Source organism: Parasphingorhabdus marina DSM 22363, assembly GCF_900128895.1.
GTDB classification, from domain to species: Bacteria; Pseudomonadota; Alphaproteobacteria; order Sphingomonadales; family Sphingomonadaceae; genus Parasphingorhabdus; species Parasphingorhabdus marina.
The window spans coordinates 229557-286075 of record NZ_FSQW01000002.1 but is presented as its reverse complement, the minus strand read 5'-3'; the positions used below and the strand labels follow the sequence as shown (position 1 = coordinate 286075).

Sequence of the window (56519 nt, the reverse complement as noted above, 5' to 3'; positions counted from 1 at the left end):
TCTCGGCCATCTATCCGCGATCCGTCAAACAGATTACGGGTATAACCGTCACGTTTCTGATAGAAACCGGCTGCGCGAACTGCGAGTGTGTCGCCAACTGGGACGTTGACCATCCCCTTGATCTGATATGCGTTGAAATTGCCGTACTGACCTTCAAGCGACGCAGCAAATTCTCCAAGTTGCGGTTTAGCCGTCACCACGTTGACAACACCTGATGTAGCATTTCGGCCAAACAGGGTGCCCTGCGGGCCACGCAATACTTCGATGCGCTCAAGGTCAAAATATTCTGTCTCAAACAGACGTGTGTTGAACAAAGGTGCATCATTGAGATGAATTGCCGTTGCTGAGTCGCACGTCACACCGACACACAAATCACCGATCCCGCGGATGGTGAAACTTGATGCTGTAAAGTTGCTTTTGGTGAAAGATACGTTCGGCAATGTCAGCTGCAAGTCACTGGCATTTTCGATCTGCTGCGCTTCCAGCGCGTCAGAGTCAAAAGCCGACACCGCGATCGGCACTTCCTGCAGACTTTGTGCCTGCCGCTGTGCGGTCACGATAATGATGTTGTCGTCTGAGTTATTGTCCTGGTCCTGTGCCAGGGCTGGCGCACTTATTGCAGATATAGCTGTAGCGGCCAACAAAAGCGATTTACGCATGTCTCTCTCCCAATCCCATTACGTTTCCGGAGAGTGAAACTTTGCGCTCATCCCCCCAGATGTCTGCACACTCAACTAATCAATCGATTAAGTCCAGTCAGAATCGACAGTTTCCCGGAAATCCGTGAAATTTTGTATCCTGATTGTCACAGTTTGTGCAATTTTCGGACGAATGCCTTTCAGTTGTACCGGGAGTAGCCATAGAAAAAGCCCCGCCGGTTTCCCGACGGGGCTGTTCTTTTTCGTTTCCGGTTCGCTTAGAACTTGAAGCGGACAACGCCGCCATAGGTGCGTGGTGCGCTGGGATAACCGGAGACCGTACCCGACTGGGCAACGCCATCAAACACCGTCAGGAGGCGCTGGTCATCGGTCAGGTTGCGACCCCAGATGCCAACCTCCAGGCCGTTGTCGAGGGCCAGCGTCATCGAGGCGTTGAGCAGGTTGACTTCACGACGGAAGATCTGCGTGTTGCCAAGGTTCGCATTGAATTCGGGCAGACCATTGTTGATGTCGGTATTGCTCTCATGGTTATAGTCCACGCGAGTGATCAGGCGATTGCCCGATGCACCGAACTCATGGGTATATGTTGCCGAAGTCGCAATGCTCCAGGCCGGAATGCCACCAGGACGTTCACCGGTGAGATCACCCAGAACACTGCCCGGGAAATCGTCAAACAGCGGATCGAGATGGGTCGCAGCAAAAGTGAACACCAGACCATCGGTCGGCTGAACATTGACATCCAGCTCGAAACCGCGGACGGATTGCTCACCGGCATTCCGAAGGGCAAAACCTGTTCCGGTGAACGCAAAGCTCTGGAAGCCTTCGATCGTCTGGTCGAACAACGCCAGGTTGACGCTCAGTCCAGGCCAGTTGGCTTTCAGGCCAACTTCATAGACTTCTGCTTCTTCCGGACCGGCAAAACGCGAACCGGTGACAAGGTTGGGCACGGCCAGGCCAGCATCAAGAATTGGCGATGACGGCGCGGCAAAGGTCGAGTTGCCCGGCCCTGCGATGAAGTCCGTGTTCGACGGACGGCTGTCACGGGAAAGATTGACCGAGCTCGCCTTGAAACCCGTTGCATAGCTTGCATAGACATTGATCTCCGGAGAAATCTCGTATGATGCGCGCAGCAAGTAGGTGAACTTGTCATCATTTGTCCGGCCATCCTCAACCGCATTGGGAATGGTGACGAACGGTGGCTGGAATTGGAAGGCTGCAAGACCAAGCAGCTGGTTCACAGCCGGATCGGTCGCCGCAGCCAGGAGAGCAGCCTGGTTTGCCGCCGGAAGCGCCTGGAACTGGTCACGGGTGGTAACCGTGCCGCCTGATGCCCCAACGATAAAGGCGTCGACCAGATTGATCTGACCCAGCGGATCAAAAGACTGCTGCGCCAGCGCAAAGTCCTTGGAATCATCGGTGTAGTTGAAACCACCGGTGAACACGAGGCCATCCAGCGGTTCGAAATCAACCGTACCGAAAATCGACCAGGACGTATTGTCCATGCTGAACTGTTCGGACGTGAGCAGCGGCGTGTTGAAGATGCTTTCCTGCGGCAGACCGAGCGCAGCTTCCACGCCGTTGAACACCGAAGGCAGTCCGGCCAGCACATCGGCTGGATCCCCGCCGGCCAGCAATTCAAACACGTCGCGAATATCGCTGCCGTTCTGAATGGCGCTGTCCTGGGAAATGGACTCGTCAAAATAATAGCCACCGAGCAGGAAGTTGATCGGTCCGTCAAAATCAGATGCAATCCGGATTTCCTGTGTGAACGTTTCGACATCCTGATCGCGCGTTTCGGTCGCAAGCGAGGCGCTTGTATAGTCGATGTCCGACAGGAAGAAGTTCTTCAGTTCGCGATAAGACGTGATTGACGTTACCGAGATCGGGCCGGTGTCCCAGTCAATCTGGACCGAACCGCCATAATTGTCGACTTCATTGGTCGGAACAAAGTTGAGGAAAGCATTATAGCTGAAAAGATCTGTGTCGAGCTGTCCGCCTACGGCATTAATCGCAGCTGTAGCCGGTCCGGAAACCACTGTTCCAACCTGACAGCAAACTTCATCAATGCGCGAATAATCGGCAATGGCCCGGATACGCAGATCGGGAGTCGCCTCGATCAGCAGCTGCCCGCGTGCCGACCAGCGATTGCGGTCATTCTGCTCTTCGTCAAGATTGACGATCGTGGCATAGCCATCGCGGCGGTTGTAACTACCGTCGACCGAGAATGCGATATTCTCTGTGATCGGGCCGGTAACATCGGCCTTGAGGACGACGGCATTGAAGTTGCCATAGCTGGCTTCAAGCGAGCCACCAAATTCAAACTGGGGCTCTCGTGTTACGACGGAAATCACGCCGGCGGATGCGTTTTTGCCGAACAGCGTTGATTGCGGGCCATTCAGGACCTCAATGCGCTGGACATTCGGAAGATCTGACAGGGCAGCGGCAGAACGCGAACGGAACACGCCGTCAATAAAGACGCCGACCGATGGCTCGATGCCGAAATTGTTGTCGCCGTTACCGAAACCGCGAATGATGAACGTCGACGCCGATGATGTCTGCAGCTGGCTGACACGCAGCGAAGGTGTAACGGTTTGCAAATCAAGTACGTCGCGAATTTGCGCAGCTTCAAGTGTTTCGCCAGTTGTTACGGAAACCGAAATCGGAATCTCCTGCAACGTCTGTTCACGCTTGGTCGCGGTCACGATAATCACATTATCGTCAAAAGTTTCCTGTTCCTGTGCCTCCTGGGCATAGGCTGGTGTAGCCGAAATGACGCCACCAAGAGCGGTAGCGGCTAAAAACCGTGCAATTTTCATTAATTTCTCCTGCGTCCCCAGTCTTTGGGTGACTTTACTTACTAAGTTGGCCCTCCAACTAAGCGCAGTTCTTATATAAATGCGGTCAACAGTCTAGAGAAACCGGGGAAAACGGGAGATAAAGGTCCACAATTGTAACAACGACAACCAATTCGTTGCATCAAAGTCACAACAGGCTAACCGAAAGGGAAAATGGTGCCCCTGGCCCGACTCGAACGGGCACTCCTTGCGGAACTCGATTTTGAGTCGAGCGCGTCTACCAATTCCACCACAGGGGCTGATTTTGACGCCGCAGACGGGCTTCTTCAAAATCGCGCTTCTGTTAGCGAAGACCTTTCCGCCTTGCAACGGCTTTTACAGGGTGAATATTTCAGCCAGAGCGCTGACTGGAATTTCCGTGGTTATCAGCCAAAGCGGAAATGCCGCTACAGCAAGGTAGCTGCCAAACGGCAACGCCGTATCAGCGGCTACCGCCTGCCCCCTCAACCGCGACAGGAAAACGCCCGCCAGCCCGATGATACAGGCCAGCAGAACAACCATTGGCAAAGCCATCCAGCCCAGCCAGGCACCAATACCGGCCAGCAACTTGGCATCCCCCTGCCCCAGGCCTTCCTGCTCGCGGGCACGAAAATACAGCAAGCGTACTACCCAAAAGACGGCAAAACCGGTCACAGCTCCAATGGCGCGATCAGCCATCAGCGGGCTGCCTGCCAACAGACCGCCAAGCAATCCGCTGATAATCAGCAAATATGTCAGACGATCCGGCAACCACTGGTGCTTCACGTCCAGTGCAGCAAGCAACAATAGCTGCCAGCCAAGCAAGGCCCCGAGCAGTCCTTCAACACCGGGAGCCTGCGCGAAGGCCAGTGCCCCGATCATTGCAGCTGTCAGTTCCATGGCCGGGTGTTCCGGCGCAATCTTGTGCCGGCATGCGCGACATTTACCGGACTGCAGAATGTAGCTCACGACCGGAATCAACTCGCGGGCGCTCAGACTGGACTGGCACTGGTCACAGCGCGATCGTCCTCCAAGCGCCGATTCTCCTGCTGGCCAGCGCACCAGAACAGTGGCCAGAAAGCTTCCGATGATCAGGCCAAATATTGCACCGGCAACGGGATAAAACAAAAGGGACATCAAATCTCCGGCATGCCACAATACTTCCCGATTGGCACGGCGGGTCAAGATGATCAATGCAATGATTGAAAAGGGCGAAATGTCTGCCTATGTGGACTGCAGAAACACGCGGTCTGCCAGATATTGCTGCAGACACCCGAACAACTGAAAGGCCCTCTCATGCTGAACCCGGATCCCGTCGTCATTCTGTCCTATGCCCGGACACCAATGGGTGGAATGCTTGGTGCCCTTGGCGATGTCAGCGCGCCGGATCTCGGTGCTGTGGCGGTCAAGGCAGCTGTGGAACGGGCCGGGATCGATGGTTCGGATGTCGAGCGCATTTACATGGGCAACGTCCTGTCAGCCGGACAGGGCCAGGCCCCGGCACGGCAGGCGGCAATCCTTGGCGGCCTGCCGGAATCGGTCGAAGCAACTACTGTCAACAAAATGTGCGGGTCCGGCATGCAGACCGCCATCATGGGCGCCGAGGCGCTGGCGGCGGGTTCTGTCGACATCATCGTCACAGGCGGCATGGAAAGCATGACCAACGCCCCCTATCTGCTCCCAAAAATGCGCGCCGGAGCCCGGCTTGGTCATGCTGAAGTCAAGGACCACATGTTTCTGGATGGCCTGGAGGACGCCTATGAACCGGGCCGGGCGATGGGCAGTTTTGCCGAAGAAACCGCTGGCGAATATCAGCTGACCCGCGAAGCCCAGGATGAATATGCGATTGAATCCCTGGCCCGGGCGAAATCGGCCGTCGAGGGCGATGCCTTTGACGAAGAAGTCGTTGCGGTTGAGGTCAAAACCCGCAAGGGCAGCGTGGTTGTCGACAAGGACGAACAGCCGCTCAAGGGCAAACCCGACAAGATCCCGCATCTGCGCCCCGCCTTTGCCAAGGACGGCACGATTACGGCTGCCAATGCATCGTCCATTTCGGACGGTGCGGCAGCGATGGTCCTCTCCCGTGCCAGCGTGGCCGAAGAAAAAGGCCTGAAACCCGTCGCAAGGGTTGTCGCCCATGCTGCCCATGCCCATGCTCCGGCCAGGTTCACCACAGCTCCGGTGAGCGCGATCAAAAAGGTACTCGAAAAGGCCAGCTGGGGCGTGGAAGATGTCGACCTTTGGGAGGTCAACGAAGCCTTCGCCTGCGTGGCCATGTTTGCGATGCAGGATATCGGGATTACCCGCGACAAGCTGAATGTGAACGGCGGGGCAACGGCACTTGGCCATCCGATTGGAGCCAGCGGTGCGCGGATCATGGTGACGCTGATGGCGGCGCTGAAAAAACGTGGTCTGAAAAAGGGTGTAGCGGCCCTGTGTATCGGCGGTGGTGAAGCAACCGCTGTTGCTATTGAAATGGCAGACTAGCGCGACGCTATTTGAGCGGCTCGTCGCCCCACATGTCGTCATAAGAGACATAGCCGCGGCGGCCTCTCACATCGAACAGGCACCAGCCGTTTTCGCATTGCGATATCCGGCCGACCACGCCGGGTTCCACGCGCCAGATGATCCGGGCACCTGCTTCCGGCTTTGCTCTGAGTGCACGGGGTTCCTCTCCGATAATCAGGCCGGTTCGGGATGCAGTCAGGAGCCGGGCATGCATCCAGCCCTGCGCGCCATCATGATCCTCGACTTTGCGCCACGCCTTATACCGCGCGAGTATTTTGAGCGGCAGGCGTTCCCGACGATAAATCCACATGGTCGGATATTCCGTGCTTGGGCCGGTGCGCATCCGCGCCTCGGGTTCATCGATCGAGGCCCAATATGGTGGTTGCTGCTGTGCCGCAGCCGGGCTCGCCAGCGCGGCGGTCGCGATGGAAGCCAAAAAGACAATCTTACGCATAACTGATCGTTGCACCTTTTCCCCAGCCGCTCGTTCCTAAACCGAAAACCGCGTTGCCTTCAAGCGCCGCCTGCTTGACCTGATGTAAAATTCAGGCATAGCAAAACGCCTATGCCCGACTCTGCCCGCCCAGCGAAACCCCGTGTCATCATCACCCGTGAACTGGCCGATGCCGTTCATGACCGGATGGCAGAGCTGTTCGACGTTGTGCCCAATCTGACTGATCGCGAATTTTCGCGTGATGACCTGGTTGCCGCGATGGCGGATTGCGATGTGCTGGTGCCGACTGTTACCGATCGGATCGACGCTGAGATGATTGCGGGAGCCCCGGATCGATTGAAGCTGATCGCCAGCTTCGGTGCCGGCGTCGATCACATTGATCTCGCAGCAGCACGGGAACGGAAGATCATGGTGACCAATACGCCAGGTGTGTTCACCGAAGACACGGCGGACATGACGATGGCGCTCATTCTCTCGGTCCCTCGCCGTCTTGCAGAAGGCGAGAAACTGATGCGTTCCGGTCAGTGGGAAGGCTGGAAACCTTCGGGCATGCTGGGCCATTGCATTGGCGGCAAGAAACTTGGGATCATCGGGATGGGGCGCATCGGTCAGGCCGTTGCCCGCCGCGCATCGGGCTTTGGCATGTCGATCTTCTACCACAACCGTAGACAGCTTCCTCCGGCAGTGGAGGAGTCGCTCAACGCCAATTATGTCGAAAGTCTTGATGACCTGCTGTCTGATTGTGACATCATCTCGCTACATTGTCCCCGGACGGACGAGACCTTCCGGATGATCAACGCCGAGCGCATCGCGAAGATGAAAAGCTCCACCTATCTGATCAACACCGCGCGTGGCGATCTGATCGACGAGGATGCTCTTATTGACGCGCTGGAGAACGAGACCATCAGCGGTGCCGGGCTGGATGTCTATACCCGTGAACCCGCAGTCGACAAGCGCCTGCTTGATCTGAAAAATGTCGTGCTGCTCCCGCATATGGGAAGCGCGACCTTCGAGGGACGCGAAGCTTCCGGCAACCGCGTGATTGCCAATATCCGGGTCTGGGCAGATGGTCACCGGCCGCCTGACCAGGTGCTGGAAGGCTGGATATAGCTGACGCAGCCGCTTGGCTGTTGAGTCCATCCCCGCTCTCGACTAGACCTGCGTTCGATAATGATTCGACGGCATGGTCGGACGCAATACAATTATGGTCTCAGGGGTTCTCATGAAATTTACGAGCAAGATCTTCACGGCGCTGTTTGCCACGTTCGCGGCGGCTGCGCCTTTAATGGCACAGGATGTTGTCGATCCTGCGGCGGCTGCCGGAGACACAGGCGATACCGCATGGATCCTGACAGCCACTGCCCTCGTACTCCTTATGACATTGCCCGGCTTGTCGCTGTTTTATGGCGGTCTGGTCCGTTCCAAAAACTTCCTGTCGGTACTGATCCAGTGCATGGCGATTGCCGGTATATGTTCTGTCCTATGGGTTATTGTCGGTTACACATTGGCTTTCGGCCCGGTGTCCAACGGCATTCTGGGCGGTGGCCTTAACTGGATGTTGCTCGAACTGGGCAATGTTCGCGAAGGTCTGAACATTCCGGAATCTGCTTTTGCCATGTTCCAGATGACATTTGCCGTGATCACCCCTGCCCTGATGGTTGGCGCCTGGGTCGAACGTGCCCGCTTTGGCTGGGTTGTGGCGTTTTCTGCTTTGTGGCTGCTCGTGGTCTATGCACCCGTGACCCATTGGGTCTGGGGCGGTGGCTGGCTCAGCGGGCTGGGTGTGCTGGATTTTGCCGGCGGAATTGTGGTGCATACCACCGCTGGCGTCTCGGCGCTTGTCGTCGCCATCATGCTTGGCAAACGGATCGGCTGGCCGAAAACGCTTATGCTCCCCCATAGTCCCGCTCTCACAGTTGCTGGCGCTGGTCTGCTCTGGGTAGGCTGGTTCGGCTTCAATGGCGGTTCCGCGCTGGCCGCAACCGACGATGCTTCGGCCGCGATCATCAATACCCATGTCGCCGCTTCGGTCGCTGCCCTGATGTGGATCGTCATCGAACGCATCAAGGTCGGCAAATCCACCGCAGTAGGCATCGCCACCGGCGCCATTGCCGGACTGGCAACCATCACGCCCGCTGCCGGGTTCGTCGGTCCCGGAGCTTCCATCATTATCGGCGCTGCAGCAGGTCTGGTCTGTTTCTTTGCCGTCAGCCTGGTCAAGAACGGCTTCCAGATCGACGACAGCCTGGATGTTTTCGCCGTCCACGGCGTCGGCGGGATCCTGGGCAGTTTGTTGCTTGCGCTGTTTATAGCCGATGGCTTCGGTGGTGTTGGCTATTCCGAAGGCATGGATTTTGGCGGCCAGTTTGTCGCACAGCTGATCGGGGTGGGAACGGTCGCCCTTTGGTCTGCCATCGCAACATTCATTATCGGTTTCGGCATATCCTTCATCATTCCCATGCGCGTCAGCGAGGATGACGAGCGGGATGGCCTGGATATTGCGAGCCACGGGGAACGCGCCTGGGATCTCGACTAGATTCTGCGGGCACAGGGTTGTCAGGACGTAAAGGCTTTCCAGCCAACATAGGCCAGAAATGGCAATCCGGCGGCATCGACAAGGGCGATGGTTTGCAGTGATAACGGCTGCCCGTAGGCAAGATAGATGATCAGGAAGCTTGCCATCGACAAGGCGGTGAGCAGAACAGCAAGTTTCCGGACACCGGGATCAAAGGTCGCCCAGACACAAGCCAGGACAACCAGTCCGAACAGCGCGGCGCGGTGATGGAGCAGCGCAAAGCCAGGATCATCTCGCCCCACGTCGTAAAGACTGGTCAGCAGCGAAGGACGAAGAAACGCGAGGAAGGGCGGCAAATGGATCAGCACACCGAGAACCAGCCAGGATATCCGCTCGGCCATTTGATGATCCCCTGTCGTTACAAGTCCATATGCAGAAACTGATTAAAGTCCGTCGCCCGATAGTCTGCGAATGCCGGTCCGTTCCGGAAACCCCGCTTGCGATACATTTGCAGGGCGGGTTCAAATTCTTCTCCGGAACCGGTTTCCAGACTTAACCGGCGATACCCCCTGCTCCGGGCCTCGGCAATTATCTGCTCGAGAATTGACAGGCCTACGCCTTTGCGCAGGTGGCGCGAGTCGGTTCGCATCGATTTGATTTCGCCATGGTCTTCGGAAAGCTGCTTGAGCGCACCCACACCCAGCACTTCACCCTGATCCCGGCAAGTCCAGACCGTCATATCTGCGGTTTGTAATGCCGAAAGGTCGAGCGCATGGACGCTGTCCGGCGGAGAACTGGCCCGCATTCCATCCAGATGCGCCGCCAGCAATGCCCGCACGGCATCGCCGGAAAGATCATCTACCTCAACTTGCACGGATCTGCCTCATCGTGATGTTCAACAACATCAAAAAAGCTTAGGTGATTTTCTGGTTTCTGCAACCCGGATGCCGGGCCGCCGCAATCATCCTGCCAGAGTCAGGCGGCGCAATATCTCGGGATCCAGTGCTTCCTTGAATCGACAGCCTGCCTGTTTGACCTTGTGCCAAACCACCACTGCGGTGACAGGATCGGCGGAGGCAACGTCCAGAGAGATTTCCTCGCCTTCCTGGAATACCGCATCGGCCTCGAGGCGACATCCGTAAACGGAGATATCGACCAGATCGGCCTTGATATCGCGGTTGCTGGAGCGGCGAAAGGATGCGCGGCTGACCTTGACGCGTTGACGCGCGACAGATCTGCGATTTAACGCAGCCGGTTCAACCTTTCTGTATCGCGTGGATTTCAACGCCATTGCGTGCCCCAACATCCCGTTTCGCGCCCCTCAAAAGAGATAAAGCAAAATGGGTACCGAGAAGTTAACGGCCGCAAAAAAATCCATTGCTGGTCAGCAAGCACTTTCCCATCATTTCCGAAGACGCTTTGCTCAATGGGCCGAAAAGATATGTAAGCTTCTGATATATGGTCTGATGTATCGCTTGCCGTTCAACGCAATCGAGGTACTTTGCGAGTGATTTCCAACTGGTGCGACCGGAAGTCCATGCGCTCTTTCCCTTGTCAATCCGGGGTGCTAGACGGTGCGTCGACTAAGTGACTAAAGGCAGGGAGTACCAACGGGGATGACAGATTTTCCAACCAGCTTTGATCGTGATGAGCTGTTGAAATGCGCTCGGGGAGAGTTGTTCGGTCCCGGCAATGCGCAATTACCAGAACCGCCGATGCTGATGATGGACCGAATTACTGATATCTCCGGTGACGGCGGCTCCCATGGAAAGGGTCATGTTGTTGCAGAGTTCGACATAACGCCCGAACTCTGGTTCTTCGACTGCCACTTCCCGGGCAATCCCATCATGCCCGGCTGCCTCGGCCTTGACGGATTGTGGCAGCTTACAGGGTTCAATCTCGGCTGGCGCGGCTGGCAGGGACGCGGCTATGCGCTGGGTGTTGGTGAGGTCAAACTTACCGGCATGGTGCGGCCCGACCGCAAGATGCTTTCCTATTATGTGGATTTCACCAAAGCCGTGCAAACTCGGCGATTGACAATGGGGGTCGCCGATGGCCGTGTTGAGGCCGATGGTGAGGTCATCTATCAGGTCAAAGATATGAAAGTTGCCTTGTCAGAGGCTTGAGGAGGAATCATGCGTCGCGTCGTCGTTACAGGGGTGGGGATCGTTTCCTCAATTGGCAATAATGCATCGGAAGTACTCACCGCATTGAAAGCGGGTAAATCTGGCATTTCATTCAATGAAGCCATGGCCGAACATGGCTTTCGCTCTCAAATCGCGGGGGCGGTTGATCTTGATGTCAAAGAGCATGTCGACAAACGAACCCTGCGCTTCATGGGTCCGGGCGCTGCCTATGCCCATATTGCCATGGGTCAAGCCATTGCTGATGCCGGGTTGGAGGAAAAGGACGTGGTCAATCCAATGACCGGTGTCATCGCCGGATCCGGTGGCCCCTCGACCTCGGCCATGCTGGCGGCGCATCAGACGGTTCTCAAGACTGGTGGCACCAAGCGCATCGGGCCCTTTGCCGTACCCAAGACGATGTCTTCCACCGTGAGCGCCAACCTGGCCACGGCCTATCAGATCAAGGGCATGAACTTTTCCATCACTTCGGCTTGCTCGACCTCGCTGCACTGCATCGGTATGGCGGCGCAGCAGATCGCACTTGGTCAGCAGGATATAATGTTTGGCGGCGGCGGCGAAGAACTGGACTGGACATTATCCTGCCTGTTTGACGCTATGGGGGCGATGTCGAGTAAATATAACGACACACCGGAGCGGGCTTCGCGGGCGTTTGATGCCGACCGTGACGGATTTGTGATTGGCGGTGGCGGTGCCATTGTCGTACTGGAAAGCCTCGAACATGCACAGGCGCGAGGCGCCAGGATCTACGCCGAAGTCACCGGTTTCGGGGCTACTTCTGATGGCGCTGACATGGTTGCGCCTTCTGGCGAGGGTGGCGAGCGCGCCATGCGCGGGGCGCTGAGGACACTCGGCGAAGAACGCCAAGTCAGCTATATCAATGCCCACGGCACGTCGACGCCGGTGGGCGATGTTGGCGAGATCGAAGCCGTACGCCGGGTATTTGGTGAAGGCACAACTCCTCCGGTCAGTTCAACCAAGTCCATGACCGGTCACAGCCAGGGCGCTACTGGCGCGCAGGAAGCGATCTATTGCTTGCTGGCTTTGGAACATGATTTCATCATTCCTTCAATCAATGTGGAGAATCTCGATCCAGCACTGAAGCCGGAAGAGATCGCCACGGAGATTGTCGAGGATGCGGGGCTTGATACGATTATGACCAACAGCTTTGGATTTGGCGGCACCAATGGTTCAATGTTGTTGTCCAAATTTCGCGAATGACATAACCGCGCGCCTCTGCGTGCGGGCAGATGAAGTGGACTGAACATGGGCGTGCTTGAAGGAAAACGCGGTCTCGTCATGGGCGTTGCCAATGAACGGTCAATCGCCTGGGGGATTGCCAAAGCCTGCGCCGAACAAGGCGCCGAACTGGCATTTACCTACCAGGGAGAGGCTTTTGGCAAGAGGCTGGAACCCTTGGCCCGGAGTATCGGTTCGGATTTCATGGTCGAAGTGGATGTTACCGACGACACATCGCTGGATGCTGCCTTTACGGCGCTCCAGGCACGGTGGGACAGACTGGATTTTCTGATTCACGCCATCGCCTATTCCGACAAATCCGAATTGACAGGCCGGATTCTCGACACTTCACGCGAGAATTTCAAAAACTGTATGGACATATCCGCCTACAGCCTCATCGAAGTGGCGCGCCGCGCGCATCCCATGATGCTGGAGCATGGGGGTACGATATTGACACTGAGCTACATGGGCTCCACCCGCGTGACACCGAATTACAATGTCATGGGTGTCGCCAAGGCAGCTCTGGAATCGGCGGTGCGCTATCTGGCCGATGATCTCGGTCCCGAAGGGATCCGCGTCAACGCCATCAGCCCCGGTCCAATGAAAACGCTGGCCGCAAGCGCCATTGGAGGGGTGCGCAAGACCTACAAGCATACGGATACCAATGCGCCGCTGCGCAGCAATGCCACACTGGAGGCGGTCGGCGGGACAGCTGTGTATCTTTGCGGTGATGCCGGGGCCTGCACCACCGGCGAGATCATCCACGTGGATGGCGGGTTCCATGTCCTGGGCATGCCTCAATATGATAATCTTTGAGCATTCGGAAATCGCGCGTCGTTGCGGGCCGCGCTGATTCGGCAAAGTGGTTGGGGCCTGCAAACTGAACGGTTCACCCCGAACAAGAGGACCAGGTCAGATTTTCGGCCCAAACTGCTTGAGGCCCAATGCGTGCCCGTAAAGCAATGCATACCGCGCCAACATCTTGGTTTCATTATATTCCGCCTGTGCTTTCATGCGGTTCTGCTCCCCCGTATCCACCCGAAGCTGTTCGTGCTGGACCAGCGTGGTCAGCGCTTCCACAAATTCAGATTCCTCGTTGACCGGCTTGATGAATCCCTGATTGGCCTGGGATACCATCGTCCGGATGTCCCCGACATCGGTTGCGACCACCGGGCAGCCGGCCGCCATGGCTTCGATCAGGGAAATCGGAAATTGTTCGCTGTCGGAAGACAGCGCAAAAACATCAAACAGCCCCACATATCGCGCTGGATCTGCCAGAAATCCGGGCATCAACAGACGATCTTCCAAATTGCATCGCCTTGCCTCTTCCAGAATGCGATCTTTCTCCGGTCCCTCCCCGACTATGACGAGCCGAATATTGTCGCCTGCCGCTGCACAGGCACGGACCAGTTTGGGCAGATTCTTGATCGCGCGCAGGCCAGCCAGCGTTCCGACGACAATCTCGTTCTTTCCCTTGCGGAAACCCGGAAGCGCCCCGCGTTGCGGCTTTTTCTGAAACCGCGCCACGTCGATGCCATTCGGGATCCGCTGGATCTTCTGTTCGGGCTGCTTCCAGATATCTCGCGCAATATGCTGAAGGCTCCCGGACGGCACGACAACAGCTTGACTGCCGCCAAGGGCGAATTTGCGGAACCAGTTGCGTTTCCAGTTGAGCTTTTTCTGCTCGCTTTCGTTAAACCCGTCCTCATGATGGATCAGTGGTGGCAGACCTTCGACCCGCGCGAACAGCGTACGCGCCATCACTCCGTCCATCGCTCCCCAGTTATAGGAGAGGATCAGGTCGAAGTTCCGGAAATAGCTGACCAGATCCCGATACCGTCCAAGCGCTGGCTTTCCGGTGAGCGGCGGGGCATCTTTGGGAAAGGTAACCTTGACCGACTTGTCAATCTGATCCCGGGCGCTCAGATTTTCCGGCTCTGCGGACAAGATGACATGTTCGGCCTGCTTGCCGAAATGGTTCATCAGGCGGACGGCACGCGCTTCTTTACCGCCAAGGTCAAATGTGCTGTGCAAATGCAGGATTTTTGCGGGTTTCATAAGTAGTTCAGCAGATAGAAGACGATCAAAATTCAATCGATGCGTTGGAGCATGGCGGCGATGGCGTCAAGAGCCGCTGGTTCCTCGAGAGTGGGGGCGTGGCCGGTTCTTGGAACAGTCGCCATTTCGCCCTGATTGAGAATGCCCAACATCCTGCTGGCGGTTCCTTCGGAGAACAGGTCAGACAATTCCCCCCGAACAATCAGCGTGGGGATGCTTTTCATTGTTTCTACCGCATCCCACAGCGCCTTGCTTCCGTCTCCCTGGGAATTGAAAGGTTCGGAAATCTTCATGTCATAGTCGAGCTTGATCCGGCCCGAGCTGTTCATCCGGTAAACTTTTTTGGCGAAATCAATCCAGTCCTGCAGATCAAAATCCGGGAAGATGTCCCCGCTGGTCGCGGCGAGATCGCGGCCGGCATGGGCCCAGGTCTCAAAGCTGCGCCCCTGCCCGACATAGTCACCAATCCTCTGTAATCCGGCGGAGTCCAGTTCGGGGCCAATATCGTTCAGCAATGCTCCGCCAACCCGGTCCCCGTGCTTGCGGGCAAGCAGCATGGTGACAATGCCGCCAAGTGATGTCCCGAAGAACACGGCGCTGTTGATATCCTGTTCGTCCAGAAGCCGGATTATGTCCGCCATATAGGTCTTCGCATTGTAGGTGGAGCTGTCCTTGGCATATTCGCTCTCACCGCGGCCGCGCAGATCCACCATGATTGTCCGGCGCGGCCGATGTCCGGGTTTCTGTTGCAGCAGGGCCGGCAAGTTGGCGAAATCGCGAGCATTGCGGGTCAGGCCCGGTATACAGACTATGGGCAATTTGCCGTGATCGCCGGGATAATCGCGGTAATGCAGTTTCAACCCGTCTTCGGACTCCCAATATCTGTCCTCAAAGTTTTTCTCTCCGACCATATCTATCGAAACCCCTCCCCCAATTGGCTTGCTGTCCAGGCCTTTAACCTGCACAGATAACCAATGCCACACAAACCACAAGCCGAACCGGTCAATGCTCCGTATCAGGCCGACGTCCGGATCACTTCCCTTGGCAGCAAGATCGGTGATCCGGTTCAGGCGGCCAGTTTTCCAGACCCTAAACTGCGTTTCCGCAATGATCGGTGGGACAAGTCCGTGGGTCTTGAAACGCTGACCCGGGACCAGTGGATTGACCATTTCGGAAAATTCCGGTCACTGCCCGAAAATCTCGATCCACCGCTGGCATTGCGCTACCATGGACACCAGTTCCGCAACTATAATCCTGAAATTGGCGATGGACGCGGCTTCCTGTTTGCGCAGCTCAGAGATGCCGAGGGTCGGTTGATGGACCTCGGCACCAAGGGATCGGGTACCACTCCCTGGAGCCGGACAGGTGACGGCCGGCTGACGCTGAAGGGCGGCGTGCGGGAAATCCTGGCGACCGAGATGCTGGAAGCGCTGGGTGTCGATACATCAAAAACCTTTTCATTGGTCGAAACCGGGGAGGAATTGTGGCGCAGCGACGAACCCTCACCCACCCGGTCTGCCGTGATGACCCGGCTCAGTCACAGCCATATTCGCTATGGCACGTTCCAGCGCATCGCATTCGAGCGAAATGAAGAACTGATGCACGATCTCGTTGCCTATTGCCTCACGCAATTTTACGGCGGCGTCAAAACGGACAAACCGGCAGAAGAATTGTTTGGCCATGCGGCAGCGAGCGCCGCCCGGCTGGTTGCGGGCTACATGACGTCCGGATTTGTCCACGGGGTTCTGAACACGGACAATATCAACATCACTGGTGAGAGCTTTGATTATGGCCCCTGGCGGTTCATGCCGCGCTGGGAACCCGGATTTACGGCGGCCTATTTTGATCATGAAGGCCTCTATTGTTTCGCGAGGCAACCTGAAGCGCTGCACTGGAATCTCGCGCAACTCGCCAGTGCTTTGCGCCTCATTTGCGACAGCGATCCGCTGGTGGCTATCCTTGAACGTTTTCCCAGGGCCTATGGAGAAGCCTTCACACAGCATGTCTTCTGGAGATTGGGGCTGGAGAGCCGGGGCTTTGACAATGACAAACCACTTGTGGTGGCGATGGAAAATGCCCTGTCCGCCAAATCGGTGACCATAGACCAGTTTTTCCGGGACTGGGGACAGGATGATATACCCGCCCACGAGGCCTATTCCGATGAACCATTCGCCGAATTCCGGGAGCTCATCGCAAGTCAGGAGCGCATCAGGCCGACAACGGGCAGTTACTGGACCGATGCCGAACCCTGCTCGATGCATATCGAAGAAGTGGAGGCAATCTGGGACGCCATTGCGCAAGATGATGACTGGGGACCATTGAACCGCAAAGTCGCGGCAATACGCAACATGGGCGCGGCCTTGCGGGCCCGATAACCATCTGGCCAGGAATTCCGGAAGACAATCTCCAGGTCGCTGCCAGATCAATGTGCGACACACAAATGTTGAACAAATGCCGAGATAGTATAGGGATATCTGCAACTCAGAACAGCACAGGTTCCCCCGAGATTGACTGATCTAATTTCCTATGAACCGGCCACAGGCGCCAAATTATGGAGTGGGCCGGAAGGCAATGCCGATGACACGGTTGCAAAAGCGCGTGAGGCCTGGCCCGCCTGGGCAGCGCTGCCATTGACCAAACGCATTGAGGCGGTGCGGCGCTATGCCAATCGTCTGAGGGGGCAATCTGACGAGCTCGCCGATCTGATCGCCCGGGAAACCGGAAAACCGGTCTGGGAAGCGCGCACCGAAGTGGAAGCCGTCATCAAGAAGGTGGATATTTCGGTCAATGCCTATGCGGAACGCACCCCGCAACGCCAGCTCTCGGCGCAACAAGGCATGCGGACGGCCTTGCGTCACAAGCCACATGGCGTGCTGGCGGTATTGGGGCCTTATAATTTCCCGGCTCACCTGCCCAATGGTCATATTGTGCCGGCGTTGATTGCGGGAAATTGCGTGGTGTTCAAGCCATCCGAGAAAACACCGGCTACCGGGGCTTTTCTGGTTGAGGCATTTACCAAATCCGGCCTCCCCGACGGGGTAGTCAACATCCTGCAGGGCGGACCTTCGGTGGGCAAGAATCTGACGGCAAATCCGAACATCAACGGGGTCCTCTTTACCGGATCTGCCCAGACGGGTATTGCATTGAACCGACAGTTTGCCGAACAGCCCGACAAGATTCTGGCGCTGGAAATGGGCGGGAATAATCCCATCGTCGTATGGGACACCGACGACATCCACAGCGCTGCCGTGCTGGTTGTGCAATCCGCCTTTCTCACCGCCGGTCAACGATGCTCGGCAGCGAGCCGTCTGATCGTGAAGGACGAGCTTTATGACCGGGTGGTCAAGGAAGTGAAGCGTATCGCCGACCGGCTGATCATCGACGAACCGTTCAGCAAGCCTGCCCCCTTCATGGGACCGGTCATCGACAATGACGTCGCCGACGGACTGACCGAGAGTTTCCTTGCACTGATGAGTGCGGGCGGGCGCCCGATCAAGCACATGGCAAGGCCCGTACCCGACCGGCCGTTTCTGACTCCCGGCATTATCGACGTGACGGATCTGGAGGAGCGTCCGGACATTGAGCTGTTCGGCCCGATTTTGCAGGTCATACGCGTCCCGGACTTTGACATGGCCATTACCGAGGCAAATAACACGCGCTACGGCCTGTCTGCCGCGCTGATCGGCGGGTCAGCCCAGCAATACAGCCAGTTCTGGTCGATGAGCCGAGCCGGTATCGTCAACTGGAACAAGATGACGGTGGGCGCCTCTTCCGAAGCCCCATTCGGTGGCGTCGGTCTGTCTGGCAATCACCGGCCCAGTGCCTTTTATGCAGCCGATTACTGCGCATTTCCGGTTGTTTCCATGGAAGCTGATCAAACCAGGGCATCGATCGGAATCGGGCTCAAGGACGAAGACCACACAGCCGTCGAAGCGAAATAACCCGCATCGGTAATAGTTTAACTTAGCGCGCTGCAAAAACTTCTGCTTTGTACTGTTTCCTGCCGTCGGTCATATCGGTGGCATGAAAAAACCATCTCAATCTAAACAAACGACAGACGGATCAGAAGGTATCGTTTACCTCGTTGGTGCCGGACCGGGAGACCCCGAGCTGCTGACCCTCAAGGCAGCGCGATTGCTGGCTGAAGCTCACGTGATCGTGCATGATGGACTGGTGAGCCCGGAAATTCTCGCACTTGCCCCGGAAAGCACGCCACGGATTTCGGTCGCAAAGAAACGTTCATTGCACAGTGTCGCGCAACCCGACATCAATGCGCTGCTCGTTGCCGAGGCCCGAAAGGGGCACAAGGTTGTACGCCTGAAGGGCGGCGATCCGTTCATTTTCGGACGTGGCGGTGAAGAAGCCGATGACTGTGCCAAAGCCGGAGTGGAAGTACAGGTCGTTCCCGGCATCAGCGCCGCCCTGGGATGCGCCGCGCAGGCACGCATGCCTCTCACCCATCGCGATGCATCCAGCGCGGTGTCCTTCGTTGCCGGTCAGTGCAAGGGCCTGTCGGACCAGAACTGGTCCGGGCTCGCTGGAGTTGGTCGCACGCTGGTAATCTACATGGGCGTCGCAAATACCGAGGCCATCGTTGAAAAGCTCATTGCCGATGGCGCAGCACCGGATCTGCCGGTGGCCGTTTTGGAAAACGGCACGCGGGAAAATTTCAGGGTGCTGAAAACGCTGCTGACCGACCTGGGTGATCTCGTTCACCGGGAAAAGGTCAGAAGTCCGGCGCTTCTCGTGGTTGGCGAAGTGGCCCGCTATGGCGATGCGGAAAACAAATTTCAGGAATATGCCCAGCTGGCAGGAGTGATTGCATGAAAATCTTGACCGGAAATGATCTGAAAACCGGAGATGTCATCTGGTGGACGGGCAGCGACTGGTCGCGCCATGTTGAGAATGCCGTGGACGTCGGTGAGCATGGCGAGCGCATCCTCCATGAAGAGGAAGCAACACGCCGGGTGAACGCGCCCTATATCATCGATGCCGAGCAGACCGATGATGGTCCGCGGCCCGCACATATCAAGGATCGCGTCCGGGCGCTCGGCCCGACCGTCCGGCCTGACCTCACATTGAAACCGGCGGATCCCGAAGCCGGAAACTGGGTGATCTGAAAATGTACCAATATGACCAATATGACCAGCAGATGGTCGATACCCGCGTTGAAGAATTTCGTGACCAGGTAAAGCGGCGTCTTGCCGGCGACCTGACCGAAGACCAGTTCAAGCCGCTGCGTTTGATGAACGGCTTGTACCTCCAGCTCCACGCCTACATGCTGCGTGTCGCCATCCCCTATGGCACGTTGAACAGCAAGCAGATGCGGATGCTGGGCCATATCGCCCGCAAATATGACCGGGACTATGGGCATTTCACCACTCGCCAGAATATCCAGTATAACTGGATCAAGCTCGAAGAAGCCCCCGATCTTCTGGCTGATCTGGCGAGCGTTGAGATGCATGCGATCCAGACCAGCGGAAACTGCATCCGGAACATTTCCTCCGACCAATATGCCGGCGCAGCCAGGGATGAAATTGCCGATCCCCGCCCCTGGGCCGAAATCCTGCGGCAATGGTCCAGCTTTCACCCCGAATTTTCCTATCTGCCCCGCAAGTTCAAGATTGCGGTGATTGCCAGCGAGGAAGACCGGGCAGCGATGCGGCTGCACGATATCGGTATCCAGCTGGTCCGCAAGGACGGCGAGCTCGGCGCGAAATTTTTTGTCGGCGGTGGCATGGGCCGGACCCCGATGATTGCCCCCGAAATTCGCGACTTTGTTCCCGCCGACGAGCTGATCAGTTATGCCGAGGCCTGCCTTCGGGTCTACAACCGCTATGGCCGCCGCGACAACAAGTACAAGGCGCGGATCAAGATTCTCGTCCACGAGCTGGGCGCTGAAGAATATACCCGTCAGGTCGAGGAAGAATTCGCTCACATGAAGACTCTGGGCCTGAACCCCCCGGTTGAGGAACTGGCGCGGATCACCGAATATTTTGCCGATCCGGCTTTTGAAGGCAATGCACCGGACGAACTGGATCTGTCAGATCCCGATTTCAAACTGTGGGTCGACCAGAATGTTGTTGCGCACAAACAGCCCGGCTATGCCATCGCAACCATCAGCCTGAAACCCAAAGGCGGTATTCCCGGGGACGCCTCTTCCGCGCAGATTGATCTGATGGCGGATCTGGCCGAACAATATAGTTTCGACGAACTCCGGGTAACGCACAGCCAGAATATCGTCCTGCCACATGTCAGGAAGAGCGACCTCTACGCGGTTTGGCAGAAACTGGATGAAGCCGGACTGGCACCCGCCAATCTGGATCTGATCACCGACAGTATCGCCTGCCCCGGTCTGGATTATTGCAGCCTTGCCAACGCGCGGTCGATCCCGCTGGCACAGAAAATCAGCGAGCGCTTCGCCGATCTTGGCAGGCAACGGGAGCTGGGTGAGCTCAAGCTCAAGATTTCCGGCTGCATTAACGCCTGCGGGCATCATCATGCCGGTCATATCGGGATCCTTGGCGTCGACCGCAAAGGCACGGAAAATTACCAGCTGCTGCTCGGCGGTTCCGCAGCCGAGGATACCAGCCTCGCGAAAATCACTGGCCCGGGATTTGACGAAGACGGAGTCATCGACGCGATCGAAACCGTCACCGATGTTTATCTCGAGGAACGGGAAGGCGATGAACGTTTCATCGATACCTACCGCCGTGTCGGCATGGCCCGGTTCAAGGAGGCGATCTATGGTTGAGGCAATCCGGTTCCGTGATGACATTCACGAAGAGCCAGCAGTATCGCTGGATGCTTTTCTGGATCAGTCCAATGCTACCGCCGTTCGTATCGAGGCAGGCGAGGACGCACGGCTGTTGTTACCGCTGCTCGATCGAATTTCACTGGTCGAGATAGATTTCCCGGTTTTCGGCGATGGCCGCGGTTATTCGGCGGCGCAAATTCTGCGCGAAGCCGGTTATGAAGGCGAGCTGCGTGCCAGCGGCGACGTGCTGGTTGATCAACTCGCCTATATGCGCCGATGCGGCTTTGATTCCTTTATTCCGGACGCGCCGATCGATCCGAAAGTCATGGAAGAAGCGCTCGCCCGATATGAGCATGTCTACCAGGGCACATCGGATCAGCGCACACCGATCTGGAGGCACCGTCATGGGTGAACCCTTGCGCAAGATCGACATCATCGATGCCCGCCCCGCCTTTACCCAGGCGGATGCGGATGCACTCAACGCGCGGTTCGAGGGCGTACCAACTCTGGAGATGCTCAAGACCCTTTTCCGGGAAGACAGTCTGGGCAATGTTGCCGTGGTGTCGTCGTTTGGCACCGAAAGCGCAGTTTTGCTGCACCTCGTGGCACTGGCCGATCCATCCATCCCGGTAACTTTTGTCGATACATTGCGCATGTTCCCGGAAACACTGGAATACCGGGAAACGCTGATCAAACTGCTGGGATTTGAAAATACGCGTGTCGTGCAGCCGAATGCCGATACACTGGCGGAAAAGGATGCCAACGAGCTGCGCTGGTCCTTTGACCCGGACGGGTGCTGTGAAATCCGCAAGGTGGAACCGCTGGCCCGCGCGAAAAAGGACCTGAACAGCTGGATCTCCGGTCGCAAGGCCTTCCAGTCATCAACCCGTCAGAACCTGCCGCGTTTTGAAGTTGAAGACGGCCGGCTGAAAATCAATCCGCTTGGCGACTGGGTCAAGGATGACCTGGAAGCCTATTTCGAGGAACATGACCTGCCCCGGCATCCGCTGGAAGAACAGGGCTATCTTTCCGTGGGCTGTGCGCCCTGCACATCCAAGGTCCTGCCCGGCGAAGATCCACGCGCAGGGCGCTGGCGCGGTTGGGACAAGACCGAATGTGGCATTCATGAAGATGTCACGCCTCTGCCTGGCCCCGACGATGATGACGGTGCCAATGATCCGATCTTCTAGTTCTTCCTGATCAAAAAGATGGCGGCCGACCCCGCAAGGGATCGACCGCACACCACAGGGGGCTGGGTTTGGACAGAGGGTTTCTGACCTATTTGGGGTCAGGCTGACCATCTCCGTCCTGATCAAATGTATCCGGGGCTCCGTCACCATCGGTATCCCAGCTGTCGGCCTTACCGTCTCCACGCTGGTCCCAGGCATCCATTGTGCCATCGCCATCAGAATCGATCGTGGGCGGCGGCGGTGCTGATTCCGGAGCAGATTCCGTGCTGTCAGGCGGGGGCGTATCCTGTGCCAAAGCCGGAACGGCCATCAATCCCGAAGCCGCAATTGCTGCTGTAATTATGGGGAATTTTCTCATCAACTATACTCCATATTTATCCCCTGCCGCCACTGAAAATGGGGGCTGGACCGGGTTTATCCAGAACGAAGCGATCAGGTGGACTAAGAGCACGTTCAAGAGAAAAAGCCCGGAATTTCGTCGTTTTTCACGGGCATTCTGCCTTGCCGGGGAGAATTCGGACAAATCAAAAGTCGGTCGAATCACTCCCTCGATCCCCTCGCCTCTGTTTGGCACGATGCTTGCTTATTTCCTTCTGAATGCTGGCGCGCGCCAGAGTGATGAAAAGGAATTGAAACAGCATGACAAACGCGGTTGTTGCCAGCGAAATCCCCACCCTTGTCGAGCAACAGGCCGAAGCGCCTGACATCCTTTCGCTTGACTGTTTCGACACGCTGATCTGGCGGAATGTCAACATGCCCGTTGATATCTTCCATGATCTCGACATTCCCGGCGCCAATATGGAAATGCGGGTCCGGGCCGAAAACCGGGCACGCAAGGCCCTGATCCTCAATTCTGACAGCAGCGAAGTCACGATCAAAGACATCTACTCCAACATGTTCCGTGATGCCGATGAAACCGTGGTCAGCGAATGTATAGCAAAGGAACTGCAGGCAGAAGCGCGTCACTGCTTTGCTTTCAGCCCAGTTTGCGATCTGATTCGTGATGCCAAAAAGCGGGGGATGAAGGTCATCATCGTCTCCGACACCTACCTGCCTGAGCCCTTGCTTCGGCAGCTGATTTCCGATGCGGCGGGGAATGAGATTCTCGACATGATCGACCAGATTTTCTGTTCCTGTGAATATGGCGCGAGCAAGTCCGCCGGTCTGTTCAAGCATGTGCTGGCGGAACTTGGCGTGTCACCACACAAGATCCTGCATCTCGGCGACAACAAAAAGGCCGACCAGGAAGCGCCAGAGAAACTGGGTGTCCGCGGCATCCATTTCCGGCAATTTGACGAGGAAGCCGAAGAACGGCTGCGCCTGGAGGCCAATGCCTCAACCCTCCTGGAATCAGATTCCCGTCGGGACAGTCCGGTGTTTCAGCCGCACCGCGCCGCTATTTCGCTGCGGAACAATGACGACACCGTTTTCCAGTTCGGCCATGATGTCCTCGGCCCGGTCTTCCAGGGCTTCTCGCAATGGGTTGCCGATGAAGCGGATGCTCTGGAAGAAAGCTCGGGAAAGAAACCCAAATTGCTGTTCATGCTGCGCGACGGTTTTCTTCCGGCCCAGGCTTTTCTGAAAGCTTTTCCCGACCGTGCCGAAGATGTATCGATGGTGGAAATCAGCCGCTTCACGGCCAATGCCGCCAGTTTCTCCAGCAAGGCGGCGATCAAGTCCTATCTGATGTCGGAAGCCACCGGCAACAAGGATGACGCCTATTCCCAACAGCGGCAGGCCGCCTATTGCCGGCAACTGCTGTTTTTCGACAATGAAATCCGGACGCTGGCGAAAATCAGAAAGCCGGAAGATTTTGTACGTGAGGTGCTGAAGACCAAGAACGTGAAAAAGATCACGGCCCGGTCGAAGAAATTTGCTGGTCGGCTCTGCGCTCATATGCGCCAGGCAGGTGTGGAGAACGGTGATACGATAATGTTCGTGGACCTGGGCTATAACGGGTCGGCGCAAAATGTCGTCGAGCCGGTTCTTAATGAGGCCATGAACCTGACCATTGCGGGACGATATCTGTTGCTCCGGGAACTGATGATCACCGGTCTCGACAAGAAAGGGCTGATCGACCACCGCCACTATGACAACAGCGCCCTCAACGCCATGTGCGAGTCCATTGCCGTGCTCGAGCAGCTGTCGACCCAGGCCCAGGGTTCGGTTCTGGGATATGAGGACGACGGCACTCCGCGCCGTGACAGTGCCGATATCAAGGGTCGCCAGAGCGACGCCCGCGAGCAGGCACAGGCCGCATGTCTCTCCTATATGGATGATCCGGAATGTGGCTGGGAAACAGTACCCCGGTCATGGAACGGCGATTGCGCTCGCAGGATGGCCGCTGCTTCCCTGACACGCCTGCTATTCCTGCCCGTGCGCCGCGAAGTCGGGATTTTCGAAAGTTTCCATCATGACGTCAATCTGGGTACCAGGGACATGGTCCGGCTGGTGGACCCGCAAGCCGCCGCAAAAGGCATAAGGCGACGTGGACTGTTCTATACCAAGAACACCACGCGGATCTATCTGCCCGGCGAGCTGCAACAGCAAGGCATGCAGGCGCTGCTCCCCAATTTCGCCAGTAACCGGTTCGCGCTGGACCTGCGCCAGAAAGATTTCCAGGCCGAAGCGCTCACGCTTCCGGTGGTACTGGCCGACGACAAGGAACATGTGCAAGTGGATATCGAAGCCCACCCCACCAGCGACGGCTATTATCAGGCGCTGATTCCCGCAGGCATGGGCAGCTATAATATCGCCGTAATGATCGGTCAGGTCTGCGACTGGCTGCAGATCGATGATGTCAGCTTTCACGAGGTGGATAATTTCTCGGCCAAGAAGCTGGATGACGATACCATCCCCGCTTATCCGGTGTTCGAATCCGTCGTCGAGAAAGCCCCCGGATTGCTGGCTTGCACGGCTCCCGATGCCTTCATCATGATCCCGCCATCCAGCATCAGCACCGGCGGGCAGATGATGCTCAGCCTGGTGTTCCGTCCCACAATCCTGCGCGAAACAAGCGCTGCCACTCTCAAAGAGGTTGCATGAACATGGCCAATCTTCTCATTCACAGCATGTCCGAATTTGCACCCATCGTCGTTCAGACGCTGCACCATGCCGAGGCATCCCGCATTGCGGAAATCGGTGCGGAATATGGCGGAATGTCAAGCATCCTCGCCGATTACACGGAGCAGATGGAGGGCCATCTGTACAGCATTGATCCGATGCCCAAGCCGGAATTTCTGGATTGGGTCGACGGGCAGGATCAGGTCAGCCACATCGCGAAACCCAGTCTGGAGGCGTTTGAAGATCTCTCGGATATCGATGCCTGGCTGGTCGACGGAGATCATAACTGGTTCACCGTCTACAACGAGCTGAAATCGATTGACGCCGCCTGTCAGCGGGATGGCAAGCCCCTGCTCGCTATCCTGCATGATGTCTGCTGGCCTTCCGCATTCCGGGACTCCTATTATGCCCCGGACTCCATACCCCCCGAATTCCGGCACAATTACAGCATGGACGGCGGCGCCAAACCGGGAAATCCGGGATTGCTGCCCGGTCAGGGCTTCCGCGGCATGGGCCAGTTCGGCATGGCGATGCACGAAGGCGGCGAACGCAATGGTGTGAAAAAGGCCGTGCTGGACTTCATTGCCGAAACCGAGAGTGGTGAACGGGCTTTATCCTATGCCGAGATTCCGGCGGTATTCGGTCTTGGCATCCTGTTTGATACCAGCGCCCCCTGGGTCGGACCGGTCAGCGATCTGCTGGTGCCGTTCCACCAGAACAGCCTGATCGCAAAACTGGAGGAAAACCGGCTTGCCAATTTCCTGACGGTACTCGACTGGCAGGATGGCCATATCCGCCGGCCCGACTGATCAATAATCTTCCGGCGCGTCGCTATAGGCGAGATCACCGAATTTGGTGAATTCGCTCTGGAAACTGAGGGCAATATTCCCGGTGGAACCCTGACGGTTTTTGGCGACGATCACCGTCGCCTTGCCGACCTTGCTCTGATGATCGGTTTCCCAGGCGAGATATTTGGCTTTCTGTTCTTCGGTCGAATGCTCGTCCGGATCATCAGGCTTGACCGCGAGATGATAATATTCGTCCCGGTAGATGAACATCACGATATCGGCATCTTGCTCGATCGAACCCGATTCCCTGAGATCGGACAGCTGCGGGCGCTTGTCTTCCCGGCTTTCCACGGCACGGCTAAGCTGGGACAGCGCCAGGACCGGGCAATTGAGCTCTTTCGCCAGCGTCTTCAGCCCGCGACTGATTTCCGAGATCTCGTTTACCCGGTTGTCCTGGGCGCGGCCAGAACCCTGCAGCAGCTGCAGATAGTCGACCACTATCAGGTTGATGCCGCTGCGCCGTTGCAGGCGCCGCGCCCGTGTCCGGAGCGCCGCGATGGTCAGACCGGGCGTGTCGTCAATGTAGAGGGGCAGGTCCTGCAACTCGCGCGAGGCCAGTGCGAGCCGGTGCATCTGGTCGCGGCTGATGCTCCCCATGCGGAGCTTTTCCGAGCTGATCTCGGCCTGTTCAGAGAGGATTCTGGTCGCCAGCTGGTCGGCCGACATTTCGAGGCTGAAAAAGGCTGTGCGGGCGCCCAGAGAGTCTTCCGGTGCGATACCGTCCTGCATGTCCTGACGAAAGCGGTTGGCGGCGTTGAACGCAACATTTGTGGCGAGCGAGGTTTTCCCCATGCCCGGACGCCCCGCAAGAATGAGGAGATCTGATTTGTGGAGACCACCCATCTTGGCGTTCAGGTCGGTGAGACCCGTCGTGATACCCGACACCTTGCCACCGCTGTTAAATGCGCGTTCGACATTGTTGAGCGCTTCGGTAGAGGCGGCGAGGAAGCTCTTGACGCCGCCTTCCTGTGCTTCGCCTTCGGAAACCCGGTAGAGGGCCGTTTCCGCTTCTTCGATCTGGGTTTTGGGATCCACCGCCTCACTGGTGTCCAGTGCACTGTCGACCAGCGTCCGGCCCACACTCACCAGTTCCCGAAGCAGCGCCAAATCGTAAATCTGGTCCGCAAAATCGCGGGCACCGATCAGCCCGGCGCCGTCGCCGGTGAGCTTTGCCAGATAGGATGGCCCGCCCAGTTCCTTCATGACCTCGTCATGCTCGAAATAGGGTTTCAGAGTTACCGGCGTCACCACCATGTTGCGATCGAGCAGTTTCAGCGCCTGCTCGTAGATGCGCCCGTGCAGCGGCTCATAGAAATGCTCGGGCCGCAATTTGATCTGGACATCCTCGGCGACGCGATTGTCGATCAGCAAGGCACCCAGAAAGGTCGCCTCTGCCTCGACATTGCGCGGCAGGCGCTGGGTCCCCTCTTCATCATTATCGAAACGCATCAGTTCAGCCATAGACCCACCATTCACCTTCCAGCGATTCCCGGCAAGGGGGTTCCGGGATTTTTACAAATCAAGCGGGGACAGTCCTGTGGATAAGCATCCAATATTTCTGCTGCACTGCAAAAACTCTTGTCCGGAAGACTGTCCTGCGGCAACAGGGCGATCATGTCTGATCCGCGCATCATCCATGTTGAACTCGACGAGGCGACGATTATCTGGCGGAATGCCGATATCGAGCAGGAGCGACGCATTGCGATTTTCGATCTGATCGAGGAAAATCATTTCAAACCGTTGCGCGAACATTCCGATGGTTATGCCGGTCCCTACAAATTGCATCTCAGTGTCCAGGAAGGCCGCCTGGTGATATCGATTGCGCGAGAAGACGACCAGCCACTGGAAACGCTCATCCTCGCGCTCGGTCGCTTTCGCCGTCCGATCCGCGATTATTTCGCCATTTGCGACAGCTATTACCAGGCCATTCGCAAAGCGTCGGCACAGGAGATCGAGACGATCGACATGGCCCGGCGTGGTGTCCATGACCATGGCGCCGAACTGCTCACCGAACGGCTGGACGGCAAGATTGAAGTGGATTTCAAGACCGCCCGTCGCCTCTTCACTTTGATATGTGTATTGCATATCAAGAACTGAACGATTCTCTTCGTTCAATGTCGCAGATATTTGGGAATTTCGGGACCTCTGGTGGCTGATCAAAACAAGAAAAGACCGCTGCTGCGCATGGGCCTGATCCTGCTCGCTCTGGTTGTTGTCGGGTTGATTTTGCGGAACATCGCGATCAGCTGGGCGCCGCCGAGAGATCAGTATCCGGTGCAGGGCATTTCTGTCGATGCCAGTCACGGCAAGATCACCTGGCACGTCGCTGGCGCAACCGGCGTGGATTTTGCCTATATTCGAGCCACAGACGGCGCGGAAATTCGTGATCCGGCTTTTGGCGAAAATATTCGCGGCGCTCGGGATGCCGGCATTCGCTATGGCGCCGTCCATGAATATACTCTGTGCCGGCTTGCCACTGACCAGGCGACAATGTTCGTAACCACCGTCCCGCGCGCCAGCAACATGTTGCCCCCGGCGATCCGTCTCGCCTTTGACAATGGCTGCAATGATCGCCCCGGTCGGTCACTGGTGCTGAGCGAACTCAACACATTTCTCAACCAGATCGAAAGCCATAGCGGCAAGCCCGCGGTGATCATTTTGTCGAAACAGTTTGAGGAAGATTATGCGATCAGCAGCGCGATCAACCGGACGTTCTGGCTGGAGAGCAATTTTTTCCCGCCCGACTATGCCACCAAGCCCTGGGTCATGTGGCGGGCGTCGGATATGCGCCGGATCAGTGGAATAGACGGCCCGGTCAACTGGAATGTTGTGCGACCCTGAGCAAGCTGGCATGACCCCAGCAAGACAAGAGAAAGACGAAGATGAGCATTTTATCTGACAAGTGGATCCGGGAACAGGCACAGTCGACAGGAATGATCGAACCCTTTGTTGAGGGACAGAAGCGCGATGGCTGTATCAGCTACGGCCTGTCTTCCTACGGCTATGACGCCCGGGTATCCGACGAGTTCAAGATCTTCACCAATGTCGACAGTGCAGTGGTGGATCCCAAGAATTTCGATGCCCAGAGCCTGGTCGATCGCAAGACCGACTGTTGCATCATTCCGCCCAACAGCTTTGCCCTCGCCCGCACCGTGGAATATTTCCGGATCCCGCGCGACGTGCTGGTGATATGCCTCGGAAAATCCACCTATGCGCGGTGCGGGATCATCGTCAACGTCACGCCGCTTGAACCCGGCTGGGAAGGTCATGTCACGCTGGAATTTTCGAACACCACCCCCCTGCCCGCCAAAATCTATGCCAATGAAGGTGCATGCCAGTTTCTGTTCCTCAAGGGCAACGAACCCTGCGAGACCAGCTATGCCGACCGGGCAGGCAAATATATGGGGCAAAAAGGTGTGACTCTGCCCAAGCTCTAGGCCATAACCGCGTCTCAAAATACAACTGATCAAAAAACGGGAGCAACACCATGTCCGACGCACGCGAATTTGATGTCATTATCTATGGTTCGACCGGATATACGGGCCGCCTTGTCGCCGAATATATGAGCCAGCAATATGGCGTCGGCGGTGATGCGCCGAAATGGGCCATGGCCGGCCGCTCAATCGAAAAGCTGGAGGAAGTCCGCGACCTCATCGGTGCACCGAAAGAAACGCCCCTGGTCGTTGCCGATTCCGACGATGCAGAATCCATCGACATGATGGCCAGCCGGACGAAAGTGCTGCTGACCACAGTAGGCCCGTATCAGCTCTATGGCAGTGACGTGGTCGCCGCCTGTGTCACCAATGGCACGCATTATGTGGATCTGTGCGGCGAACCCGGCTGGATGCGGGAAATGATCGATGCGCATCAGGATGCCGCGGAGAAATCCGGTGCCCAGATCTGCCTGTCGTGCGGTTTTGACTCAATCCCCTTCGATCTCGGTGTGCTTATGCTGCAAAAGGACATGAAGAAGCGTTTTGGCAAACCGGCCAGCCGGGTCAAAGGACGTGTCCGGGCCATGGAAGGAACATTTTCCGGCGGCACCGCAGCGAGCCTGAAGGAAACGATGAAGGCGCTGGCCAAGAACCCGTCAATGGTCAAGGTCCTGGCCAGCAGCTTTGGTCTGACCCCGGGATTTGAAGGACCGGATCAGCCCAACATGATGATCCCCAAATATGACAAGACCATCGACAGCTGGGTTGCCCCCTTTGTCATGGCACCGATCAACACCAAGAACGTCCACCGCACCAACTTCCTGTCAGATTTTCCTTATGGCGAGGATTTTCGCTATGACGAGATGGTCGTCACAAGTCCGGGCGACATGGGCAAGCAGGCTGCTGAAATGCTGGCCAAAGCCAATCCGCTGGGCGGTGAAGGCGGGCCGAAGCCAGGTGAAGGACCGACCAGGGAAGAGCGAGAAAACGGCTTTTATGACGTGCTGTTTCTTGGTGAAACCGCAGATGGCGACACTGCCAGCCTGTGTGTCAAAGGTGACAAGGACCCGGGCTATGGATCGACGTCAAAAATGATCGCCGAAGCCGCGCTTTGCCTCGCCCAGGACGGCAACAAGAAAGGTGGCGGAATCTGGACCCCTGGTGCGCTGATGGGCAAGAAGCTGGTCAAGCGACTGGAAGCCAGCGCTGGCCTCAGCTTTACGGTTGAAAGCTGACTGGATCACTGATCAGCAATGCGCCAATGCTAACAAATCAGGGGGCAGACGCTGGACCAGCGTTCTGCCCCTTGATTTTCAGCTCGCTGATACAAATTTGAGAGCATCATGCTGAAAAATCTGTTCCGCAAAAAGACCAGGAAGACTTTTCTGGGGGAAGCGATGATTCCCGAAGGTCGGCGCGTGTACGCGATTGGCGATGTGCATGGCCGCAAGGATCTGCTGCAGATTTTGCTGAAGAAAATAGCCGAAGATGACACCGCGCGCGGCGGCCAGAGCGAGATCATATTTCTGGGCGATCTGATTGATCGTGGTCCGGACAGCTGCGGGGTTGTCGACATGGCGATGCAGCTGCAGAGCGAGCGCGGCAATGTCCGGTTTCTGATGGGCAATCATGAAGAGGTTTTTCTCGCCTGCATGAAAGGCAGTGACCGGGCCACCCGGTTTTTTACGCGGATCGGCGGCAAGGAGACGATCCTCAGCTACGAAATCAGCATGAAAGAGTATATGGAGCTCGACAACGAAGCTCTGACCGCACGCCTGCCCGAGATCATTCCCCAGTCCCACGTCGATTTCGTCCGCAATTTCGAGGACCAGATTGTCATTGGAGACTATGCCTTCGTCCACGCCGGTATCCGGCCCGATGTGCCTCTGGCCGAGCAAAAGCCCAAAGATCTCCACTGGATACGGGAAGATTTTCTGTCAGCGGGTCAACTGCACGAAAAAATGATCATCTATGGGCATACGATCAATGAAGAGGTCGTGGAAGCCGACAATCGCATCGGCATAGATACCGGGGCCTATTATACGGAAAACCTGACGGCGATCGCCCTGGAAGGCCGCGACCGCTGGTATCTGGACACGCGAGACACATAAAAATCGGCGGAACCCCAAGGGATCCCGCCGATTAAGCTGATCAGATACGCAGACCAGAAGATAGGGTAGTGAGTGTAATGCCTTAGGCGACCTGCGCTTCCGGACCGTTATCCTCTTCGATATCCCGGAGAACATAACCACGGCCCCAGACGGTTTCGATATAGTTTTCACCGCCACAGGCCAGAGCCAGCTTTTTGCGCAGCTTGCAGATAAATACGTCGATAATCTTGAGTTCCGGCTCGTCCATTCCGCCATAAAGGTGGTTGAGGAACATTTCCTTGGTGAGCGTCGTGCCCTTGCGCAGCGAGAGCAGTTCCAGCATCGCATATTCCTTGCCGGTCAGATGCACCCGGTTTCCGTCGACTTCAACAGTCTTGGCATCGAGGTTCACAGCAAGCTTGCCGGTCCGGATCACCGACTGGCTGTGTCCTTTTGAACGGCGCACAACAGCATGGATCCGGGCAACCAGCTCTTCCCGGTGGAAAGGCTTGGTCACATAATCATCGGCACCAAAGCCAAAGGACCGCACCTTGCTGTCCATTTCGCTGATGCCGGAAAGAATGAGAACTGGCGTCTGCACTTTGGCAACACGCAGTTTCTTGAGCACGTCATAGCCGTGCATGTCGGGCAGGTTGAGATCCAGACAGATGATATCGTAATCATAGAGCTTGCCCAGATCGAGGCCTTCTTCGCCGAGATCGGTAGTGTAAACATTAAAGCCCTCGGTCGCCAGCATCAGCTCAATCGCCTTTGCGGTTGTCGGCTCGTCCTCAATCAACAGTACACGCATCGGGTAACCCCTTTTCCTTAAATTCGTTCGGGTATCGAGTATCGTCCCGAAGCCCCCGGATCATTTATTAACCATAAGATAGATGAACGTAAAAGGTTAATTTTGAATTAATGCAGGAGTCAGCACGAGTCGCGGGCTATCGGACGAGTCTGTAACCCGCAGAATTGAGTCGTTTCAGGACTCTCCCCGGGCACCCAAAAAAAATTAACTTTTGCCGCTTTCCCGGATGCGAAATGCGCGTTTTGATCTCATTCGCACCTGGAAATCCCAATGAACATGACATAGACCAAGCCGCTATTTCCAACTCGGAAAAAGATGTCCCAGCCTTTCCAGATCGCTCCACCCTGTCTAGACGACCTGCATGTCCTTCCCAATTCCAGACCATGCCGTACAGGAAACTTTTCTCGCCGCGTCAGGACCCGGTGGGCAGAATGTCAATAAAGTCGAAACGGCTGTGCAAATGCGCGTTAATGTCTATGCGTTGCGGTTGCCGCCCTATGCATTCCGCAAGCTCAAGGAACTTGCTGGCCGAAAAATGACAGCCAATGGAGAGTTGATCATCACGGTGCGCGACCATCGCACCCGTGAGGCCAATCGAACCGAGGCCAGACGAAGATTGCAGGACCTGATCGCGCAGGCCCATCACCGGGACGCCCGGCGCATAAAGACCCGGCCCAGCCGCGCGGCGAAAGCACGCAGGATTGATGCAAAGAAGAAAAAGTCATCGGTGAAGAAAATGCGAGGCAAGCCCAGGCTCGACTAGCTCCGCGTCGGCAACAAAAGGCATTTTCGTAGCAAATGTAAATAGTTGTAACCCATTAGTCGCACATAGCGGTCGGAACATCGCTATGCTTAATATCCGTTAACCATAGGTCAACAGTTCGGATTAAAACAGGCTCGGTAAGTCGTCCCCCATGACAAACCGAATTCGCTCCCTCGCCCCGCGTCCTGCGCACACTTTGGTCCTCGCTCTGGCGGCATTCTCGACGCTGTCCGCCTGTGGCAAGGAAGCAGCAGAAGGCACGCAAGCAGACGTCACTCTCCCGGTATCGCCTACTCCGACGCCAACGCCAACGCCAACGCCTACTCCGACGCCAACGCCTACTCCTACGCCTACTCCTACTCCTACGCCGACACCGACCCCAACACCGACGCCCACACCTGCGCCGACCCCTACGCCTACGCCCACACCTGCGCCAACTCCACCACAGGTTCCGGCGGAAGGGCTGCCCAAAATTCCGAGCAACTTCAACGTTGAGGAGTGGCTGCAGCCGTCCTGGGGGCATGGCAACCCGGCGCCAACGGCCGAACCCGACGTCGTGGGCGCTTTCCGTTTCATCTGTACGCCAAGCCACAATGCCTATGATGACCCGATCGTCTATCCGGGGCAGCCAGGCGTGTCGCATTTGCACACATTCTTCGGCAACACCCTGACCGATGCCCATTCCACTTATGAATCGCTGAGAACTACCGGTGAGAGCACCTGCAACAACTTGTTGAATCGTTCGGCCTACTGGATTCCTTCAATGATGAATGGTGAAGGCAAGGTGGTGATGCCGAACAGCCTTGCCGTATATTACAAGCGCCGCCCGGAAACAGACCCGGAATGCCAGGTTCAGGGGCAGGCCTGTATCCCTCTGCCACGCGGTCTTCGCTATGTCTTCGGATATAATATGCAGTCGCCCGCCAACAGCGAGATATTCTATTTCAATTGCCAGGGTCCGGGCGCAGTACCCGGCAATTACGCCAATATTCCTGAAGCGGCAGAAAACTGCCCTTCTGGCGCGCAATTGGGCGCGGTTGTCGGTGCACCGGAATGCTGGGATGGCGTCAATCTCGACAGTCCGGATCATCGTTCACACATGGCCAAACTATATCGTGACAATAATGGCGTGGCCCGATGCCCGGAAACGCATCCCTTTATCATTCCAACTTTTACCCTGTCCGCATGGTGGACGACCGACGACACGCTTGATCGGTCAGGTAATCTGGATCCGCTGAACAAGACGTGGCACCTGTCGTCAGATCGCATGGCCGGCATGGCGCCGCATGTACCAGGGTCGACGTTTCACTCCGACTGGTTCGGTGCCTGGGACGATGATATCATGGATATCTGGATGAACAACTGCATCAACAAATTGCTGAGCTGTTCCGGCGGTGATCTGGGCAACGGTCAGCAATTGAAGCTGTTTGACGGATACAAGAAACTGGCTGATCCGCGCCTTGTGGACGCACCAGCGCGTCCGGGCTAGAATTCAAAGCTCGGTTCGAAGAGACCAGAGTTCCGGAAAAGCCCGTTTCGAGAGTGTCGACTGCAGGTAGGAAACACCCGCTGTCCCGCCCGTTCCTTTTTTCCCGCCGATAATCCGTTCAACGGTCAGGACATGCTTGTGTCGCCATGTCGCCATGGCATCATCGAGGTCCACCAGCTTTTCAGCCAACTGATAGAGTTCCCAATATTTCTCGGGTTCACGATACACTTCCAAAAAGGCCGCCTGAACTTCCTCTGAGTGCTTGTGCGGCAAGGTAAAATCCCGCTCGAGTAGTTTTGCAGGGATGTCAAATCCGGCGCGAGAAAGGGCTGCTATGGCCTTGTCCCACATGCTCGGACTCTGAAGCGCCGATCGCATCGCATCACGGGCCTCCGGTCGATCATCCTGATATTTCAAAAATGCCTTGTCTTTCAGCCCCAGCATATACTCGACAGTCCGGAACTGATCGGACTGAAAGCCGGAACTCGGACCCAGCACCGAGCGAAAGCTTGTATAATCACTGGGCGTCATCGTTGACAGCACATCCCAGCTCAGCGTCATAACCGATTGAATACGGCTAACCCTCGCCAGTGCCTTGTAAGCCGGTACAATCGCATCTTCATCAATTCGGCGGGAAGCAAGTTTGAGCTCACGAATAATCTGTTTCAGCCAGAGCTCCTTGGTCTGGTGAATGATAATGAACAACATCTCGTCATCAAATTCTGATTGCGGATGCTGGGTCGCCAGCAGTTCATCCAGTGCCAGATATCGGGCATAGGTCATGGGAGGTTGTTTGGACATGCCCGTGTTTATCGCTACCGGCAATCAATTGGAAGAGCGACCTCAATTGGTTGCTGCAAAGATGATGCTACGATCCGGCATGGTTCCGCTTGATCTGGGACACGCTTCATTGGTAGCAGCGGCCATGTTCGAATTTTCCATCAGCGATGAATCATCCACCCAGACCTTCTACCAGGACCTCATATCCGCGGCGCAAGCTTTGGTGGATGGCGAGCCGGATCCAATCGCCAACATGGCAAATATCTCGGCCTTGATCTGGCAATATGTCCCCGACCTGAACTGGGCGGGCTTTTACCGCCGTATAAGCGAAGAACTTGTCCTGGGTCCGTTTCAGGGCAAGACGGCCTGTATCCGCATAGCGATGGGCAAAGGGGTTTGCGGCACGGCCGCCCGGTCAGGACAAACCCAGCGGGTTGCCGATGTTCACGCATTTCCCGGCCATATTGCTTGCGACGCCGATAGCCGCTCGGAGCTTGTCATCCCGGTAGTCAGTGCCGGTGAAGTCATCGCTGTTCTCGATCTCGACAGCCCCTTGCCCGATCGCTTCAAGGATGCAGACGAAACAGGCCTGTGTGCGTTGATCGAGGCGATCAGTCCGGCACTAGCAGGATAAATTTCGCGGTCGTCGGCTCTGATCAAAAGCGACCCATTTCGAGACACTCCCCCGAAACGCGCCTATTTTACAACTGCATAATGGTCTTAATCCGCAGAAAATGGTAACTATTGGTTAACCATTTTCATACTGGCCAGCGATCGGCTGCCCGGATTACAGGAGCTGTTAACCATGAGAACCCTTGCGATTGCTGGCATGACCAGCCTTTTGGCACTGGCCCCCTCACACGCATATGCCGCGGTCGAATCGCCGTCGGTCCCGACCGCCGCTACCGAAGGCCTTCCGGGGCTTGAACTCATGGCGGACATGCTGGCTCCTGCCGCAGAGGGCGCCAAGCGTGGCATGAACAAAATGGGCGGTCATCGAATGGGCGCGATGCGCGGACATCATATGCGCAAAATGGGCCACCGGGGCTTTCGCAGCGGTCATCATGTCCGCATGGGCAAAATCGGCCATCGGCGGGGTTACAAGCGGCCTTTTCGGGGTTTTCGTTTGCCCCGGACATTTATCAGGCCAAGCTATTTCATCGGCAATTTCGGTTATTATGGGTTGAGACAGCCATCCTACGGCTATGGCTGGTCCCGCTATTATGATGACGCCGTTTTGACCGACCGTCACGGTGTGGTCCACGATAGCGTCCGCGATCTCGACTGGGATCGTTACAACCAGGGTTATAATGACGGATATCGTGACGGCCGGGCGACTTATGACGACAGCGTGCTTCTCAATGATGACCGGGTGATTGCCACACCTACCGCAGCTATTGGCAGCACGACATATCAGGGCGACTGGGATGGAGCCTATCGGGAAGATGGCAGTTACAGCGGCGAATGGAGTGGAACCTACCGGGACGCAGAAGGCCGTGTCTATGAAGGCAATTATGCTGGCACCTTCATAGGCGAAGGAGAAGCCACACAAGTGGGCGCTGATTATGCCGACAGCGCACCCCACTGGGGTGCTCCTGCCTCGGGCAGTGCGGGCGACAGTCATGATTATCGCGGCTATAGCCAGCGAGACGAGGAGCTGGCTTACCTGCAGCGGTGCCGGAAAAGTTCCGGTATCGGTGGCGCGGTGGTTGGCGGCGCGCTGGGCGCCCTGGCCGGAAACAGAATCGCCGGACGCGGAAACCGTTTGGGCGGATCACTGATTGGCGGCGGACTGGGTGCAGTTGCCGGCGCAGCAATTGAACAAAGCAGCGACCGCTGCCGCAAACTGCTCCGGAAATATGGCGAGGAAGAGCATCATGTTCGGCGCGATCATCACCGCAAACAAGCGAGGAAGCATCACGTCTATCCCAGCGGCTGGCAAGGCGGCTATTATTATCCGGCCTATTATTATCAGCACGCGCAGCCGATGGTTACTACGATCATTATCGAATCACAGCCGGTGACCACGACAACCACCACAACCACCTATGTCGATGAAGAAGTGATCTACACAAAACCGCGGCCTGTGGCGAAAAAGCGCTGGAGAAAGGCTGCGCCCAAAAAGACGTGGAAACCGAAACCGGTCCTGAAAGGCTGTCAGCAAGAGCGTTGCCTTTACGATTGAGCCGGAAACAGACTGGATGAAAAGCCCGCCGCCCGGCAAGGGTTCAGGCGGGCTTTTTCTGTTGCGGACATCAGCAAGATCGGGTTTGCGATCAGGAAAACCGTTCCCATCCGTCGGGACCGAGTTTTTCAAGCGGGCGAAAGCGGATCTTGTATTCCATCCGCCGGGAACCCTCGACCCAGTAGCCCAGATAGACATAAGGCAATCCCGCTGCTCGCGCGCGCAACACATGGTCCATGATGATATAGTTTCCAAGACCTGACCGTTCCGGATGGTCCGCATCGAAGAAACTGTAGATCATCGACAACCCGTCACCCTGCTGATCGGTCAGGCAGGCACCGACAAGACGGCCTTTGGAACCATCAGTTGTGGGTTCTCGATATTCAACAACGAAACTCTTGACCGGCGACTGCTCGACCATGTCCGAATAATCCATTTCGTCCATCTCGGTCATCCCTCCCCCGGGATGGCGTTTGGAGAGATATTTCTGCAGCAAGGCAAATTGTTCTTCGGTAGCCCAGGGCTGACACGCCTCCACCACCAGGTCCTTGTTGCGACGGAGGAGTTTTCGCTGGGTCGCATTGGGAGCGAATTCATTGGCCAGCACCCGGACAGATACACAAGCCTTGCAATCCAGGCAGCTTGGCCGATAGGCGACATTCTGGCTGCGCCGAAACCCGATGCGTCCAAGCGCATCATTCAATTCTTCGGTATGTGGCCCGTTGAGCTCAGTGAAAACCTTGCGTTCGCTTTTTCCCGGCAGATAAGGACACGGGCTGGGATTGGTCACAAAAAATCGCGGAAAGCGAACAGGAGCAGTCACAGTCAGGAGCCTCAATCAAGCAGCGGAAGAATCAACAGCGATACTATGCCTGCTTGGGTCACGGTTGGAAAGGCAATTTACCAGTTCTCGAAACCAGAAAAAAAACGGGGCGAAAATCGCCCCGTTCTTTCAAATCTCTAGCGCCATAATTCAGGGGCTTGTTGGATCATCGTCATCAGCAATGATGATGATACCAGCGATTACCGCTGCTGCAGCGAGAACACCGATAAGAATTCCGGTGCTGCCTTCCAGCTCCTCACCGTTTTCCTGAACGGCTGCTGTGCGTTCTGCAACAGGTCCGATACTTTCAACAGCCTGGGCTGATACTGGGGCTGCAATCAGCGTAACAGCCGCTACTGCGGTTGCCAGTTTGGTCAATTTCATTTTGTACTCCATTCCTAGTTCATGTTCAGTCGGATCAAACCGGGTTCCCGGCATTGCCCCCCAACACTTTCAACAACGTAGCGCGACCTGTTGTTTTGATATTCGGCTCCACTGTTAAACGCCTGCATACAGAGGGTGATTGGTAGATGCAACAGATCAAAGGAAACTTTCGGGCAGTGCGCCCAAAATTTACGTCACTTTGCCAAATGGAGCGAAATCGATGTCACTCGGATCGATAGACAGGACGTCCGGCGATCCATGTTTGCTCGACCCGAAATTTTCGGATGTCCGCCGGGGAACTGAGCAACAGATCATCGGCAACGATCACGAAATCTGCCCGTTTTCCGGGCTCCAGACTACCAATTCGGTCTTCGGCAAATCCCGCATAGGCTGCATCCAGTGTATAGGCGCGCCAGGCTTCAATCCTTGTCACGCGTTCCCGTGGCAACCATCCGCCAAATGGCTCTCCATTTTCATCTTCCCGTGTCATGGCCACTGCCAGACCCGGGAAAGGATTGACGGACTCGACCGGAACATCCGTTCCAAAAGCCACTTTTGCCCCCGAATCGAGGATCGATTTCCAGGCATAGGCTCCGTCCAGTCGATTCGGACCCAGTCGAACTTCTGCCATTAACCGATCAGACGTCTGATGCACCGGTTGCATCGAAGCGATTGTTCCGGTTTGCGCAAATCTGGGCAAGTCTGCAGGGTCCACAATCTGGGCATGTTCGATCCGCCAGCGGCGATCCCCGCGATAACTGGATTGCATCTCTTCAATGGCAGACAGGGTCTCGGCATTTGCCTGATCGCCAATGGCATGAATGGCGGTCTGGAAGCCATCCATGGCCGCCCGGCTCATCTTGTTCTTGAGCTGTGCAGATGTAAGCAACGCAAGTCCGCTATGGCCGGACTGATCTGCGTAAGGCTTTTTGAGCAGCGCACCACGAGATCCCAGTGCGCCGTCTACATAGAGTTTGACCCCGGCCAGCCGCAAACGGTCATCATAGAGCCACGGCGAAGGTCCGGGACCACCTATCGCGATCATGTTGTCGATCTCGGCGGCATAGGAAATGATTCGGACTTTCAGCTGCCCCTTGTCCCCTGCCCTGCGAAAACTTTGCCAGTCTTCCATGGTCGTCCCCATATCCGCAATCGCAGTGACGCCGTTGGCCAGCAGAATTTCCTGGGCCTTCATCAGCGCCAGGTCCCGTTCCACGGGTCTCGGTTGCGGTATGGCCTGGTCAAACAGTCTTTCGGCCAGATCGACAAAAATGCCGGTGGGCTGGCCGTTTTTCCTTTCGATCGCTCCGCCGGCTGGCGCCTGAGTTTTCGCATCAATTCCGGCAGCCTCCATGGCGCGGCTGTTGACCCAGACCGCATGGCCATCGACACGGGACAGAAAGACCGGGCGATCCGGCACGACGCTGTCAAGCTCGGCAGCAGTCGGAAAGCGGCCCAGCCCCCAGCTTTCCTGGTTCCAGCCATTGCCGATGAGCCACTGGCGGTTGGGATAGCGCTCTGCATAGTCGCGAACCCGCTGCAGCGCTTCTTCGAGTGACCGTGTCCCGCTCAGGTCAAGAGTCAGTGCAGCAAATCCCATGCCCATGACATGTCCATGGGCGTCAACAAAGCCGGGGATCAGGGTCTTGCCCTCGCCATCATATTGAAAATCCAGATCAGCGGGGCGCTTGTCTTTTCGATCGAGCAGCTCCTTGACCCGGCCTTCGTCATCAATGACCATGGCCGTGAATCGGACGACCTCGCCATTTTTGTCCAGCGTGATCCCGTTCACATTTTCGATCAGGCTATCGGCATGCGCCACCGTGGACAGCATCGCCGCTGCGACCGAAACCGTGGCCAGCTTGATGATGTTTTTCATTCCCCGTTTCCCCTGTTTGTGCGCCACCTCATTTTCCCGCCCTGGGCAACCGGGTGACAAGCGAGCTCGTGTCCTTTCGCCCTCCCCCGGCGGCCTGAACTTCCGCATAGAGCTGGTCAACCAGTGACGCGACCGGCAATGCTGCGCCATTGGACCGCGCCTCTTCGATAGCCAGCCCGAGATCCTTGCGCATCCAGTCCACCGCAAAACCGAAATCAAATTCATCTTTCGCCATTGTGTCCCAGCGATTGTCCATCTGCCAGCTCTGCGCCGCTCCGCCGGAGATGGCCTGATAAACCTTGTCCAGATCGAGCTTGCTGGCCTGTGCGAACCGTAACGCTTCCGACAGGCCTTCCAGCACTCCGGCAATGGCGATCTGATTACACATCTTGGTGGTCTGACCCGCGCCGGGTCGACCGACATGCACGATGCGGGCGGCATAGACCGACATGATGATCTCCGCCGCCGCAAAGGCTTCCTTGCTGGCCCCGCACATGATGGAGAGTTTGCCATTTTCGGCCCCGGCCTGGCCACCGGAGACCGGTGCGTCGACCACGTGGATGCCGCGCCCTTCTGCCTCCACCGACAACTGCCGCGAAATCCGGGCCGAGACCGTCGTATGATCAATGAACAATGTGCCCGGCGTCATCGATCCAAAAGCCCCGTCACGCCCCATGGTCACCGCGCTCAGGTCATCATCATTACCTACACAGGAGATCACAATCTGCTGGTTTTGCGCAGCGGCAGCCGGGTTTTCGGCAATGGTGCCACCATGGGTCTCCACCCAGTTCTCCGCTTTGGAGCGGCTGCGATTATAGACCGTCATTTCATGTCCAGCCTTCGCCAGATGCCCCGCCATGGGACCGCCCATCACGCCGATCCCGATAAATGCAATTTTCGCCATATTTCAATATCCTTGTCGACCGCATAATCATTGTTTCCATGAAAGACCAGATGCGTTAGGGGCTGTCGCATTATGAACGACCACAAACCTGCATCGCTGCCGACTTTTGACTATGACGACGTTCAGGCTGCGCATGAGCGAATTCGCGACCGGGTTGTGCAGACACCGACGCTCAAAAGCCTGACCCTGTCAGAGCTGGCCGGAGCGGAAGTGTATCTGAAGTTTGAGAATCTACAGTTTACGGCCGCCTACAAGGAACGTGGCGCGCTCAATGCCCTGTTGCTGATGGACGAAAGCAAACGGCAGACCGGCGTGATTGCCGCATCGGCCGGCAACCATGCCCAAGGCCTCGCCTATAATGCCCGCAACCTCGGGATTCCCGCCACGATCGTCATGCCGAGCACCACACCAATGGTGAAGGTGGAACAGACGAGAGGCCATGGCGCCGAAATCGTGATCCATGGCGGCAACTATGATGAATCCTATGCCCATGCACTGGAATTGGCGGAGCAACGCGGGCTGACCTATATCCATGCCTTTGATGATCCCCATGTTGCAGCCGGTCAGGGAACGGTCGCGATCGAGATGCTGGAGACCATTCCTGATCTGGACCGCCTGATCATTCCGATCGGCGGCGGCGGTCTGTTCTCCGGCATGGCGACCGCGGCCCATACGATCAAGCCGGGCATCAAGATGACCGGTGTCCAGGCGGCGCTCTATCCCAGCATGTATGGCAAGCTCACCGGACAGAATGTATCAGCGGGCGGCGATACACTGGCCGAGGGCATTGCGGTTCGCAATCCATCCGAATTCACTGCGGCGATAATCGAAAAACATGTCGACGAGATTCTTCTTGTCGGCGAGGCCCAGCTCGAAGGGGCGGTCAGCCTGCTGCTGCAGATCGAGAAAACCGTAGTCGAAGGAGCCGGTGCTGCCGGTCTCGCGGCGCTGCTCGCCAATCGCGAAAAATTTACGGGAGAGAAAGTCGGCCTGGTGCTGTGCGGCGGCAATATTGACACCCGTCTGCTCGCCAATGTTCTCTTGCGCGACCTCGCACGATCCGGTCGCCTCGCCCGCCTCCGCCTGCATCTGCGCGACCAGCCCGGCGCGCTCTACAATGTCGTCCGCGAATTTGCCGAGCATGAGGTCAACATCATCGAGGTCTATCACCAGCGCGTGTTCACCAACCTGCCAGCCAAGGGTCTGATCACCGACATCGAATGCGAAGCCAAGGACCGCGAGCAGCTGGAAGCCCTGATCGCAGCACTCAACAAGTCCGGATATGATGTCAGGCAGGTCGAACTGGCGGATTAGGAACTGCGGTCATGTCCGCTTTGGGCGCAAAAGCGGACATTGGAAATTTGGGACGACCGGTATGCCAGCATGGGACCCCGGCAATCGTGTCGGGATGGACTGTAAACTGCCGGAAATCATTGGCTCAGCTAATCTGGCTTGAAGCGGTAATGTTTCAAGCCATGGCAAAGCCGGGATTGGCCCGCAGCCGCTGCGCATCTTGCATCGGCGGTGCACCAAATACTCGGACATAGTCACGGCTAAACTGCGATGGACTTTCATAACCCACTTTAAATCCCGCGCTCGCTGCATCCAAAGCATCGGAAACCATGATCCGGCGGGCTTCCTGCAAGCGAAGGCGGGTCCGATATTGCAGCGGACTATAGGTCGTCACGGCCTTGAAATGCTCGTGCAGTGACGAACTGCTCATGCCGGCTTCCCGAGCCAATCGCTCGATGCTAAATGGTTCGGCATAGTGGTCCTTGATCCAGACTATCGCCCTACTGACCTGACTCAGCCGGCTCTCGGCATTGGCAATATGGCGCATCATCTCGCTCTGTTCGCCATGCAGCAACCGGTAAAGGATTTCGCGTTCTACCAATGGAGCCAGCGCCGGGATATCATCCGGTGTGTCGAGCAGACGTAACAGTCGGACGGCGGCATCCATCAAATCTGGTGTGACGGTGCTGAGTGCTATTCCCGGCTTTGATGTGGTTGCCGATGCGCCGGTGCCATGTTCCAGCATCAATTCACTGAGCACCGTCACGTTGAGGTCCAGGCTGATGCAAAAGTAAGGGCATTCCTCGCTGGCCTCGATAATGGAACCTTGCAGCGGCAGGTCCACAGACGCCACCAGATACTGGGATGCATCGTAGACATAATCCAGATGCCCCAGGGTCACATGCTTCTTTCCTTGCGCGACAAGGCACAGAGATGGCTCGTAAGTTGTTGGCATAGCCGGTGTAATTGTCGTGGATCGTATAAGTTTCACTCGCGGCAATGCACAAGGCTCGATGCCGTCAAAAGCCAGATGACGGTTGATGATCTCGCTCAATTCCTGCGTTTTTTCCATAGCCTTCCTATCTCATGGAATCCTGACGCCGACAAGCGCTGGCAATCGTTCCGGAGAATCAGGCAAGAATCTCGGAGTACCATTCTACCGCTCCGGGACACGCATGGGTCATGTTGAATGCTCACCCCCACCCCCGAAAGGAATTTGAAATGGAACATAGAAAACTTGGAAATGCAGGACCAACCACCTCTGCCATCGGCTTGGGCTGCATGGGCATGTCGGATGTCTATGGTCCGGCTGACCGGGACGAAAGCCTTGCCACTATAGACATGGCGATAGAGCAGGGAATCACATTGCTGGATACTGGCGATTTCTATGGCATGGGCCATAACGAGATGCTGATTGGCGAAGCGCTACGCAATCACAAGCGTGACGCCCTGGCGATCAGTGTGAAGTTCGGCGCATTGCGGGACCCCGACATCGGTTGGGGCGGTTATGATGCGCGCCCTGAAGCGATTCCGAATTTTTTGGCCTATTCGCTTCGGCGCCTGGGAACGGACTATATCGATATTTATCGTCCCTCCCGGCTGGACCCCGCTGTTCCTATTGAGGACACTATCGGCGCCATCGCCGAAATGGTGGCCAAGGGCTATGTGCGTCATATTGGCCTGTCTGAAGTGGGCGCTGATACAATCCGCCGCGCCCATGCGGTTCACCCGATCGCTGATCTGCAAATTGAATATTCGTTGATCTCGCGCGGTATCGAGGATGAAATTCTATCCACTTGCCGTGAACTCGGCATTGGCATTACCGCTTATGGTGTCTTGTCGCGCGGCTTGATCAGCGGCCATTGGTCACCGGATCGCAACAATGAGCGCGATTTCCGAAGTATGAGCCCACGCTTTGCGGGCGAAAACCTCGCGCATAACCTGTCGCTGGTCGATGCGCTCCGCAAGGTCGCAGAAGCCAAAAATGCGACCGTGGCCCAGATCGCCATCGCGTGGGTGACACATCAAGGCAGGGATATCGTGCCCTTGATAGGAGCCCGCAAACGCGAGCGTCTGTCCGAAGCGCTGGGCGCGATGTCACTGTCCCTGAGTGCAGCCGACCTCGCCGATATTGAAGCGGCGATCCCTAATGGCAGTGCGGCCGGTGCGCGCTATCCGGAGTCTCAGCTTGCGCACCTCGATAGCGAAAGGAGTGCAGCATGATGACCAATCAACCCGATCCTTTTTCCAGCTTCTCCGGCCTCCTGCGGGCGGCGCTTGGTAACATGCTGATGCCGGAAGCCGAGACGTTTCTGGATATGGTGGCCGATGATGTCATAATGGAATTCCCCTATGCGCCATCAGCCGGTGTCTCCCGCGTGGAGGGGAAGGCAGCTCTGGCAGAATATCTGCTTGGCGCAGCGTCGCTCATCACGATCGAGTCCATGTCAGAGCCGGTCGTGCATCGCGCTCAGGAATCCGATGTCGTCATATTGGAATTCGCCTGCACCGGTCATGGCACCGAAACCGGCATTGCCTATGATCAAACCTATATCTCGGTGGTAACAGTGACGGATGGGTATATCACCCACTATCGCGACTATTGGAATCCTCTGATCGCACTTCGCGCGATGGGCGGTGATGACGCTATTACCGCTGCATTAAAGGAGGCCGGTGATGCGTAATAAATTTCTTGTCACCGGCGGCACGGGCAAGACAGGAAGCCGTCTTGCAAAACTGCTGCGGGCTAGCGGTCACTGCCCTCTTGTTGCAACCCGGAATCCCGATAGTTCCGATCAGGTCCGTTTAGATTGGGCAGATTCAGCCACCTACGAAGCGGCGCTGGATGGGGTCAAGGCAATATATCTTGTCGCGCCTGCGAATGTTCCGGAACCGCTGACCGCCATGCAGCCATTTATCGATCGCGCGATTGCAAGCGGCGTCGAGCGTTTTGTATTGCTAAGCGCTTCTTCGCTCGAAGAAGGCGGTCCAATGATGGGTGCCGTGCATCGTTATTTGCATGAACAGGCGCCAAGCTGGTTCGTTCTACGTCCTACCTGGTTCATGCAGAATTTTTCGGAGCAACAGCATCTGCCGACAATCCGCGATGAGCACGCCATCTATTCTGCAACGGATGACGGACGAGTTCCTTTCATTGATGCCGATGATATTGCGGCAGTCGCAGCCGTGGCGTTGACGGATCCCGCTATGCCCAATGGTGATGCAATTCTAACCGGACCGCGGTCGCTTTCCTATGATGAGGTTGCCGAGGTTCTTTCCGACGCTTTGGGTATCACCATCATCCACCAAAAATTGAGCGAAAAAGATCTAGCGGGGCGCATCCAGTCGGGTGGATTGAGCAGAATCTATGCGGAGTTACTCGCGGCTATGGATACCGCTATCGCAGCGGGTGGAGAGGACAGGCTTACCGATTCCGTCGTTGTGCTTACCGGAAAAACACCGCGGGATTTGACCGGCTTCGTTGCGCGTAATATCGAAAGGTGGAAGACACCGCAGACCGTCAGGGGATCATCTTGAAGATGCCGCGCAATAGCTCCGGTCAAGAAAAGGAAATCCATGTCACTAACGAAGTTGCTCGTACCCACATATACGCAAATGCTGAAAACGCTTTCAGGCTGGCTCGAGAAGGCACAGGCACAAATGCCGCAAGCAGAGGCGGAAGCGCTGCTGTCGGAGCGTCTTGCTCCCGACATGTTTCCGCTATCGACTCAGGTTCGGCTTGTCTGTTTGCAGGCTCAGGAAGCGGTGTTTCGTCTGAGAGGAGAGGCCTTTCCGGAATCTCTCGATATACTTGTCGAGGAAGGGCGAAATGCAGGGGAACGGCCTGGTTCTCTGTCAGATGCACAAGCCCGAATTGATGAAACGATCCTGTTTCTGGAAGGTCTTGATCCCGATGCGCTGGACGCCAACCCGGACAGATCCATCGCGCACGAACTTCCCAGCGGCATGATCTTTGACCTGACCGCAGAGCAATATGCCCGCGACTGGACGCTGCCCCAGTTCTATTTTCACCTGATGACAGCTTATGCGATACTGCGCGCCGGGAATGTTGAACTCGGTAAGGCTGACTACGTGCCGCACATGTTTGCATATCTTCGCCCCGAAACGATGCCTAAAGGCTGATCGTCCGGTCCTTGCCTGAAGCATTCCTAACCTGGCTGCTTTCTGTGATTACCACCGACAGGACTACCAATTGCCAATGTCCGCTTTCGGGATAAAGCGGCCATTCCGCTTCGATACAGAAACAGACAGCCCTCGAGCGGTCCCGGAACTATCTTTTGAAGGACATGCTCAGTCTTCTTTGCTGATGCCGAACAAACACAAGGCAAGCAGCAAAGTCGCCAGTACGCCCGAGCCGCCGGCCACGGGAGATGGCAGGAAGCCCTGCAGACCGAACATCATGACCAGGGTGTTGGCGACAAAGGCGATTACGCCGACCAGAACCGTGGCTCCACCCAGCGCCTTGCTGCCTTCATTCATCCGGGCCATGCCGAACACCATGGCGGCCAGGCCCAGCAGGATTTTCGCGGCATTATAGCCGAAGAAAGAGAAGGCCACGACCGAAGAGGCGAGAACGCCAAGGTCTGCATTGGCCTCTGCTGCCGTGCGGAAAGGACCGAATTGCGTCAAGCCTACCCCGACCTGCACGACATTGAGCACTGCACTGAACGCAATCGCCGAGAAACCCAGAGTGTATCGCCTGGCCATGACCAGTGCAGATCCTGCAAAGGCTGCCAGCAGCACAAAGATCAGCGCTTCCAGACCCCAAAGGAAACTGCGGTCAATATCGGGCGCACCCAGATAAAGTGCCGTGTAAACCGGTTGCGAAATGGCCACCAGAAGCAGCAATATGGCAATGATTTTTATGGTTCGGCTTTGTGTGAATTCCATAACGGCTTCCTCTCATGAACATGGTCATTCCCGTCCCGAGATGGAGCAAAAAACGGATCACTGCAAGTGGACCTGCAGCGCTGGCTGGGGAGTCGCGTCTGGAATGTCCGCAAGCGGAACGAAGCGATCGCCCAAAACTGATCGAGAGCGCCTAAACCCGGGCTGTCAGTCCCGCATCGCGCATGCCACGCCAGATCTGCACGGCCTGCACCGTTTCCGGCACATCGTGGACCCGGACGATCTGGGCGCCCTGCTGGACGGCGTGATGGGCAAAGGCGATTGAACCGCCGAGGCGCTGATCGACCGGTGCTTCTTTGGACAAAGCCCCAATCATGCGCTTGCGGCTGGCGCCGATCAGCAGCGGCTGACCAAGCGCGTGAAACATCGCGATATTGTTCATCAGCGCCAGATTGTCCGCGAGCGACTTGCCAAAACCGAGACCGGGATCGACAATGATCTTCTCGCGTTCGAAACCCGCCGCCACAACGTCGGCAATGCGCTGTTCCAGCCAGTCGAACGTGTCGGTGACAACATCGCCATAATCCCCGCCCTTGTGGGGATCCTTGCCGCTTGAGGGCGCGTGCATGAGTACGACCGGGCGGCCCGAAACACCGGCAACTTCGAGCGACCGCTTGTCGTGGAGCAGTGCCGAGACATCATTGATCAGGTGGGCACCCGCCTGGATGGCTGCCTCCATGACGGCGGCCTTGCGCGTGTCGATGGATAATGCTGCGCCGCAATGGACAAGTTTTTCGATCACCGGGACCACGCGCCTGATTTCATCCCCTTCCCAGACCGTTTCCGCGCCCGGACGGGTTGATTCTCCGCCAATGTCGATAATTGACGCCCCGCTGGTGGCCATGTCAAACCCGGCATCCGCCGCCTTTTGGGCATCGCCGTCATGTTTCCCGCCATCGGAGAAACTGTCCGGGGTCATGTTCAAGATTCCCATGACATGCGGTTGGTCAAAGCGTAGCACACGCTCTCCGCAACTCAGCGGGCTATGCTCCCTCGACAGGTTGGCAAAAAGCGCAGATGCGCGGTCCTTCAGCTGACCGGGCATGCGCTCCAGCACACCAGGCCAGTTTTCCACCGGGATCAGGCCGCGAACGACCGGTTTGTTACTGTCATAGATCGAATATTCAACTTGAGAAAACCAAATCAAGCTGTTGTTTAATTTGTGATTTTTCTCGTCATGATATTGCGGACTATCAAGAAATCCCGCCGGCTTGAGATAGATCCGGGCATCCGGTCCACACCCGTCCAGTCCGTCCAGTTCCGTCATGAGGTCAGGGCTCCGTTGCCAGCAAATAGGTCTGCCGGAGATCATCGATCGGCTTCAGGTCCTTGCCGTCCTTGTAATACCAGTAGGTCCAGCCATTGCAGCTGGGTGCATCCTGCACCGTCGCGCCGATCTTGTGGATCGAACCCTCCTGCCCCTTCCAGACCAGCGAACCATCGGCCCGCACTTTCGCCCGGAACTTCCGGTTTTTGCTGCACAATTCGTCACCCGGTTTCAGATATCCGGTTTCGACCAGCGTCCCGAACGCCACGCGGGGCTTGGATTTGGGTGACTGCATGGTTTTGAGCGAACTTTCATCGAGCGGCAGCGCGGCGGCAATGCGTTCTTCGGCGACTTCACAATAGCTGTCTTCCTTCTCGCATCCGATCCAGTCACGACCAAGACGCTTGGCTACGGCACCGGTGGTCCCCGTGCCGAAAAACGGATCCAGAACCACATCACCCGGATTGGTTGTTGCCAGCATCACCCGATAGAGCAGGGCTTCGGGTTTCTGCGTCGGATGGGCTTTGACACCATTGCGTTTCAGCCGCTCCTGCCCGCCGCAGATCGGCATCACCCAGTCGCTGCGCATCTGCAGCTCGTCATTGAGGTTCTTCATCGCGCGGTAGTTGAACGTATATTTGGCCTTTTCCGACTTGGAGGCCCAAATCAGGGTCTCATGGGCATTGGTAAACCGCGTCCCCTTGAAATTCGGCATCGGATTGGCTTTCCGCCAGATAATATCGTTGAGGATCCAGTATCCCAGGTCCTGCAGAGATGCCCCGACACGGAAGATATTGTGATAGCTGCCGATCACCCAAAGCGAGCCATTGGGTTTCAGAATGCGCCGGGCTTCCTTCAGCCAGGCTCTTGTAAAGGCGTCATAAACCGCAAAGCTGTCAAACTGGTCCCAGGCATCATCGACCGCATCCACCTGACTGCCCTCGGGCCGGTACAGGTCCCCGCCGAGCTGCAGATTATATGGTGGATCAGCAAAAATCATGTCCACCGATTCATCGGGCAGCGACGCCATGGCTTCGACGCAATCCATCTTTAAAATCTGATTGAGCGGCAGTTTTCCGGCCTTTGCCGACCGTTTCGCCGGTTTCTTGCCAGCCTGTTTCGCTGTGTTTCCGGGCGCCTTGATACGCTCTGCAATGCCCATAAAATTTGCCCTTTTCGTTTCGAGAAGCATGGACGGTGAGTCCAACCGTCCCGACGGTCAAGGCCATTAACCTAGGTTAAAGGCGTATCTTTATGGTTAACGGAAGCTTGCCGATGAGAACGAAAGGAGTCCTCCACCAGATATGGAGTCTTCGTCGCAACGGCGGACTCAATCCCTAGTGGTGTGGCGCAAAAGACTCGATTGCACAGCTTTTTCGGGTTTTGCGATCAAATGAGGCTGAGCTGCGCCACCGGCGCAAAACTTTTGCGGTGCAAGGGCGTCGGACCGTGTTTCCGCAGCGCCGCGAGATGCTCAGCCGTGCCATAGCCTTTGTTGCGATCCCAGCCATATTGCGGATATCGCTGCGCCGCCGCGATCATGATCCGGTCCCGATATTCCTTGGCGAGGATCGAGGCCGCGGAAATGCAGGGATGGAGGGCATCACCGCCCACCACGGCCCTGGCATCATGATCCCAGTCCGGCAGCCGGTTGCCATCCACAAGAACCCGGTCAGGCCGCATGTCCAGCCCCGCCACTGCCCGGGACATGGCCTGCATTGTCGCCTGTAATATGTTCATTTCATCAATCTCAGCTTCGCTGCACAAAGCAATGGAATATCGCGTTTTTTCGAGAATTTCCGCCTCGAGGACCGCGCGTTTTTTCGCGGTGAGTTTCTTGCTGTCATCAAGCCCCGCAATGCCATGATCATCCGGCAGAATGACTGCGGCAGCCACAACGGGTCCGGCGAGAGGCCCCCTGCCCGCTTCGTCTACGCCGGCAATCATCTTTCCGGCATGCCCATCGGCCCGTGCCCGGCACCATAGCCCGGGGCACATTGCAGGCTATTGCGAACATGGTCACGCGACAGCGAGATGGCTTCCTCCATGGGCTGCCCGTGACCCAGAAAGGTCGCGATAGCGGCCGATAATGTACAACCCGTGCCATGATCGTGCCGCGTATCGATACGCGCGCCCTCCCAGCTCGCAATCAGGCCATTGCGGTCAATCAGCCGGTCAGCAAGCAGATCGCCGTCATCATGGCCGCCCTTGACCAGAAACGGCACATCAAAATTCACGATAACCTGTTCACCGCCGAGACGATCCATTTCATGGCGATTGGGCGTAACCAGGGAAACATGCGGGATGATTTCGGAAAAGGCCTCAATCGTCTTGTCATCTGCCAGACTGGCACCGCTGGTCGCGACCATGACCGGGTCCAGCACAACCGGCAACGGCGTCAGATCTTTGAGTGAAGCGGAAACTGCCGAAATGATATCGGCGCCGCCCAGCATCCCGATCTTGATGGCATCGATCCCGATATCATCTGAAACTGCGGATATCTGCGCGAGAACCATATCCGGCGGCATGACTTCGACAGCCGTCACGCCCATGCTGTTTTGCGCCGTGACCGCCGTAACGGCCGTCATGGCATGGCCACCCAGATGCGTGATCGTGCGGATATCGGCCTGAATGCCCGCCCCTCCACCGCTATCGGACCCGGCGATGGTGAGTATTCGGGGCGGCCTGGCAGTGGTCACGGGCGGAATTTGCGCTCGGTCGAAGCCGGGAATTTTTGGAGCAGTTCTGTTGACCGCGTTGGCCGTGACACCAGCGGTCCGCCACAATTCGGGCAAGTCCCGTGATGTTTCTCTTCATTGCATGATGTGCAGAAGGTGCATTCAAACGAACAGATCAGCGCTCCGGACTGATCAGCCGGAAGGTCCCGGCCGCAGCTCTCGCAATCGGGGCGCATATCCAGCATCAGCTCGCCACTTCTTCGACACAGGCACAAATCCGGTCGACAACGGTGCTGACCTGATCGGCATTATCACCTTCCGCCATGACCCGGATCAGAGGTTCCGTACCCGAGGCACGGATCACCAGGCGTCCGGTACCTTCCAGCTCTTTTTCCGCTTCCGCGATAACAGACTTTACCTTTGCATCTTCCAGCGGCTTCCCGTCGGAATATCGGACATTCTTGAGCAGTTGCGGAACGGGGTCAAACAGGTGCAGCAACTCGCTGGCGGGTTTTCCTGTTTCAACCAGTTCACCCATAACCTGCAGCGCGGCGACTGTTCCGTCCCCGGTTGTGCCATGATCAAGCAGGATCATGTGTCCGGACTGTTCGCCGCCGACGTTGAACCCGCCTTTGCGCATTTCCTCCAGCACATAACGATCACCCACTTTTGATCGCACCAGATTCAGATGCTGGGAGGACAGATAGCGTTCCAGGCCCAGATTGGACATGACGGTCGCCACGATGCCATCTCCGGTGAGCAGGCCGTTGCGGCTCCAGCTGGTGCCGATGAGAGCCATGATCTGGTCGCCATCGACAATCCGGCCCTTGTCATCGACCACGATCAGCCGGTCAGCATCTCCGTCGAGCGCGATGCCAATATGAGCCTGATTTTCGACCACGGAAGCCTGCAGCGCAGCCACGTCGGTTGATCCGCACTGGTCGTTGATATTCCTGCCGTTCGGATCCACACCAATGGTGATGACTTCGGCGCCCAGTTCCCAGAAGGCTGAAGGTGCAACCTGATAGGCTGCACCATTGGCACAATCGACCACGACCTTGAGACCGTCGAGGCGGACATGTTCTGGCAACGCCATTTTGAGAGCATGAATATAGCGACCCCGGGCATCTTCAAACCGCCGGGCCCGCCCGATATCTTCCGCCTTTGCAAGCCTTGCCGGCTCCTGAAGATAGGACTCAATTTTCAGTTCATCCTCATCGGACAATTTGAAACCGTCAGGGCCGAATAGCTTTATGCCATTGTCCTGGTAGGGATTGTGACTGGCCGAAATCATGACGCCAAGGTCTGCTCGCATGGACCGGGCCAACAGCGCCACCGCCGGTGTGGGCATCGGTCCGACCTGGACCACATCCATGCCGACGCTGGTAAAACCCGCTACCAGGGCATTTTCCATCATGTAACCGGACAGCCGAGTATCCTTTCCGATCACCACACGGTGGCGATAGTCGCCGCGCAGAAAATGCCGGCCGGCCGCCTGCCCTACCTTCATCGCGACTTCCGCAGTCATCGGGTGCTTGTTGGTCAGTCCGCGAATGCCATCAGTCCCAAAAAACTCTTTTGTCATGTCCGCTCAAATCCCGATCCGGTTTGCTTTTGATGCAGGGTCTGTAGCCGAAGCATGGCAAAGAGACCAAGCGCGAAAAGCCGAGACGCAACATTTTACACCCAATCAAGGCTTGCCACATCAGGGGTGGCATGTATCACAAGGCTTTGCGAAAGTTGCAGGGGGCCGGAAATTGATCAAGGCAATCGTCATTCTCCTGGCGCTCATCATCGGGGTATTCACCGGACTGTTGTTCGGAGAAAAGTCCGAATGGCTGGTTAGCGGCGCTGACGTTATTGGCAATATGTGGCTGAACGCGTTGCGCATGACGGTGATACCGCTAGTGTTCACGCTGCTGGTTGTCGGGATCGCCAAGGCGGCCTCCATGGCTCGTGCCGGGCGAATGACGGCAAGAGCCATTGCCTTCATGATCTTCATCCTCTGGTGTTCCTCGGCAATGGCGGCCATTGTCACGCCGGCACTGTTAGAGCTGTTTCCGCTTCAGCTGGATGCCGCCGCGGCCCTGCGATCGGCTCTCGGTGACGCCGCATCCCCCGGGGAAGTTCCGCCATTCTCGGAATTTCTGCGTGCACTAATCCCGACGAATGTCATATCCGCTGCCGCCGAGGATGCCGTGCTGCCGCTGATGATCTTCGCCCTCGCCTTTGCCTTCGCGATCACCCGGTTGCCGGACGAGCAACGGATCATGCTGGACAAGTTCTTCAACGCCCTTGCCGACACTCTGCTGATCATCATCAAATGGGTGCTGGCACTGGCACCACTCGGGGTCTTCGCACTCGCCGTCGGGGTCGGGGCGAAGGCAGGTGTCGCCGCATTTGGAGCCTTGCTGCACTATGTGCTGATCGTCAGTACCGTCGGAGCAGTCATCTGGGCTTTCAGCTACATTTTGACGCTGATCGGGGCCAAGCGTGGTCCCGTTGCCTTTTTCCGGGCTTCGGCTCCGGCGCAAGCAGTAGCCATCTCTACCCAAAGCTCGCTGGCCTCGCTTCCTGCAATGGTGAGCGGCGTCAAGGCCATGGGAGTCGGGGAACGCTCGGCAGATGTCGTCCTGCCGATCTCGGTTGCCCTGTTTCGGGCTACCGGTCCGTGCATGAACCTGGCTGTCGCCATTTATGTCGCGCATCTGATGGGAATCGAACTGTCGATGAGTGCGCTGGCCATCGGCATCGTCGTTGCCGCGATTACCACCATGGGTGCGGTCAGCCTGCCTGGCTCGATCAGTTTCATTACTTCCATCGCACCCATCAACATCGCGATGGGCTTGCCGATCGAACCGCTGGTACTGCTTTTGGCGATAGAGACATTCCCTGATATCATGCGCACCGTGGCCAATGTCAGCATGGACATGAGCGTCGCCGCCACCGTCGCCCGTGCCGAAGGAGATATCGAATGAAGTATCGCAAACTGGGAACAGAACTGGAGGTTTCCGCTCTCGGTCTCGGCTGCATGCCAATGTTCGGTATTGGTGCCGGTATGTACGGCAAGGCCGATATGGCGGAAAGTCTCGCCACACTGGACCGCGCGATCGAGCTGGGCGTGACCTTTTTCGATACCGCCGAAGTTTATGGGCCCTACAAGAACGAAGAGCTGCTCGGTCAGGCCATCAGAGGCCGACGCGACCGGTTGGTCATTGCCACCAAATTCGGCTTCGATCTGACGGACCTGCCCAATATCGGTACGGACTCATCTCCGGCGAATGTCCACCGCGCCTGCGACGCCTCACTGCTGAGACTGGGCATCGATACGATTGACCTGTTCTACCAGCATCGCGTCGATCCCGACGTCCCGATCGAGGAAACTGTCGGTGCCATGGCGGAGCTGGTTCAGGCCGGCAAAGTGCGCTATCTCGGACTTTCCGAAGCCGGCGCGGACACTATTCGGCGCGCCCAGAAGACCCATCCGATCGCGGCGCTGCAATCCGAATATTCCCTGTGGGAACGCAGCATCGAGGAAGAGATCCTGCCGCTGTGCCAGGACCTGAACATCGGATTTGTTCCCTATAGCCCGCTGGGCCGGGGATTTCTGACCGGCCAGATCAAGAGCCGCAACGATCTTGATGCCGATGACTATCGGCTGCGCGATCCGCGCTATTCGGAAGAAAATTTCGACCAGAATCTGAAGCTTGTGGATGTGGTCAAGACCGTCGCTGGACGTCATGGCTGTTCCGCCGCGCAGGTCGCGCTGGCCTGGCTGCTGGCGCAGGGCGATTTTGTTGTGCCCATTCCCGGGTCCAAACGCCGGGCCACGCTGGAAGACAGCATGGCAGCGGTCGACGTGAAGCTGACTGATGCCGATCTTGACGAGCTGGAACAGGCCGCACCGATTGGTGGCACGTCAGGCCCTCGTTATGGCGAGGCCATGATGTCGATGGTCCGGCTCTAGCCCTAGCGGTCGTAAGCTTTTGGCAAGGCGCCGGGCGCCGGATTGCGATAGCGCTCGCGCAGCCGTTCCTGCCGGTTTGACAGGGACTGCTCGACACCGTCAATAAATACCTTGTCGACCTGGGTCGTCAGCTCCAGCGGATCCCCCGTCCAGATCACCACATCTCCTTGTCGTCCCGCTCTGAGCGAGCCCAGCCTGGCTCCCATACCCATGATCTCGGCTGGACCGGAACTGATCGCGGCAAAGGCCTCGTCCCAGCTCAGCCCGCTGGCCCGGGGCACCTTGTTAAGCGCGACCAGATTGCCGGCATATTGCATGGAATAACGCAACTGATGGGCATCACGGTCATTGATCATTCCAATCGCGACCTGAACACCGGCCCGTTTCATTCGGCCAATATTGGACTGGGTCGCCGCCAGCTGTTCAAATTGCGCGGGGAGATCGTTCAGCGCGGATGCGAGGACCGGCACCCGGGCCGCCGCGATTTCTTCTGCCACGCGCCAGCCTTCGCTGGCACCGACCAGAACCAGTTTCAGTGCCGGGAAATCCTTGCGCAGATCGAGGACCTTCAGAATGTCATTGGCACTTTCGACAT

The 56519-nt window shown here is 56.9% G+C and carries 57 protein-coding genes and 1 tRNA gene (2 of these 58 cut by a window edge); 31 read left to right on the top strand and 27 right to left on the bottom strand.

Features of this window, described 5'->3' with window-relative positions; genetic code table 11:
- From BUQ90_RS10955 to BUQ90_RS10940, 4 genes are all read right to left on the bottom strand, one after another.
- Positions 1-659 carry the 5' end (the start) of a TonB-dependent receptor gene (locus BUQ90_RS10955; protein WP_074205259.1) on the bottom strand. The gene continues 2266 nt to the left of window position 1, outside the view, so only the first 659 of its 2925 coding nucleotides appear in the window; it begins with the start codon at positions 657-659; its stop codon lies beyond the left edge, outside the window.
- Between the two features lie 257 nt (positions 660-916).
- The gene (locus tag BUQ90_RS10950) at positions 917-3475 is read right to left on the bottom strand and encodes a TonB-dependent receptor (protein WP_074205258.1); all 2559 of its coding nucleotides are present in this window, start codon (positions 3473-3475) and stop codon (positions 917-919) included.
- Between the two features lie 193 nt (positions 3476-3668).
- Positions 3669-3753: transfer RNA gene (locus tag BUQ90_RS10945), tRNA-Leu, on the bottom strand.
- A 76-nt stretch (positions 3754-3829) separates the two neighbouring features.
- Positions 3830-4609 carry a prepilin peptidase gene (locus BUQ90_RS10940; protein WP_074206359.1) on the bottom strand — a complete coding sequence of 260 codons (780 nt, stop codon included), beginning with the start codon at positions 4607-4609 and terminating at the stop codon, positions 3830-3832.
- A gap of 159 nt (positions 4610-4768) precedes the next feature.
- Here BUQ90_RS10940 and BUQ90_RS10935 point away from each other — a divergent pair, with 159 nt between their 5' ends.
- On the top strand, positions 4769-5959 hold the full coding sequence (locus tag BUQ90_RS10935; protein ID WP_074205257.1) for an acetyl-CoA C-acyltransferase: 1191 nt from the start codon (positions 4769-4771) through the stop codon (positions 5957-5959).
- Between the two features lie 7 nt (positions 5960-5966).
- On the opposite strand, the gene BUQ90_RS10930 is transcribed toward BUQ90_RS10935, so the two are convergent.
- Positions 5967-6434: an SH3 domain-containing protein gene (locus BUQ90_RS10930; protein WP_074205256.1), complete on the bottom strand. Its 468-nt coding sequence runs from the start codon at positions 6432-6434 to the stop codon at positions 5967-5969.
- Between the two features lie 111 nt (positions 6435-6545).
- On the opposite strand from BUQ90_RS10930, the gene BUQ90_RS10925 reads away from it, so the two are divergent.
- Both BUQ90_RS10925 and BUQ90_RS10920 read left to right on the top strand, forming a co-directional pair.
- Complete coding sequence (locus BUQ90_RS10925; protein ID WP_074205255.1) at positions 6546-7544, top strand: 2-hydroxyacid dehydrogenase; 999 nt, start codon at positions 6546-6548, stop codon at positions 7542-7544.
- Between the two features lie 112 nt (positions 7545-7656).
- Positions 7657-8970, top strand: a complete 1314-nt coding sequence (locus tag BUQ90_RS10920) for an ammonium transporter (RefSeq protein WP_420812016.1) — start codon at positions 7657-7659, stop codon at positions 8968-8970.
- Between the two features lie 20 nt (positions 8971-8990).
- On the opposite strand, the gene BUQ90_RS10915 is transcribed toward BUQ90_RS10920, so the two are convergent.
- From BUQ90_RS10915 to BUQ90_RS10905, 3 genes are all read right to left on the bottom strand, one after another.
- Positions 8991-9350, bottom strand: a complete 360-nt coding sequence (locus BUQ90_RS10915) for a hypothetical protein (RefSeq protein WP_074205254.1) — start codon at positions 9348-9350, stop codon at positions 8991-8993.
- A gap of 17 nt (positions 9351-9367) precedes the next feature.
- Positions 9368-9823 carry a GNAT family N-acetyltransferase gene (locus tag BUQ90_RS10910; protein WP_074205253.1) on the bottom strand — a complete coding sequence of 152 codons (456 nt, stop codon included), beginning with the start codon at positions 9821-9823 and terminating at the stop codon, positions 9368-9370.
- 87 nt (positions 9824-9910) lie between these two features.
- On the bottom strand, positions 9911-10240 hold the full coding sequence (locus tag BUQ90_RS10905; protein WP_074205252.1) for a PilZ domain-containing protein: 330 nt from the start codon (positions 10238-10240) through the stop codon (positions 9911-9913).
- Positions 10241-10565: 325 nt separating this feature from the next.
- Here BUQ90_RS10905 and fabA point away from each other — a divergent pair, with 325 nt between their 5' ends.
- Genes fabA through BUQ90_RS10890 form a run of 3 tightly spaced genes read left to right on the top strand, consistent with a single transcriptional unit; the run spans position 10566 to position 13148 of the window.
- Entirely contained in the window at positions 10566-11075 is a 510-nt protein-coding gene (gene fabA, locus BUQ90_RS10900; protein WP_074205251.1) for a bifunctional 3-hydroxydecanoyl-ACP dehydratase/trans-2-decenoyl-ACP isomerase, read from the top strand.
- Positions 11076-11084: 9 nt separating this feature from the next.
- On the top strand, positions 11085-12314 hold the full coding sequence (locus BUQ90_RS10895; RefSeq protein WP_074205250.1) for a beta-ketoacyl-ACP synthase II: 1230 nt from the start codon (positions 11085-11087) through the stop codon (positions 12312-12314).
- A gap of 45 nt (positions 12315-12359) precedes the next feature.
- Positions 12360-13148, top strand: a complete 789-nt coding sequence (locus BUQ90_RS10890) for an enoyl-ACP reductase FabI (protein ID WP_074205249.1) — start codon at positions 12360-12362, stop codon at positions 13146-13148.
- Positions 13149-13244: 96 nt separating this feature from the next.
- Here BUQ90_RS10890 and BUQ90_RS10885 read toward each other — a convergent pair whose 3' ends face one another.
- Entirely contained in the window at positions 13245-14390 is a 1146-nt protein-coding gene (locus BUQ90_RS10885; RefSeq protein WP_074205248.1) for a glycosyltransferase family 4 protein, read from the bottom strand.
- A gap of 32 nt (positions 14391-14422) precedes the next feature.
- Positions 14423-15301, bottom strand: a complete 879-nt coding sequence (locus tag BUQ90_RS10880; protein WP_074205247.1) for an alpha/beta fold hydrolase — start codon at positions 15299-15301, stop codon at positions 14423-14425.
- Positions 15302-15364: 63 nt separating this feature from the next.
- Between BUQ90_RS10880 and BUQ90_RS10875 the strand changes: the two genes are divergently transcribed.
- The 7 genes from BUQ90_RS10875 to BUQ90_RS10845 all read left to right on the top strand — a co-directional run bounded on the left by BUQ90_RS10875 (position 15365) and on the right by BUQ90_RS10845 (position 22337).
- A complete protein-coding gene (locus tag BUQ90_RS10875) occupies positions 15365-16765 on the top strand; it encodes a protein adenylyltransferase SelO family protein (protein WP_074205246.1) in 1401 nt (466 codons plus the stop codon).
- A 132-nt stretch (positions 16766-16897) separates the two neighbouring features.
- Positions 16898-18331 carry a succinylglutamate-semialdehyde dehydrogenase gene (gene astD / locus BUQ90_RS10870; RefSeq protein ID WP_074205245.1) on the top strand — a complete coding sequence of 478 codons (1434 nt, stop codon included), beginning with the start codon at positions 16898-16900 and terminating at the stop codon, positions 18329-18331.
- An 82-nt stretch (positions 18332-18413) separates the two neighbouring features.
- Positions 18414-19217, top strand: coding sequence for a uroporphyrinogen-III C-methyltransferase (gene cobA, locus BUQ90_RS10865; protein ID WP_074205244.1), 804 nt, complete (start codon positions 18414-18416; stop codon positions 19215-19217).
- Positions 19214-19510 (top strand): DUF2849 domain-containing protein, encoded by a 297-nt coding sequence (locus BUQ90_RS10860; protein WP_074205243.1) that lies wholly within the window; start codon positions 19214-19216, stop codon positions 19508-19510. The genes cobA and BUQ90_RS10860 overlap by 4 nt, the downstream gene beginning before the upstream one ends.
- Positions 19511-19512: 2 nt before the next feature.
- Positions 19513-21144: a nitrite/sulfite reductase gene (locus BUQ90_RS10855; protein ID WP_074205242.1), complete on the top strand. Its 1632-nt coding sequence runs from the start codon at positions 19513-19515 to the stop codon at positions 21142-21144.
- Positions 21137-21559: a DUF934 domain-containing protein gene (locus BUQ90_RS10850; protein ID WP_074205241.1), complete on the top strand. Its 423-nt coding sequence runs from the start codon at positions 21137-21139 to the stop codon at positions 21557-21559. Before BUQ90_RS10855 ends, BUQ90_RS10850 begins: the two co-directional genes overlap by 8 nt.
- Positions 21552-22337, top strand: coding sequence for a phosphoadenylyl-sulfate reductase (locus BUQ90_RS10845; protein WP_074205240.1), 786 nt, complete (start codon positions 21552-21554; stop codon positions 22335-22337). The genes BUQ90_RS10850 and BUQ90_RS10845 overlap by 8 nt, the downstream gene beginning before the upstream one ends.
- Before the next feature lie 88 nt (positions 22338-22425).
- On the opposite strand, the gene BUQ90_RS10840 is transcribed toward BUQ90_RS10845, so the two are convergent.
- Positions 22426-22695: a hypothetical protein gene (locus BUQ90_RS10840; protein ID WP_074205239.1), complete on the bottom strand. Its 270-nt coding sequence runs from the start codon at positions 22693-22695 to the stop codon at positions 22426-22428.
- Positions 22696-22976: 281 nt separating this feature from the next.
- Between BUQ90_RS10840 and BUQ90_RS10835 the strand changes: the two genes are divergently transcribed.
- Together BUQ90_RS10835 and BUQ90_RS10830 are read left to right on the top strand one after the other, a co-directional pair.
- Positions 22977-25382 carry an HAD family hydrolase gene (locus BUQ90_RS10835; protein ID WP_074205238.1) on the top strand — a complete coding sequence of 802 codons (2406 nt, stop codon included), beginning with the start codon at positions 22977-22979 and terminating at the stop codon, positions 25380-25382.
- Between the two features lie 2 nt (positions 25383-25384).
- Complete coding sequence (locus BUQ90_RS10830; protein ID WP_074206357.1) at positions 25385-26209, top strand: class I SAM-dependent methyltransferase; 825 nt, start codon at positions 25385-25387, stop codon at positions 26207-26209.
- Here the strand turns inward: BUQ90_RS10830 and BUQ90_RS10825 are convergent, their stop codons facing one another.
- Positions 26210-27709 carry a replicative DNA helicase gene (locus BUQ90_RS10825; RefSeq protein WP_074205237.1) on the bottom strand — a complete coding sequence of 500 codons (1500 nt, stop codon included), beginning with the start codon at positions 27707-27709 and terminating at the stop codon, positions 26210-26212. It lies immediately after the preceding gene.
- A gap of 153 nt (positions 27710-27862) precedes the next feature.
- Between BUQ90_RS10825 and BUQ90_RS10820 the strand changes: the two genes are divergently transcribed.
- The 5 genes from BUQ90_RS10820 (at position 27863) to BUQ90_RS10800 (ending at position 31793) form a co-directional block, all read left to right on the top strand.
- Positions 27863-28345, top strand: a complete 483-nt coding sequence (locus BUQ90_RS10820) for a UPF0262 family protein (RefSeq protein ID WP_074206356.1) — start codon at positions 27863-27865, stop codon at positions 28343-28345.
- Between the two features lie 51 nt (positions 28346-28396).
- Positions 28397-29089: a glycoside hydrolase family 25 protein gene (locus tag BUQ90_RS10815; RefSeq protein ID WP_338044530.1), complete on the top strand. Its 693-nt coding sequence runs from the start codon at positions 28397-28399 to the stop codon at positions 29087-29089.
- A gap of 41 nt (positions 29090-29130) precedes the next feature.
- Entirely contained in the window at positions 29131-29685 is a 555-nt protein-coding gene (gene dcd, locus BUQ90_RS10810) for a dCTP deaminase (protein ID WP_074205236.1), read from the top strand.
- 50 nt (positions 29686-29735) lie between these two features.
- Positions 29736-30917, top strand: a complete 1182-nt coding sequence (locus BUQ90_RS10805) for a saccharopine dehydrogenase family protein (RefSeq protein ID WP_074205235.1) — start codon at positions 29736-29738, stop codon at positions 30915-30917.
- 108 nt (positions 30918-31025) lie between these two features.
- Positions 31026-31793, top strand: a complete 768-nt coding sequence (locus BUQ90_RS10800) for a metallophosphoesterase family protein (protein WP_074205234.1) — start codon at positions 31026-31028, stop codon at positions 31791-31793.
- A gap of 82 nt (positions 31794-31875) precedes the next feature.
- Here the strand turns inward: BUQ90_RS10800 and ctrA are convergent, their stop codons facing one another.
- A complete protein-coding gene (gene ctrA, locus BUQ90_RS10795; protein WP_074205233.1) occupies positions 31876-32583 on the bottom strand; it encodes a response regulator transcription factor CtrA in 708 nt (235 codons plus the stop codon).
- 361 nt (positions 32584-32944) lie between these two features.
- Here ctrA and arfB point away from each other — a divergent pair, with 361 nt between their 5' ends.
- Positions 32945-33346 carry an alternative ribosome rescue aminoacyl-tRNA hydrolase ArfB gene (arfB, locus tag BUQ90_RS10790; RefSeq protein ID WP_074205232.1) on the top strand — a complete coding sequence of 134 codons (402 nt, stop codon included), beginning with the start codon at positions 32945-32947 and terminating at the stop codon, positions 33344-33346.
- Positions 33347-33497: 151 nt separating this feature from the next.
- Complete coding sequence (locus tag BUQ90_RS10780) at positions 33498-34835, top strand: DUF1996 domain-containing protein (protein ID WP_143182840.1); 1338 nt, start codon at positions 33498-33500, stop codon at positions 34833-34835.
- 3 nt (positions 34836-34838) lie between these two features.
- On the opposite strand, the gene BUQ90_RS10775 is transcribed toward BUQ90_RS10780, so the two are convergent.
- Positions 34839-35636 carry a tryptophan 2,3-dioxygenase gene (locus tag BUQ90_RS10775; protein ID WP_074205230.1) on the bottom strand — a complete coding sequence of 266 codons (798 nt, stop codon included), beginning with the start codon at positions 35634-35636 and terminating at the stop codon, positions 34839-34841.
- Positions 35637-35760: 124 nt separating this feature from the next.
- Here BUQ90_RS10775 and BUQ90_RS10770 point away from each other — a divergent pair, with 124 nt between their 5' ends.
- Positions 35761-36249 carry a GAF domain-containing protein gene (locus BUQ90_RS10770; protein ID WP_074206354.1) on the top strand — a complete coding sequence of 163 codons (489 nt, stop codon included), beginning with the start codon at positions 35761-35763 and terminating at the stop codon, positions 36247-36249.
- Between the two features lie 171 nt (positions 36250-36420).
- Positions 36421-37800 carry an RcnB family protein gene (locus BUQ90_RS10765; protein WP_084192668.1) on the top strand — a complete coding sequence of 460 codons (1380 nt, stop codon included), beginning with the start codon at positions 36421-36423 and terminating at the stop codon, positions 37798-37800.
- 91 nt (positions 37801-37891) lie between these two features.
- Here BUQ90_RS10765 and BUQ90_RS10760 read toward each other — a convergent pair whose 3' ends face one another.
- From BUQ90_RS10760 to BUQ90_RS10745, 4 genes are all read right to left on the bottom strand, one after another.
- Positions 37892-38623: an arginyltransferase gene (locus BUQ90_RS10760; RefSeq protein WP_074205228.1), complete on the bottom strand. Its 732-nt coding sequence runs from the start codon at positions 38621-38623 to the stop codon at positions 37892-37894.
- A 150-nt stretch (positions 38624-38773) separates the two neighbouring features.
- Positions 38774-39007: a hypothetical protein gene (locus tag BUQ90_RS10755; RefSeq protein WP_074206353.1), complete on the bottom strand. Its 234-nt coding sequence runs from the start codon at positions 39005-39007 to the stop codon at positions 38774-38776.
- 223 nt (positions 39008-39230) lie between these two features.
- Complete coding sequence (locus BUQ90_RS10750; RefSeq protein ID WP_074205227.1) at positions 39231-40886, bottom strand: amidohydrolase; 1656 nt, start codon at positions 40884-40886, stop codon at positions 39231-39233.
- A 28-nt stretch (positions 40887-40914) separates the two neighbouring features.
- Positions 40915-41790: an NAD(P)-dependent oxidoreductase gene (locus BUQ90_RS10745; protein ID WP_074205226.1), complete on the bottom strand. Its 876-nt coding sequence runs from the start codon at positions 41788-41790 to the stop codon at positions 40915-40917.
- 72 nt (positions 41791-41862) lie between these two features.
- Here BUQ90_RS10745 and BUQ90_RS10740 point away from each other — a divergent pair, with 72 nt between their 5' ends.
- Entirely contained in the window at positions 41863-43104 is a 1242-nt protein-coding gene (locus BUQ90_RS10740) for a threonine ammonia-lyase (RefSeq protein WP_074205225.1), read from the top strand.
- A gap of 154 nt (positions 43105-43258) precedes the next feature.
- On the opposite strand, the gene BUQ90_RS10735 is transcribed toward BUQ90_RS10740, so the two are convergent.
- Positions 43259-44155, bottom strand: a complete 897-nt coding sequence (locus BUQ90_RS10735; RefSeq protein WP_074205224.1) for an AraC family transcriptional regulator — start codon at positions 44153-44155, stop codon at positions 43259-43261.
- Between the two features lie 149 nt (positions 44156-44304).
- On the opposite strand from BUQ90_RS10735, the gene BUQ90_RS10730 reads away from it, so the two are divergent.
- Genes BUQ90_RS10730 through BUQ90_RS10715 form a run of 4 tightly spaced genes read left to right on the top strand, consistent with a single transcriptional unit; the run spans position 44305 to position 47226 of the window.
- Positions 44305-45306 carry an aldo/keto reductase gene (locus tag BUQ90_RS10730; RefSeq protein ID WP_074205223.1) on the top strand — a complete coding sequence of 334 codons (1002 nt, stop codon included), beginning with the start codon at positions 44305-44307 and terminating at the stop codon, positions 45304-45306.
- Positions 45303-45767, top strand: coding sequence for a nuclear transport factor 2 family protein (locus BUQ90_RS10725; RefSeq protein WP_239447415.1), 465 nt, complete (start codon positions 45303-45305; stop codon positions 45765-45767). Before BUQ90_RS10730 ends, BUQ90_RS10725 begins: the two co-directional genes overlap by 4 nt.
- The gene (locus BUQ90_RS10720; protein WP_074205222.1) at positions 45760-46620 is read left to right on the top strand and encodes an ergot alkaloid biosynthesis protein; all 861 of its coding nucleotides are present in this window, start codon (positions 45760-45762) and stop codon (positions 46618-46620) included. The genes BUQ90_RS10725 and BUQ90_RS10720 overlap by 8 nt, the downstream gene beginning before the upstream one ends.
- A 39-nt stretch (positions 46621-46659) precedes the next feature.
- Positions 46660-47226, top strand: a complete 567-nt coding sequence (locus BUQ90_RS10715) for a DUF1993 domain-containing protein (RefSeq protein ID WP_074205221.1) — start codon at positions 46660-46662, stop codon at positions 47224-47226.
- A gap of 168 nt (positions 47227-47394) precedes the next feature.
- On the opposite strand, the gene BUQ90_RS10710 is transcribed toward BUQ90_RS10715, so the two are convergent.
- The 7 genes from BUQ90_RS10710 to glmM form a co-directional block, all read right to left on the bottom strand.
- A complete protein-coding gene (locus BUQ90_RS10710; RefSeq protein ID WP_074205220.1) occupies positions 47395-47994 on the bottom strand; it encodes a thiamine biosynthesis protein ThiC in 600 nt (199 codons plus the stop codon).
- 151 nt (positions 47995-48145) lie between these two features.
- Entirely contained in the window at positions 48146-49279 is a 1134-nt protein-coding gene (gene folP / locus BUQ90_RS10705; RefSeq protein ID WP_074205219.1) for a dihydropteroate synthase, read from the bottom strand.
- Between the two features lie 4 nt (positions 49280-49283).
- A complete protein-coding gene (locus tag BUQ90_RS10700) occupies positions 49284-50441 on the bottom strand; it encodes a site-specific DNA-methyltransferase (RefSeq protein ID WP_074205218.1) in 1158 nt (385 codons plus the stop codon).
- 227 nt (positions 50442-50668) lie between these two features.
- The gene (locus BUQ90_RS10695) at positions 50669-51226 is read right to left on the bottom strand and encodes a ribonuclease HII (protein WP_074205217.1); all 558 of its coding nucleotides are present in this window, start codon (positions 51224-51226) and stop codon (positions 50669-50671) included.
- Positions 51223-51978: a bifunctional hydroxymethylpyrimidine kinase/phosphomethylpyrimidine kinase gene (gene thiD / locus BUQ90_RS10690; RefSeq protein WP_074205216.1), complete on the bottom strand. Its 756-nt coding sequence runs from the start codon at positions 51976-51978 to the stop codon at positions 51223-51225. Before thiD ends, BUQ90_RS10695 begins: the two co-directional genes overlap by 4 nt.
- Positions 51975-52202 carry a DUF1272 domain-containing protein gene (locus BUQ90_RS10685; protein WP_074205215.1) on the bottom strand — a complete coding sequence of 76 codons (228 nt, stop codon included), beginning with the start codon at positions 52200-52202 and terminating at the stop codon, positions 51975-51977. The genes thiD and BUQ90_RS10685 overlap by 4 nt, the downstream gene beginning before the upstream one ends.
- Positions 52202-53542, bottom strand: coding sequence for a phosphoglucosamine mutase (gene glmM / locus BUQ90_RS10680; protein WP_074205214.1), 1341 nt, complete (start codon positions 53540-53542; stop codon positions 52202-52204). Before glmM ends, BUQ90_RS10685 begins: the two co-directional genes overlap by 1 nt.
- A gap of 172 nt (positions 53543-53714) precedes the next feature.
- Here glmM and BUQ90_RS10675 point away from each other — a divergent pair, with 172 nt between their 5' ends.
- On the top strand, positions 53715-54935 hold the full coding sequence (locus BUQ90_RS10675) for a dicarboxylate/amino acid:cation symporter (protein WP_074205213.1): 1221 nt from the start codon (positions 53715-53717) through the stop codon (positions 54933-54935).
- Positions 54932-55924 (top strand): aldo/keto reductase, encoded by a 993-nt coding sequence (locus BUQ90_RS10670; protein WP_074205212.1) that lies wholly within the window; start codon positions 54932-54934, stop codon positions 55922-55924. The genes BUQ90_RS10675 and BUQ90_RS10670 overlap by 4 nt, the downstream gene beginning before the upstream one ends.
- A gap of 2 nt (positions 55925-55926) precedes the next feature.
- Here BUQ90_RS10670 and BUQ90_RS10665 read toward each other — a convergent pair whose 3' ends face one another.
- A protein-coding gene (locus BUQ90_RS10665) for an amidohydrolase family protein (protein ID WP_074205211.1) crosses the window boundary here: on the bottom strand, positions 55927-56519 show its final stretch. It continues 703 nt past the right edge of the window; only the last 593 of its 1296 coding nucleotides appear in the window; its start codon lies beyond the right edge, outside the window; the stop codon is at positions 55927-55929.

Bases quoted from the DNA above. Each gene is read 5' to 3' on its own strand.
- BUQ90_RS10670 (WP_074205212.1), top strand. From the start codon at position 54,932: ATGAAGTATCGCAAACTGGGAACAGAACTGGAGGTTTCCGCTCTCGGT.
- BUQ90_RS10950 (WP_074205258.1), bottom strand. From the start codon at position 3,475: ATGAAAATTGCACGGTTTTTAGCCGCTACCGCTCTTGGTGGCGTCATT.
- BUQ90_RS10820 (WP_074206356.1), top strand. From the start codon at position 27,863: ATGTCTGATCCGCGCATCATCCATGTTGAACTCGACGAGGCGACGATT.
- BUQ90_RS10850 (WP_074205241.1), top strand. From the start codon at position 21,137: ATGGTTGAGGCAATCCGGTTCCGTGATGACATTCACGAAGAGCCAGCA.
- BUQ90_RS10770 (WP_074206354.1), top strand. From the start codon at position 35,761: ATGTTCGAATTTTCCATCAGCGATGAATCATCCACCCAGACCTTCTAC.
- BUQ90_RS10715 (WP_074205221.1), top strand. From the start codon at position 46,660: ATGTCACTAACGAAGTTGCTCGTACCCACATATACGCAAATGCTGAAA.
- BUQ90_RS10750 (WP_074205227.1), bottom strand. From the start codon at position 40,886: ATGAAAAACATCATCAAGCTGGCCACGGTTTCGGTCGCAGCGGCGATG.
- BUQ90_RS10685 (WP_074205215.1), bottom strand. From the start codon at position 52,202: ATGCTGGATATGCGCCCCGATTGCGAGAGCTGCGGCCGGGACCTTCCG.
- BUQ90_RS10940 (WP_074206359.1), bottom strand. From the start codon at position 4,609: ATGTCCCTTTTGTTTTATCCCGTTGCCGGTGCAATATTTGGCCTGATC.
- BUQ90_RS10805 (WP_074205235.1), top strand. From the start codon at position 29,736: ATGTCCGACGCACGCGAATTTGATGTCATTATCTATGGTTCGACCGGA.
- BUQ90_RS10720 (WP_074205222.1), top strand. From the start codon at position 45,760: ATGCGTAATAAATTTCTTGTCACCGGCGGCACGGGCAAGACAGGAAGC.
- BUQ90_RS10825 (WP_074205237.1), bottom strand. From the start codon at position 27,709: ATGGCTGAACTGATGCGTTTCGATAATGATGAAGAGGGGACCCAGCGC.
- BUQ90_RS10710 (WP_074205220.1), bottom strand. From the start codon at position 47,994: ATGGAATTCACACAAAGCCGAACCATAAAAATCATTGCCATATTGCTG.
- fabA (WP_074205251.1), top strand. From the start codon at position 10,566: ATGACAGATTTTCCAACCAGCTTTGATCGTGATGAGCTGTTGAAATGC.
- BUQ90_RS10735 (WP_074205224.1), bottom strand. From the start codon at position 44,155: ATGGAAAAAACGCAGGAATTGAGCGAGATCATCAACCGTCATCTGGCT.
- BUQ90_RS10695 (WP_074205217.1), bottom strand. From the start codon at position 51,226: ATGATTGCCGGCGTAGACGAAGCGGGCAGGGGGCCTCTCGCCGGACCC.
- cobA (WP_074205244.1), top strand. From the start codon at position 18,414: ATGAAAAAACCATCTCAATCTAAACAAACGACAGACGGATCAGAAGGT.
- BUQ90_RS10835 (WP_074205238.1), top strand. From the start codon at position 22,977: ATGACAAACGCGGTTGTTGCCAGCGAAATCCCCACCCTTGTCGAGCAA.
- BUQ90_RS10830 (WP_074206357.1), top strand. From the start codon at position 25,385: ATGGCCAATCTTCTCATTCACAGCATGTCCGAATTTGCACCCATCGTC.
- BUQ90_RS10780 (WP_143182840.1), top strand. From the start codon at position 33,498: ATGACAAACCGAATTCGCTCCCTCGCCCCGCGTCCTGCGCACACTTTG.
- BUQ90_RS10800 (WP_074205234.1), top strand. From the start codon at position 31,026: ATGCTGAAAAATCTGTTCCGCAAAAAGACCAGGAAGACTTTTCTGGGG.
- BUQ90_RS10930 (WP_074205256.1), bottom strand. From the start codon at position 6,434: ATGCGTAAGATTGTCTTTTTGGCTTCCATCGCGACCGCCGCGCTGGCG.
- BUQ90_RS10905 (WP_074205252.1), bottom strand. From the start codon at position 10,240: ATGGCGTTGAAATCCACGCGATACAGAAAGGTTGAACCGGCTGCGTTA.
- BUQ90_RS10840 (WP_074205239.1), bottom strand. From the start codon at position 22,695: ATGAGAAAATTCCCCATAATTACAGCAGCAATTGCGGCTTCGGGATTG.
- BUQ90_RS10845 (WP_074205240.1), top strand. From the start codon at position 21,552: ATGGGTGAACCCTTGCGCAAGATCGACATCATCGATGCCCGCCCCGCC.
- BUQ90_RS10765 (WP_084192668.1), top strand. From the start codon at position 36,421: ATGAGAACCCTTGCGATTGCTGGCATGACCAGCCTTTTGGCACTGGCC.
- BUQ90_RS10880 (WP_074205247.1), bottom strand. From the start codon at position 15,301: ATGGTCGGAGAGAAAAACTTTGAGGACAGATATTGGGAGTCCGAAGAC.
- BUQ90_RS10920 (WP_420812016.1), top strand. From the start codon at position 7,657: ATGAAATTTACGAGCAAGATCTTCACGGCGCTGTTTGCCACGTTCGCG.
- BUQ90_RS10855 (WP_074205242.1), top strand. From the start codon at position 19,513: ATGTACCAATATGACCAATATGACCAGCAGATGGTCGATACCCGCGTT.
- BUQ90_RS10755 (WP_074206353.1), bottom strand. From the start codon at position 39,007: ATGAAATTGACCAAACTGGCAACCGCAGTAGCGGCTGTTACGCTGATT.
- folP (WP_074205219.1), bottom strand. From the start codon at position 49,279: ATGACGGAACTGGACGGACTGGACGGGTGTGGACCGGATGCCCGGATC.
- BUQ90_RS10925 (WP_074205255.1), top strand. From the start codon at position 6,546: ATGCCCGACTCTGCCCGCCCAGCGAAACCCCGTGTCATCATCACCCGT.
- BUQ90_RS10775 (WP_074205230.1), bottom strand. From the start codon at position 35,636: ATGTCCAAACAACCTCCCATGACCTATGCCCGATATCTGGCACTGGAT.
- BUQ90_RS10730 (WP_074205223.1), top strand. From the start codon at position 44,305: ATGGAACATAGAAAACTTGGAAATGCAGGACCAACCACCTCTGCCATC.
- BUQ90_RS10915 (WP_074205254.1), bottom strand. From the start codon at position 9,350: ATGGCCGAGCGGATATCCTGGCTGGTTCTCGGTGTGCTGATCCATTTG.
- BUQ90_RS10860 (WP_074205243.1), top strand. From the start codon at position 19,214: ATGAAAATCTTGACCGGAAATGATCTGAAAACCGGAGATGTCATCTGG.
- glmM (WP_074205214.1), bottom strand. From the start codon at position 53,542: ATGACAAAAGAGTTTTTTGGGACTGATGGCATTCGCGGACTGACCAAC.
- BUQ90_RS10725 (WP_239447415.1), top strand. From the start codon at position 45,303: ATGATGACCAATCAACCCGATCCTTTTTCCAGCTTCTCCGGCCTCCTG.
- BUQ90_RS10700 (WP_074205218.1), bottom strand. From the start codon at position 50,441: ATGGGCATTGCAGAGCGTATCAAGGCGCCCGGAAACACAGCGAAACAG.
- ctrA (WP_074205233.1), bottom strand. From the start codon at position 32,583: ATGCGTGTACTGTTGATTGAGGACGAGCCGACAACCGCAAAGGCGATT.
- dcd (WP_074205236.1), top strand. From the start codon at position 29,131: ATGAGCATTTTATCTGACAAGTGGATCCGGGAACAGGCACAGTCGACA.
- BUQ90_RS10895 (WP_074205250.1), top strand. From the start codon at position 11,085: ATGCGTCGCGTCGTCGTTACAGGGGTGGGGATCGTTTCCTCAATTGGC.
- arfB (WP_074205232.1), top strand. From the start codon at position 32,945: ATGTCCTTCCCAATTCCAGACCATGCCGTACAGGAAACTTTTCTCGCC.
- BUQ90_RS10890 (WP_074205249.1), top strand. From the start codon at position 12,360: ATGGGCGTGCTTGAAGGAAAACGCGGTCTCGTCATGGGCGTTGCCAAT.
- BUQ90_RS10740 (WP_074205225.1), top strand. From the start codon at position 41,863: ATGAACGACCACAAACCTGCATCGCTGCCGACTTTTGACTATGACGAC.
- BUQ90_RS10745 (WP_074205226.1), bottom strand. From the start codon at position 41,790: ATGGCGAAAATTGCATTTATCGGGATCGGCGTGATGGGCGGTCCCATG.
- BUQ90_RS10935 (WP_074205257.1), top strand. From the start codon at position 4,769: ATGCTGAACCCGGATCCCGTCGTCATTCTGTCCTATGCCCGGACACCA.
- BUQ90_RS10885 (WP_074205248.1), bottom strand. From the start codon at position 14,390: ATGAAACCCGCAAAAATCCTGCATTTGCACAGCACATTTGACCTTGGC.
- BUQ90_RS10875 (WP_074205246.1), top strand. From the start codon at position 15,365: ATGCCACACAAACCACAAGCCGAACCGGTCAATGCTCCGTATCAGGCC.